The 57,127-nt window shown below is 70.2% G+C and carries 48 protein-coding genes, 1 other RNA gene and 1 riboswitch (2 of these 50 only partly in view); of the genes, 29 read left to right on the forward strand and 20 right to left on the reverse strand.

What is annotated here, in order from left to right; genetic code table 11:
• Positions 1-938, reverse strand: the 5' portion of a protein-coding gene (locus NVS89_RS09805; protein ID WP_258732496.1) for a hypothetical protein. It extends 316 nt beyond the left edge of the window; the window shows 938 of its 1,254 coding nt (coding positions 1-938); the start codon lies at positions 936-938; the stop codon falls past the left edge of the window.
• Between the two features lie 273 nt (positions 939-1,211).
• On the opposite strand from NVS89_RS09805, the gene dxs reads away from it, so the two are divergent.
• Genes dxs through NVS89_RS09820 form a run of 3 tightly spaced genes read left to right on the forward strand, consistent with a single transcriptional unit; the run spans position 1,212 to position 5,227 of the window.
• Positions 1,212-3,155: a 1-deoxy-D-xylulose-5-phosphate synthase gene (dxs, locus tag NVS89_RS09810; protein WP_258732497.1), complete on the forward strand. Its 1,944-nt coding sequence runs from the start codon at positions 1,212-1,214 to the stop codon at positions 3,153-3,155.
• A gap of 21 nt (positions 3,156-3,176) precedes the next feature.
• A complete protein-coding gene (locus NVS89_RS09815; protein ID WP_258732498.1) occupies positions 3,177-3,962 on the forward strand; it encodes a TlyA family RNA methyltransferase in 786 nt (261 codons plus the stop codon).
• Positions 3,959-5,227 carry a class I SAM-dependent RNA methyltransferase gene (locus NVS89_RS09820; RefSeq protein WP_258732499.1) on the forward strand — a complete coding sequence of 423 codons (1,269 nt, stop codon included), beginning with the start codon at positions 3,959-3,961 and terminating at the stop codon, positions 5,225-5,227. The genes NVS89_RS09815 and NVS89_RS09820 overlap by 4 nt, the downstream gene beginning before the upstream one ends.
• Before the next feature lie 12 nt (positions 5,228-5,239).
• Here the strand turns inward: NVS89_RS09820 and NVS89_RS09825 are convergent, their stop codons facing one another.
• The 3 genes from NVS89_RS09825 to aroC form a co-directional block, all read right to left on the reverse strand.
• Positions 5,240-6,043, reverse strand: a complete 804-nt coding sequence (locus tag NVS89_RS09825; protein WP_258732500.1) for a DUF1194 domain-containing protein — start codon at positions 6,041-6,043, stop codon at positions 5,240-5,242.
• Between the two features lie 151 nt (positions 6,044-6,194).
• Positions 6,195-7,499 (reverse strand): 3,4-dihydroxy-2-butanone-4-phosphate synthase, encoded by a 1,305-nt coding sequence (gene ribB / locus NVS89_RS09830; protein ID WP_258732501.1) that lies wholly within the window; start codon positions 7,497-7,499, stop codon positions 6,195-6,197.
• Positions 7,500-7,591: 92 nt separating this feature from the next.
• A complete protein-coding gene (gene aroC, locus NVS89_RS09835; protein WP_258732503.1) occupies positions 7,592-8,704 on the reverse strand; it encodes a chorismate synthase in 1,113 nt (370 codons plus the stop codon).
• 163 nt (positions 8,705-8,867) lie between these two features.
• Here aroC and NVS89_RS09840 point away from each other — a divergent pair, with 163 nt between their 5' ends.
• The gene (locus tag NVS89_RS09840; protein WP_258732505.1) at positions 8,868-10,187 is read left to right on the forward strand and encodes a hemolysin family protein; all 1,320 of its coding nucleotides are present in this window, start codon (positions 8,868-8,870) and stop codon (positions 10,185-10,187) included.
• A gap of 20 nt (positions 10,188-10,207) precedes the next feature.
• On the opposite strand, the gene NVS89_RS09845 is transcribed toward NVS89_RS09840, so the two are convergent.
• The 3 genes from NVS89_RS09845 to aptA all read right to left on the reverse strand — a co-directional run bounded on the left by NVS89_RS09845 (position 10,208) and on the right by aptA (position 14,594).
• A complete protein-coding gene (locus NVS89_RS09845; protein WP_258732506.1) occupies positions 10,208-10,450 on the reverse strand; it encodes a hypothetical protein in 243 nt (80 codons plus the stop codon).
• 246 nt (positions 10,451-10,696) lie between these two features.
• Positions 10,697-13,174, reverse strand: coding sequence for an ATP-dependent helicase HrpB (gene hrpB / locus NVS89_RS09850; RefSeq protein WP_258732507.1), 2,478 nt, complete (start codon positions 13,172-13,174; stop codon positions 10,697-10,699).
• A gap of 70 nt (positions 13,175-13,244) precedes the next feature.
• Positions 13,245-14,594, reverse strand: a complete 1,350-nt coding sequence (gene aptA, locus NVS89_RS09855; RefSeq protein ID WP_258732508.1) for an omega-aminotransferase AptA — start codon at positions 14,592-14,594, stop codon at positions 13,245-13,247.
• A gap of 278 nt (positions 14,595-14,872) precedes the next feature.
• Here aptA and NVS89_RS09860 point away from each other — a divergent pair, with 278 nt between their 5' ends.
• The 5 genes from NVS89_RS09860 to hisG all read left to right on the forward strand — a co-directional run bounded on the left by NVS89_RS09860 (position 14,873) and on the right by hisG (position 22,055).
• Positions 14,873-16,795 carry a tetratricopeptide repeat protein gene (locus NVS89_RS09860; RefSeq protein ID WP_258732509.1) on the forward strand — a complete coding sequence of 641 codons (1,923 nt, stop codon included), beginning with the start codon at positions 14,873-14,875 and terminating at the stop codon, positions 16,793-16,795.
• 57 nt (positions 16,796-16,852) lie between these two features.
• Entirely contained in the window at positions 16,853-17,971 is a 1,119-nt protein-coding gene (locus NVS89_RS09865) for a TIGR03364 family FAD-dependent oxidoreductase (RefSeq protein ID WP_258732511.1), read from the forward strand.
• A gap of 116 nt (positions 17,972-18,087) precedes the next feature.
• Positions 18,088-19,722, forward strand: a complete 1,635-nt coding sequence (gene hisS / locus NVS89_RS09870) for a histidine--tRNA ligase (RefSeq protein ID WP_258732513.1) — start codon at positions 18,088-18,090, stop codon at positions 19,720-19,722.
• A gap of 205 nt (positions 19,723-19,927) precedes the next feature.
• Positions 19,928-21,046: an ATP phosphoribosyltransferase regulatory subunit gene (locus NVS89_RS09875; RefSeq protein ID WP_258732514.1), complete on the forward strand. Its 1,119-nt coding sequence runs from the start codon at positions 19,928-19,930 to the stop codon at positions 21,044-21,046.
• Between the two features lie 10 nt (positions 21,047-21,056).
• On the forward strand, positions 21,057-22,055 hold the full coding sequence (hisG, locus tag NVS89_RS09880) for an ATP phosphoribosyltransferase (RefSeq protein ID WP_258732516.1): 999 nt from the start codon (positions 21,057-21,059) through the stop codon (positions 22,053-22,055).
• Between the two features lie 43 nt (positions 22,056-22,098).
• Here hisG and cysG read toward each other — a convergent pair whose 3' ends face one another.
• Positions 22,099-23,598, reverse strand: coding sequence for a siroheme synthase CysG (gene cysG / locus NVS89_RS09885; protein WP_374114554.1), 1,500 nt, complete (start codon positions 23,596-23,598; stop codon positions 22,099-22,101).
• A 404-nt stretch (positions 23,599-24,002) separates the two neighbouring features.
• Between cysG and NVS89_RS09890 the strand changes: the two genes are divergently transcribed.
• Positions 24,003-24,395 carry an RcnB family protein gene (locus NVS89_RS09890; protein ID WP_258732517.1) on the forward strand — a complete coding sequence of 131 codons (393 nt, stop codon included), beginning with the start codon at positions 24,003-24,005 and terminating at the stop codon, positions 24,393-24,395.
• 110 nt (positions 24,396-24,505) lie between these two features.
• On the opposite strand, the gene msrA is transcribed toward NVS89_RS09890, so the two are convergent.
• Positions 24,506-25,159 (reverse strand): peptide-methionine (S)-S-oxide reductase MsrA, encoded by a 654-nt coding sequence (gene msrA / locus NVS89_RS09895; protein ID WP_258732518.1) that lies wholly within the window; start codon positions 25,157-25,159, stop codon positions 24,506-24,508.
• Positions 25,160-25,319: 160 nt separating this feature from the next.
• Positions 25,320-25,619 (reverse strand): hypothetical protein, encoded by a 300-nt coding sequence (locus NVS89_RS09900; protein ID WP_258732519.1) that lies wholly within the window; start codon positions 25,617-25,619, stop codon positions 25,320-25,322.
• A gap of 572 nt (positions 25,620-26,191) precedes the next feature.
• On the opposite strand from NVS89_RS09900, the gene ccoN reads away from it, so the two are divergent.
• The 11 genes from ccoN to NVS89_RS09955 all read left to right on the forward strand — a co-directional run bounded on the left by ccoN (position 26,192) and on the right by NVS89_RS09955 (position 40,142).
• Positions 26,192-27,784, forward strand: coding sequence for a cytochrome-c oxidase, cbb3-type subunit I (gene ccoN / locus NVS89_RS09905; protein ID WP_258732715.1), 1,593 nt, complete (start codon positions 26,192-26,194; stop codon positions 27,782-27,784).
• A gap of 11 nt (positions 27,785-27,795) precedes the next feature.
• Positions 27,796-28,557, forward strand: coding sequence for a cytochrome-c oxidase, cbb3-type subunit II (gene ccoO / locus NVS89_RS09910; RefSeq protein ID WP_258732521.1), 762 nt, complete (start codon positions 27,796-27,798; stop codon positions 28,555-28,557).
• A gap of 11 nt (positions 28,558-28,568) precedes the next feature.
• Complete coding sequence (locus NVS89_RS09915; RefSeq protein ID WP_258732522.1) at positions 28,569-28,724, forward strand: cbb3-type cytochrome c oxidase subunit 3; 156 nt, start codon at positions 28,569-28,571, stop codon at positions 28,722-28,724.
• A gap of 4 nt (positions 28,725-28,728) precedes the next feature.
• On the forward strand, positions 28,729-29,637 hold the full coding sequence (gene ccoP, locus NVS89_RS09920) for a cytochrome-c oxidase, cbb3-type subunit III (RefSeq protein ID WP_258732523.1): 909 nt from the start codon (positions 28,729-28,731) through the stop codon (positions 29,635-29,637).
• Between the two features lie 322 nt (positions 29,638-29,959).
• Positions 29,960-31,417 carry a cytochrome c oxidase accessory protein CcoG gene (ccoG, locus tag NVS89_RS09925; protein ID WP_258732525.1) on the forward strand — a complete coding sequence of 486 codons (1,458 nt, stop codon included), beginning with the start codon at positions 29,960-29,962 and terminating at the stop codon, positions 31,415-31,417.
• 57 nt (positions 31,418-31,474) lie between these two features.
• Positions 31,475-31,975 (forward strand): FixH family protein, encoded by a 501-nt coding sequence (locus NVS89_RS09930; RefSeq protein WP_258732527.1) that lies wholly within the window; start codon positions 31,475-31,477, stop codon positions 31,973-31,975.
• Between the two features lie 2 nt (positions 31,976-31,977).
• A complete protein-coding gene (locus NVS89_RS09935; protein WP_258732528.1) occupies positions 31,978-34,365 on the forward strand; it encodes a heavy metal translocating P-type ATPase in 2,388 nt (795 codons plus the stop codon).
• Positions 34,362-34,553, forward strand: a complete 192-nt coding sequence (ccoS, locus tag NVS89_RS09940) for a cbb3-type cytochrome oxidase assembly protein CcoS (RefSeq protein ID WP_258732529.1) — start codon at positions 34,362-34,364, stop codon at positions 34,551-34,553. The genes NVS89_RS09935 and ccoS overlap by 4 nt, the downstream gene beginning before the upstream one ends.
• Positions 34,550-35,719 (forward strand): hypothetical protein, encoded by a 1,170-nt coding sequence (locus NVS89_RS09945; protein ID WP_258732530.1) that lies wholly within the window; start codon positions 34,550-34,552, stop codon positions 35,717-35,719. The genes ccoS and NVS89_RS09945 overlap by 4 nt, the downstream gene beginning before the upstream one ends.
• Before the next feature lie 374 nt (positions 35,720-36,093).
• Positions 36,094-39,507, forward strand: coding sequence for an acyl-[ACP]--phospholipid O-acyltransferase (locus tag NVS89_RS09950; protein ID WP_258732531.1), 3,414 nt, complete (start codon positions 36,094-36,096; stop codon positions 39,505-39,507).
• Entirely contained in the window at positions 39,504-40,142 is a 639-nt protein-coding gene (locus NVS89_RS09955; RefSeq protein WP_258732532.1) for a TetR/AcrR family transcriptional regulator, read from the forward strand. Before NVS89_RS09950 ends, NVS89_RS09955 begins: the two co-directional genes overlap by 4 nt.
• Before the next feature lie 36 nt (positions 40,143-40,178).
• Here NVS89_RS09955 and NVS89_RS09960 read toward each other — a convergent pair whose 3' ends face one another.
• The 9 genes from NVS89_RS09960 to NVS89_RS10000 all read right to left on the reverse strand — a co-directional run bounded on the left by NVS89_RS09960 (position 40,179) and on the right by NVS89_RS10000 (position 48,659).
• Positions 40,179-40,715 (reverse strand): hypothetical protein, encoded by a 537-nt coding sequence (locus NVS89_RS09960; protein ID WP_258732533.1) that lies wholly within the window; start codon positions 40,713-40,715, stop codon positions 40,179-40,181.
• Between the two features lie 9 nt (positions 40,716-40,724).
• The gene (locus tag NVS89_RS09965; protein ID WP_258732534.1) at positions 40,725-41,045 is read right to left on the reverse strand and encodes a YbaB/EbfC family nucleoid-associated protein; all 321 of its coding nucleotides are present in this window, start codon (positions 41,043-41,045) and stop codon (positions 40,725-40,727) included.
• Between the two features lie 12 nt (positions 41,046-41,057).
• Positions 41,058-43,010, reverse strand: a complete 1,953-nt coding sequence (locus tag NVS89_RS09970; protein WP_258732717.1) for a DNA polymerase III subunit gamma/tau — start codon at positions 43,008-43,010, stop codon at positions 41,058-41,060.
• Between the two features lie 261 nt (positions 43,011-43,271).
• Positions 43,272-43,508, reverse strand: coding sequence for a hypothetical protein (locus NVS89_RS09975; RefSeq protein ID WP_258732535.1), 237 nt, complete (start codon positions 43,506-43,508; stop codon positions 43,272-43,274).
• 172 nt (positions 43,509-43,680) lie between these two features.
• Positions 43,681-43,779: signal recognition particle sRNA small type (gene ffs / locus NVS89_RS09980), an RNA gene on the reverse strand.
• A gap of 54 nt (positions 43,780-43,833) precedes the next feature.
• Entirely contained in the window at positions 43,834-44,913 is a 1,080-nt protein-coding gene (locus tag NVS89_RS09985) for a hypothetical protein (protein WP_258732536.1), read from the reverse strand.
• Between the two features lie 244 nt (positions 44,914-45,157).
• A complete protein-coding gene (pip, locus tag NVS89_RS09990; protein ID WP_258732537.1) occupies positions 45,158-46,108 on the reverse strand; it encodes a prolyl aminopeptidase in 951 nt (316 codons plus the stop codon).
• Positions 46,109-46,230: 122 nt separating this feature from the next.
• Positions 46,231-47,439, reverse strand: coding sequence for an MFS transporter (locus NVS89_RS09995; RefSeq protein ID WP_258732538.1), 1,209 nt, complete (start codon positions 47,437-47,439; stop codon positions 46,231-46,233).
• A gap of 155 nt (positions 47,440-47,594) precedes the next feature.
• Positions 47,595-48,659 carry an NAD(P)-dependent alcohol dehydrogenase gene (locus NVS89_RS10000; RefSeq protein WP_258732539.1) on the reverse strand — a complete coding sequence of 355 codons (1,065 nt, stop codon included), beginning with the start codon at positions 48,657-48,659 and terminating at the stop codon, positions 47,595-47,597.
• A gap of 349 nt (positions 48,660-49,008) precedes the next feature.
• On the opposite strand from NVS89_RS10000, the gene NVS89_RS10005 reads away from it, so the two are divergent.
• Positions 49,009-49,437 carry an HIT domain-containing protein gene (locus tag NVS89_RS10005; RefSeq protein WP_258732540.1) on the forward strand — a complete coding sequence of 143 codons (429 nt, stop codon included), beginning with the start codon at positions 49,009-49,011 and terminating at the stop codon, positions 49,435-49,437.
• Positions 49,434-50,390 (forward strand): NAD(+) diphosphatase, encoded by a 957-nt coding sequence (nudC, locus tag NVS89_RS10010; RefSeq protein WP_258732541.1) that lies wholly within the window; start codon positions 49,434-49,436, stop codon positions 50,388-50,390. Before NVS89_RS10005 ends, nudC begins: the two co-directional genes overlap by 4 nt.
• Positions 50,391-50,402: 12 nt before the next feature.
• Here nudC and NVS89_RS10015 read toward each other — a convergent pair whose 3' ends face one another.
• Complete coding sequence (locus NVS89_RS10015) at positions 50,403-51,524, reverse strand: 2'-deoxycytidine 5'-triphosphate deaminase (protein WP_258732542.1); 1,122 nt, start codon at positions 51,522-51,524, stop codon at positions 50,403-50,405.
• Positions 51,525-51,600: 76 nt separating this feature from the next.
• Positions 51,601-51,680: riboswitch (SAM riboswitch) on the forward strand.
• A gap of 39 nt (positions 51,681-51,719) precedes the next feature.
• Between NVS89_RS10015 and NVS89_RS10020 the strand changes: the two genes are divergently transcribed.
• The 6 genes from NVS89_RS10020 to NVS89_RS10045 all read left to right on the forward strand — a co-directional run.
• Positions 51,720-52,943 carry an O-succinylhomoserine sulfhydrylase gene (locus NVS89_RS10020; protein ID WP_258732544.1) on the forward strand — a complete coding sequence of 408 codons (1,224 nt, stop codon included), beginning with the start codon at positions 51,720-51,722 and terminating at the stop codon, positions 52,941-52,943.
• 135 nt (positions 52,944-53,078) lie between these two features.
• Positions 53,079-53,471 (forward strand): Co2+/Mg2+ efflux facilitator ApaG/CorD, encoded by a 393-nt coding sequence (gene apaG, locus NVS89_RS10025; RefSeq protein WP_258732545.1) that lies wholly within the window; start codon positions 53,079-53,081, stop codon positions 53,469-53,471.
• A gap of 142 nt (positions 53,472-53,613) precedes the next feature.
• Complete coding sequence (locus NVS89_RS10030) at positions 53,614-55,065, forward strand: TrkH family potassium uptake protein (protein WP_258732546.1); 1,452 nt, start codon at positions 53,614-53,616, stop codon at positions 55,063-55,065.
• A 118-nt stretch (positions 55,066-55,183) separates the two neighbouring features.
• Positions 55,184-56,350 carry an acetylornithine deacetylase gene (gene argE / locus NVS89_RS10035; RefSeq protein ID WP_258732548.1) on the forward strand — a complete coding sequence of 389 codons (1,167 nt, stop codon included), beginning with the start codon at positions 55,184-55,186 and terminating at the stop codon, positions 56,348-56,350.
• Positions 56,351-56,438: 88 nt separating this feature from the next.
• Positions 56,439-56,900: a MarR family winged helix-turn-helix transcriptional regulator gene (locus NVS89_RS10040; protein ID WP_258732549.1), complete on the forward strand. Its 462-nt coding sequence runs from the start codon at positions 56,439-56,441 to the stop codon at positions 56,898-56,900.
• A gap of 27 nt (positions 56,901-56,927) precedes the next feature.
• Positions 56,928-57,127: the 5' portion of a DUF1398 domain-containing protein gene (locus NVS89_RS10045; protein ID WP_258732551.1), read on the forward strand. It continues 235 nt past the right edge of the window; 200 of the gene's 435 nt are visible here — the first part of the coding sequence; it begins with the start codon at positions 56,928-56,930; its stop codon lies off the right edge, out of view.

A 57,127-nucleotide genomic window follows, 5' to 3' on the forward strand; every position in this document is an offset into this window, starting at 1 on the left:
GCGTCGTGGCGGGCCTGGTACTCGACCCAGACCAGCCCCTCGGTTGTCGCCACGCGGCGGGCGGCGGCGCGCACCTTCTCGCCCTTCGGGTGCAGCGCGAGCTTGGGGATGGTGGCGCCGCAGGTGAGAAGGCACAGCCGCGTGCCGGAGCGGGCGAGGCCGGGCTCGCGCGCGAGCGCCCGCTCGATCACGCCGAGCATGAGCGTGGCGCCGAGGCTGTGGCCGACCAGCAGGATCTCGTCATGTCCGCCCGAGCGCACCGCCTCGACCAGGATGTCGGCGAAGCGGTCCAGCCGCGCCTCGAGCTCGGGCGCGCGGTCGTGGAGGTAGTGATGGGCGAGGTCCCAGTCGTCGAGCGCCTGGTGCAGGCGCCAGTCGCGGCCCGGCCGGTGGAACAGCGCGAAGAACGCGCCGACCGCGACCGCGAGGCCGACGAGCAGGGGAAGCGGCGAGGGCATCGCGCCGGCGGCGAGATGGCCGGCCAGCCAGCCGGCGAGAATGCCGCCGGCGGCGAACAGGGCGACGATGGCGAAGGGAAAGGCGAAGAAGAACCAGTAGCGCGGGCTCGCCTTGATGTAGCGCCGCGCCGTGCCGCTGACGAGCACCTCCCAGAGCCCCCGGAAGCCGCCGACGAGCCGACGCGGATCGGATCGCTCGTCGAGCGCGACCACGATGTCGTCCCAGCGCAGGATGCGGTAGTCGGTCCGCATGCGCCAGTTCGGGCCGTGCGTGGCCACGTCCCAGCGCGCGGCCACGCCCGTGCCGTCGTCGAGGCGTGGCGAGACTTCCACCTGCGCCCCCCACAGCGCGGCGAACAGGCCGGCCTGGTAGACGAAGCGGTCGTGGTGATAGTCCATGTCGGTCGGGTCGTGGCCGGGCAGGAAGAGGACGAGCCGCCGGCCGCCATTCCCGCCATCGGTCTGCGGGTCCCGTTCCACTGAATCAACGCCCTCGGGCGCCACGTTCATCATGCGGCGGTTCTAAACAATGACGTGGCGGTAGGCCAACATTTGTGCATGCCCGGCAGGCGGTCTCCACATCCTGTTGCGGCGGGCGCACCGGGGTGCGGCACCGCGTCGGAGCCATGGCGGGCGCGGGCCGGCAGGGACGCGCGTGCGTTGCACCTGAAGAAAGCATTGTGTATGCGATTGAACTTCGTCCGCGGCACCGCATTTGCCTTTAAGACCGACGTGACGTGACCGGAGACGTAATTGACCCGTCCCTCCACCCCTCTTCTCGATGCGATCCGCGAACCAGCTGATCTGCGCAACCTGCCGGACGACAGGCTGCAGCAGCTTGCCGCCGAGCTGCGCGAGGAGACCATCGATGCCGTGTCCGTCACCGGCGGGCATCTGGGCGCGGGGCTCGGCGTGGTCGAACTCACGGTCGCGCTGCATCACGTTTTCGATACTCCCTATGACCGGCTGATCTGGGATGTCGGCCACCAGTGCTATCCGCACAAGATCCTGACCGGGCGGCGCGAGCGCATCCGCACCCTGCGCCAGGGTGGGGGGCTGTCCGGCTTCACCAACCGTGCCGAGAGCGAATACGACCCGTTCGGCGCCGGCCATTCCTCGACCTCGATCTCCGCCGGCCTCGGCATGGCGGTGGCGCGCGACCTCGAGACGGCGCGTGATCCCGGGCTGAAGCGGCGCAACGTGGTCTGCGTGATCGGCGACGGGGCGATGTCGGCCGGCATGGCCTATGAGGCGATGAACAATGCCGGGGCGATGGATTCGCGGCTCATCGTCATCCTGAACGACAACGACATGTCGATCGCCCCGCCGGTGGGGGCAATGTCGGCCTATCTCGCCCGGCTGATCTCCGGCCGGACCTACCGCTCGCTGCGCGAGACCGCCAAGCAGCTCGCCGGCAATCTGCCGAAGTTCTTCGGGCGCCAGGCGGCGCGGGCGGAGGAGTTCGCGCGCGGCTTCTGGACCGGCGGCACGCTGTTCGAGGAGCTCGGCTTCTACTATGTCGGCCCGATCGACGGGCACAATCTCGACCATCTGCTGCCGATCCTGCGCAATGTGCGCGACACCGAGACCGGGCCGATCCTGGTCCATGTCGTGACCCAGAAGGGCAAGGGCTATCCGCCGGCCGAGGAGTCGGCCGACAAGTATCACGGCGTGCAGCGCTTCGACGTCGCCACGGGCACGCAGCGTAAGGCGACCTCGAACGCGCCGACCTATACCAGCGTGTTCGCCGAGAGCCTGGTCGAGGAGGCGCGGCACGACGAGCGCATCGTCGCCATCAACGCCGCCATGCCGGCCGGCACCGGGCTCGACCTGTTCGGCCACCATTTCCCGGACCGGACCTTCGACGTCGGTATCGCCGAGCAGCACGCGGTGACCTTCGCCGCCGGGCTGGCGAGCGAGGGCTACAAGCCGTTCTGCGCCATCTACTCGACCTTCCTGCAGCGCGCCTACGACCAGATCGTCCACGACGTCGCCATCCAGCGCCTGCCGGTGCGCTTCGCCATCGATCGCGCCGGGCTGGTCGGGGCGGACGGGGCGACGCATGTCGGCGCCTTCGACGTGCCGATGCTGGCGACGCTGCCGGGCATGGTGGTGATGGCCGCCAGCGACGAGGCCGAGCTCATGCACATGGTCGCGACGGCCGCCGCCTATGACGAGGGTCCGATCGCCTTCCGCTATCCGCGCGGCGAGGGTGCCGGCGTCGAGCGGCCCGCGCGCGGCCAGCCGCTGGAGATCGGGCGCGGGCGGATCGTGCGCGAGGGCTCCAAGGTGGCGCTGCTGTCGCTCGGCACGCGGCTCGGCGCCTGCACGGTCGCCGCCGAGCAACTCGCTGGCTTCGGCCTTTCGACCACGGTGGCCGATGCGCGCTTCGCCAAGCCGCTCGACCGCGACCTGATTCTGCGTCTTGCGCGCGCGCACGAGGTGCTGATCACGGTGGAGGAAGGCGCGGTCGGCGGCTTCGGCGCCCATGTGCTGTCCATGCTGGCCGAGGTCGGGGCGCTCGAGCGCGGGCTGAAGGTGCGCACGCTTCACCTGCCGGACCGGTTCATCGAGCATGAGAGCCCCGCGGGCCAGCTTCATGAGGCGGGCCTCGACGCGGAAGGCATCGTGCGCGGCGTGTTCGCGGCGCTGGGGCGCGCGGAGGACGCGGCGGCGCTTGCGCTCCTGCGCGGCTGAGCCCCGCCGGGAGCGGCGAGGATGAATGGCGACATGTCCGGCGAGCTGGCGGACGGACCGGCCGGTACGGGGCGCCAGCGCGCCGACCGGGTGCTGGTGCAGCGCGGCCTGTTCGACAGCCGCGCCCGCGCGCAGGCGGCGATTGCCGCGGGCCTTGTGAGCGCGGACGGGCGACAGGTCGCCAAAGCCTCCGACATGATCGCTGCCGGCGCCGTCATCGAGGCGCGCGAGGCCTATGAGTGGGTGTCGCGCGCGGGCCTGAAGCTCGAGGCCGCGCTCGACCGGGCAGGGCTCGACGTCACGGGGCTCGAGGCGCTGGATGTCGGCGCCTCGACCGGCGGCTTCACGCAGGTGCTGCTGGCGCGCGGCGCGCGGCGGGTCCATGCGGTCGATGTCGGGCGCGACCAGCTTCACGCGCGGCTGCGCACCGATGCGCGGGCGGTATCGATCGAGGGCACCGACATACGCGCCCTGGCGCCGGGCGCGGTGCCGACGGCAGACATCATCGTCATGGATGTCAGCTTCATCTCGCTGGCGCAGGTGCTGCCGGCGGCGCTCGCCCATGCCGGGCCCGCAGCCGTGCTGGTCGCGCTGGTGAAGCCCCAGTTCGAGGTCGGGCGCGACAGGCTCTCCAAGGGCGGGATCGTCAAGGACGCGCAGGCGCGCGCCGATGCGGTGGACAGGATCGCAGCCGTGCTCGCGGAGCTCGGCTGGAGCGTGACCCATCGCCTCGCTTCGCCGATCGCGGGGGGCGACGGGAATGAGGAGTTCCTGCTGGTCGCGCGGCGCGGGGAGATGCCACGATGAGCCGGCTTGCGGAGGCGGAGCGCGTGCAGCTCGCCATCGATCATCTCGGCCATCGCGGGGACGGCGTCGCGACGACGTCGGAAGGGCCGGTCTACGTGCCGCTGACGCTCGCCGGCGAACTGGTGGAGGTGGAGCGCGCGGGCGATCGCGCGCGCCTGGTCTCGGTGGTCGAGCCGAGCCCGGAGCGGATCGAACCGATCTGCCGCCATGTCGGCCAGTGCGGGGGCTGCGCGCTGCAGCACTGGAGCCGTGAGCCCTATGAGGCGTGGAAGCGCACGCTGGTGACACAGGCGCTGGCCCGCGTCGGGCTGGCGCCGGACGTGGCGCCGCTGGTCCCCGCCCATGGCGAGGGGCGCCGCCGCGCGACGTTCCACGCCCGCAGCCCGGGCGGCAGCGCCAGGCGCGGGGAGGATCTGCTCGCGGTCGGCTTCGCCGGGCGGCGCAGCCATGCGGTGGTCGCCATCGATGCCTGCCCGATCCTCGCGCCTTCCATGGCCGGCGCGCTTTCCGCCGCCTGGGCGGTGGCGCAGGTGCTGGCCCCGCTCGCCAAGCCGCTCGACATCCAGGTGACGGCGACCGAGACCGGGCTCGATCTCGACGTGCGCGGCAGCGGCCCGCTGAAGCCGGCCCGTGTCGCGGCGCTCGCGGAAGCGGCCGGTACGCTCGGGCTCGCCCGGTTGACGCGCCATGGCGAGCTGGTGCTCCAACGCGAGCCGCCGCTCGTCACCATGGGCCGCGCGCGGGTGACGCTGCCGCCCGGCTCCTTCCTGCAGGCGACGGCACGGGGGGAGGCGGTGCTCTCCGCCCTGGTGCAGGAGGCGATGACGGGACGGCGGCGGATCGCCGACCTGTTCGCGGGCGTGGGCACCTTCGCCCTGCGCCTTGCCGGCGAGGCGCGGGTCGCCGCCTATGAGAGCGCGGTGCCGGCGGTGGAGGCGCTGCTGCGCGCCGTGCGCGGGACGTCGGGCCTCAAGCCGGTGACGGCCGAGGCGCGCGACCTGTTCCGGCGGCCGCTGCTGCCGATGGAACTGAAGGGCTTCGACGCGGTGGTGTTCGACCCGCCCCGCCAGGGTGCGGAGGCGCAGGCGCGCCAGCTCGCGGCGAGCGTCGTGCCGCTGGTGGTCGGGGTTTCCTGCGATCCGGCGAGCTTCGCGCGCGATGCCGCGATCCTTACCGAGGGCGGCTACCGGCTGGAGCACGTGACGCCGGTCGACCAGTTCCTCTACTCGCCCCATGTGGAGCTGGTGGGCGTGTTCCGGCGCTGACGGACCGGTCGCTCAGTTGCCCCAGCGCTCCATCCACATGCGCTCGCCGACGGTGCAGGAGATGCGCGGCTTGTCGGCCACGTGCTGCACCAGCTCGCGCTTCGGCGGCACCACGCCGGCGATCTCCAGCACCAGCTTGGTCTTGATGGCGTCGGCGAATTCGTGCGTGCCGTGCACCGGGATGACGAAGGCGCCCGGGCCGCCGATGACGCAGTCCTCGTAATAGACGTCGAGCTGGCCGATATCGAGCATGGAGCCGGCGGGCTCCTTCAGCATCAGCGGCAGGCCGTTGATGGTGATGCCGCGCGAGACGAGGTCGTCGCGCGTCGGCTCGACCATCGGCCCCTGGTTGTTGGTGCCGTCGCCGGAGATGTCGATGACGCGGCGCAGGCCACGGATGCCGTTATGCTCGATCTGGTCGGCGCCGAACTCCATCGCGCCGGAGATCGAGGTGCGGTAGACGCGGCGCAGCGGCGCGTCGTGGATGGCGGCGGCGAAGGCTTCCGCTTCGGCCTTGTTGCTGATGAAGGTCCAGTCGACCACGACCTTCTGGTCCTCGATGCCCGCCCATTCGACATAGGCGATGGCCACCCGCCCGTTCGGGCCGAGCTTGAGCGCATTGAGGAACTCGGGGGAGGTCACGGCCTTGATGTAGCCGTCCCGCTGGAGGGCGAGCTCGTCGAGATCCATCGAGTAGGAGACGTCGACCGCGAGCACCAGCTCGACGTCGACGGGTTCGTCCGCCCAGGCGCCGGAACTGGCCAGCGCACCCGCGAGCAACGCAAACGCAACCTGGAAAAGGCGCACGCACGACATCGCGACCTCCGTCGGTGACGGGACCTCGACGTGTCAGAGACGCGTCACAATAATGGTGGCACGGCTGCGCGGCGGCCAGAAAGGCGAAATTGCAGGCAGGGCGCCGCGCGCGATGCCATTCGCGTGAGCGTCGCTACCGGGGTAGGCGGGCCTAGACGTCCAGCGTTTCGGTGCCGGTGATCTCGATGCCGAAGCCGGCCACGCCGACATAGGTGCGGGCGCGCGAGGCGAGGAGACGGATCGAGGAGATGCCGAGGTCGCGCAGGATCTGGGCGCCGAGCCCCACCTCGCGCCAGTTCTCGTCGCGCAGCCGGGCGCTCTCCATCTTCTCGTCGCCGCCCACCGCCGTGACGGGAACGCCCGCCGTGCCGTCGCGCAGATAGACCAGCACGCCGCGGCCCTCGGCCTTGATGCGCTCCAGCGAGGCGCGGATCGCCTTGCCGCCGGTGAACACGTCGCCGATCGGGTCGGCGCGGTGGAGCCGGACCAGCACGTCGCGCCCGTCGCCGATCTTGCCGTGCACGAGGGCGATGTGGTTCACCGGCTCGAACGGCGTGATGTAGGAGATGCCATGCATCTCGCCGACCACCGTCGGGGCGGCGAATTCGGCGGTGCGCGAGACCAGCTTCTCGCGAAGCTGACGATAGGCGATGAGGTCGGCGACCGAGATCCGCGTCAGCGCGTGCTCGCTGGCGAAGTCGGCGACCTTCGGCCCGCGCATCACGGTGCCGTCGTCGTTCACCAGCTCGCAGATCACGCCGACCGGCTCGACATTGGCGAGCCGGCACAGGTCGACTGCAGCCTCGGTATGGCCCGAGCGCATCAGCACGCCGCCCTCGCGCGCGATCAGCGGGAAGATGTGCCCCGGGCGCACGAAGTCGGCCGCGCCGGCGTTCGGGTTGGCGAGCGCGCGCACGGTGGCGGTGCGGTCCTCGGCGGAAATGCCGGTGGTCGTGCCGTGGCGGTAGTCGACCGAGATGGTGAAGGCGGTGGCGTGCGGCGCGTCGTTGTCGGTCACCATCGGGCTGAGCCGCAGCCGCTTGGCGTGCTCGAGCGTGATCGGCGTGCAGACGATGCCCGAGGTGTGGCGGACGATGAAGGCGAGCTTCTCCGGCGTGGCGTGCATGGCGGAAAGGATGAGGTCGCCCTCGTTCTCGCGGTCGTCGTCGTCGGTGACGACCAGCATGTCGCCGCGCGCGAAGGCCTCGATCGCCGCTTCGACGCGGGACTGCAGATTGTCGGTCATGTTAGCCACCTCTACGCCTTCGAGCCCCAGGAAGTCATTCGGCGTCACCGCGCCGCCGGTCGCCGCGACGATGCGCGAGCCGGCCTCCCGGGAAATCCAGGGTCGTTCGTCGTTGCACAGAGCGGTGATGCTCGCCGGCGACAGGCCGACGGCGCGCGCGAAGGCGCTGCGGGTCGTGCCGGTCAGGGTGAGCCAGTCCGCGAGCTTCATGCCGGCATGTTAGGACCGGCGAGGTTCGGCCGCAATGAAACCTGCGAAGATTTTTCAGCAATACTGAAATTGCGGTAAGGCGCGGAACGGAATCAGCGCGGAAACGGCCAGGCCGGCGGCGGGGACACCTGCGCCCGCGCACGCAGCACATGGTCGGCGAGGACGCAGGCCATCATCGCCTCGCCCACCGGCACCGCGCGGATGCCGACGCAGGGGTCGTGCCGCCCCTTGGTGACGATCTCGGCGTTCTCGCCGTGCCGGGTCACGGTCTGGCGCGGGGTGAGGATGGAGGAGGTGGGCTTGACCGCGAAGCGCGCCACCACCGGCTGCCCGGTGGAAATGCCGCCGAGAACGCCGCCGGCATGGTTCGACAGGAACAGCGGCGACCCGTCATTGCCCATTCGCATCTCGTCGGCATTGGCCTCGCCCGTGAGGCCGGCGCTGGCGAAGCCCTCGCCGATCTCGACGCCCTTGACCGCGTTGATGCTCATGAAGGCGGCCGCGAGGTCCGCGTCGAGCTTGCCGTAGACCGGCGCGCCGAGGCCGGGCGGGACGCCCTCGGCGACGATCTCGATCACCGCCCCGACCGAGGAGCCGGACTTGCGGATCGCGTCGAGATATTCCGCCATCGCCTGTGCCGCGTCCGCATCCGGGCAGAAGAACGGGTTGCGGTCGATCTCGTCCCAGTCCCAGCGCGAGCGGTCGATGAAGATCTCGCCCATCTGCACCAGCGCGCCGCGCACGGTGACGCCGGCCAACACCCTGGAAGCGAGCGCGCCCGCGGCGACGCGGACCGCCGTCTCGCGGGCCGAGGAGCGCCCGCCGCCGCGATGGTCGCGCAGGCCGTATTTGCGGTCATAGACATAGTCGGCATGGCCGGGCCGGTAGCTCTCGGAAATCGCCGCATAGTCCTTCGAGCGCTGGTCGACATTCTCGATCAGCAGCGCGACCGGCGTGCCGGTGGTGGTGAGCACGCCGTCCTCGTCCTCGATCGTGCCGGAGAGCACCTTCACCTGGTCCGGCTCGCGGCGCTGGGTGGTGAAGCGCGACTGGCCGGGGCGACGGCGGTCGAGCGCGGCCTGGATGTCCTCCAGCCGGAAGCGGATGCCGGGCGGGCAGCCGTCCACCACGCCGCCGATCGCCGGCCCATGGCTCTCGCCGAAGGTCGTGACGCGGAAGAGCTGGCCGAAAGTGTTGAAGGACATGCCGGAATTCGCGCTCGCAATGAAGGCTCGGCGGCTTTTAGGCGTCCGGCGGGCGGGCGTCAAACGCGGCGCGAGGGGCGGCGGGCGCGGCTTCGGGCGCCGGCCATGGCCAAGGCATGCTCCATGCTCCATAATGGCGAAACGAGGCTGCTCCCATCCCCCGATGCCACTATTCGAAATCGCCGTCGTCCTGCTGCTCGTGCTGATCAACGGCGCCCTCGCCATGGCCGAGCTTTCCGTCGTCTCCGCCCGTCCCGCCCGGCTGCGCGCCATGGCCGATGGCGGCTCGCACGGTGCGCGCATCGCGCTGGCGCTGGCGGGCGATCCCGGACGCTTCCTCTCCACGGTGCAGATCGGCATCACGCTGATCGGCATCCTGGCCGGCGCCTTCTCCGGTGCCACGCTCGGCGACATGCTGGGCGAATGGCTGCGCCAGCACGGCGTGTCGCCGGGCATGGCCGGCGGGCTCGGCTACTCGCTGGTGGTGGCGGCGATCACCTATGTTTCGCTGATCGTCGGCGAGCTGATCCCCAAACGCCTCGCGCTGCAGAGCCCGGAGCGGCTGGCGAGCCTCGTCGCGCCCAGCATGATGCTGCTCTCGCGCATCGCCGCGCCGGCGGTCTGGCTGCTCGACCTGTCCTCGCGGATGGTGCTGCGCCTGCTCGGCGAGACCGGCAGCCACGAGGAAAGCAAGGTCTCGGACGAGGAGATCCGCGCCATCGTCGCCGAAGCTGAGACGGCCGGCGTGATCGACCCGGACGAGCGGCGCATGATTGCCGGCGTGATGCGGCTCGCCGACCGCCCGGTGCGCGCGGTGATGACGCCGCGCACCGATGTCGACTGGATCGACCTCAATGACGACCCCGAGACCGTCCGCCAGACGATCCGCGAGACCAGCCATACCCGCATGCCCGCCTGCGAGGGCACGCCGGACGAGAGCGTCGGCGTGATCGACATACGCGACCTGCTCGAGGCCTATCTGAACGGCGAGACGCCGGACCCGCGCCAATACGTCAAGCCGGCGGCGGTGCTGGTGGAGACGGCCGGGGCGCTCGACGCCATGAAGTCGCTGCGCCACGCGGAATCGCCGCTGGCGCTGGTGGTCGACGAATATGGCTCGATGGTCGGCATATTGACGCCGGCCGACCTGCTCGACGCGATCGCTGGCACGGTGGTGCTGGACGAGGCGGGGCAGGTGAGCCCTCACGTGGTGGAGCGGGCCGACGGCAGCTATCTGGTGGCCGGTGCGACGCCGATCGACGAACTCGCCGAGGCGCTGGCGATCCGCGTGCCGCCTGATGCCGGCTTCCACACCGCCGCCGGCTATGTGCTGCACGAGATGAAGGCGCTGCCCCAGGAGGGGTCGTGCTTCGAGGCGATGGGCTGGCGGTTCGAGGTGGTCGACATGGACGGTAGGCGCGTCGACAAGCTGCTGGTGAGCCGCGCCGTCACGCCGCGCCGGCGGGCGCCGCTGGCCGGCTGAACCGCGCGCGCGGGCGCGCCTCAGTCGATGGCGTGCTGCACGGCGCCGGCGATGGCCGGGGGGGTGGTGTCTGGCGCGCCGCCATAGCGGGCGCCGAGCCCGGCGACGACGGTGACGATGGCGACCGCGAGGGCGGCGGCGATCAGGCCGTATTCGAGACCGGTGCCGTGCGGGCGGCGGGCGACCGCGGTGCGCCGGCCATAGGCCGGACGGCGGCCGGCCAGACGGCCATCAACCAGCTCCCTTTCCACCAGCTCTCTCATGATCCGTTCTCTGCTTGCGCTTTTCTGCATCCGATCTGCCTGAAGACAGATTTTATTGTGCTGACACCTTGGGCCGCAGATGTTGACCACGCGTTAAAGCGCAGCGTCACCTTTCGGACTCTCGACCCGTGGTTAATGCTTTACGGACAAGGGGTAGCAAGGTGCCAGGCGCGAGCGGAAAGGCCCGGCCGACGGGTCCGCGCGGCAGGGCTGGCCGCGCGACAGGGCTCGGCCGCGCGGCAGGGTTCAGCTGCGCGGTTTGGCGCGGCGGGTTGGCTCGGCATTGGCCGGGTCTTCCGGCCAGGGGTGCCTCGGGTAGCGCCCGCGCATCTGCGCGCGCACATCGGCCCATGACCCGGCCCAGAAGGCGGGCAGGTCCCGCGTGACCTGGATCGGCCGGTGCGCGGGCGAGAGCAGGGAGAGGGTCAGCGGCACCCGGCCATGGGCGATCGCCGGATGGGTCTTCAGCCCGAACAGTTCCTGCACGCGCACGGCGAGCAGCGGGCCGCCCTCGGCGGCGTAGTCGATCGGCAGGCGCGAGCCGGTGGGGACCTCGACATGGGTCGGCGCCTCTTCTTCCAGCCGACGCGCGAGGTCCCAGGGCAGCAGCCCCGCCAGCGCCTGGCCGAGCCGGTCGGCGTCGATCGCGCCGAGCGAGGTCGCCCCTTCGAGCGCCGGGGCGAGCCAGTCGTCGGCGGTGGCGGCGAGCCGCTCCGGCGAGAGGTCCGGCCAGATGTCGGGGGCGCTCGCATGGAGGAAGCGCACCCGGTCGAGCCATTGGCGCTGGTGGTTCGACCAGCCGAGCCGCTCCAGCCCGCGCGCGGCGGCGGCCCTTGCCAGAGCGAGCGCGGTCTCCGGGCCCGGTGCCAGCGGCGCGGTGCGCTCGGCAAGGACGAGGCTGCCGAGGCGGCGCAGGCGGCGGGCGCGCAGCGCACCCGAGGCGGGATCGAGGCTGGTCTCGACCGTTTCCTCGATAAGGTAGCCGAACGTGCTCTCGATCTCGGCCTCGTCCAGCTCGGCGGCGAGCAGGATGCGTGCTTCCTCCGCCTCGCCCGCCACCTCGCCGACGGCGAGAAAGCGCGCCCTCGCCAGCGACGAGGCCGGGTCGAGCGCGGCACCGCGGCCATTGGCCAGCACGAAGCGGCGCCCGTCGCCGCGCGCGCGGGCGATGCGGTCGGGGAAGGCGAGCGCCAGCAGCGCGGCGGCGGATGGCGGGGACGCCTCGCGGTCGACAGGGCCGGCGAGCCGTTCCGCCTCGCGCGCCCAGCCGGTCGCCTGCCGGCGCACCTCCTCGACGCGGCGCGAGCGCTCGCGCCGGAGGTCGTCGAGGCGATGGAGGAGGTCGGGCGAATCCCCGCCGAGGCCCCGCTCGCCGACGATGGCGGCGATCATCGCGGCGCTTTCCGCCGCGCCGCGCCGGGCACCCTCGATCACCATCCGGGCGAGGCGCGGCTCCAGCGGCAGCCGGGCCATGGCGCGGCCGGCGGCGCTGACGCGGCCGTCGGCATCGAGGGCGCCGAGCTCGCGCAGCAGGGCGCGGGCCTCGTTCACCGCCGGGGCGGGGGGCGGGTCGAGGAAGGCAAGGCTCGCGGGATCGCGTACGCCCCACACCGCGAGGTCGAGGACGAGGCGCGACAGGTCGGCGGCGAGGATTTCCGGCGGCGCGAAGGCCGGCAGGCTCGCCGTTTCCGGCTCGCTCCACAGCCGCCAGCAGGCGCCCGGACCGGTGCGCCCGGCGCGGCCGCGCCGCTGGTCGGCGGCGGCGCGGGAGACGCGGGCCGTCACCAGCCGGGTGAGGCCGACGCCGGGGGCGAAGCGCGGCAGGCGGGCAAGGCCGCTGTCCACCACCACGCGCACGCCTTCGATGGTGAGGCTGGTCTCGGCGATCGAGGTGGCGAGCACGACCTTGCGCCGGCCCGGCGGGGCGGGGGAGATGGCGCGGTCCTGCTCGCGCGGGTCCATGGCGCCGAACAGCGGGGCGATCTCGACCGCGGGATCGCGCACCGCCTCGCGCAGCAGGCGCTCGGTGCGGCGGATTTCCGCCGCGCCGGGCAGGAAGGCGAGGATCGAGCCTTCCTCGGCGGCGAGCGCGCGCAGGATGGCGTCGGCCATCTGCCGCTCCACCGGGCGCCCGGGCTCGCGCCCGAGATAGCGGGTCGCAACCGGAAACAGGCGGCCGAGGCTCTCGACCACGGGTGCCTTGCCGAGCAGGCCGGCCACGCGCGCGCCGTCCAGCGTCGCCGACATGACGAGGAGGCGCAGATCCTCGCGCAGCGCGCCCTGCGCGTCGAGCGCGAGGGCGAGGCCGAGATCGGCGTCGAGGCTGCGCTCGTGGAACTCGTCGAACAGTACCGCGGCGATGCCCGAAAGCTCGGGATCGTCGAGCACCATGCGGGTGAAGATGCCCTCGGTGATCACCTCGATGCGGGTGGTCCGGCCGACCTTGGAGCCGAAGCGGGCGCGGTAACCGACCGTGGCGCCGGCGCTCTCGCCGAGGGTCGCAGCCATGCGCTCGGCGGCGGTGCGGGCGGCGAGGCGCCGCGGCTCCAGCACCAGGATCTTGCCCCCCGCCACCCACGGCTCGTCGAGCAGCGCCAGCGGCACGCGGGTGGTCTTGCCCGCGCCCGGCGGGGCGACCAGCACAGCGCGCGTGCCGGCCGCGAGGGCGTCCGTCAGCGCCGGCAGGGCATCGTCGATGGGGAGGGTGGTGTCGAAGGCGCGCATGGCGCCTGCAGATAGCAGAATCGGGGGCGGCACCGCGAGGCCCCGCCCCCTCGTCGCGGAGGCGGCGCCCTCACATCACCGCGTCGATGGTCTTGCTCAGCTTGTCGACGATCTCGCCGATCTGGCTCTCGCTGATGATCAGCGGCGGGCTGACGGCGATGGTGTCGCCGGTGACGCGGAACATGATGCCGTTGTCGTGAAAGCCCACTTCCATCGCCTTGAAGCCGCGCTTGCCCACGCCCTCGGCGCTCGGTGCCATGTCGAAGGCGGCGACGAGGCCGACCGTGCGGATGTCGAGGATGCCGGGCTTGCCCTTCAGGCTCATCACCGCGTCGGCGAAGATCGGCTCGATGGCGCGGGCGCGCTCGAACAGGCCCTCGTCGCGATAGAGGTCGAGCGTGGCGAGCGAGGCGGCGCAGGCCAGCGGGTGGCCCGAATAGGTGTAGCCGTGGAACAGCTCGATGACGTGCTCGGGGCCGTTCATGAAGGTGTCGTAGATGTCCTTGCGCACGATCACGCCGCCCATCGGCACCGTGCCGGAGGTGACGCCCTTGGCGAAGGCGATCATGTCCGGCACCACGCCGTAGCGCTCGGCGGCGAAGGGGAAGCCGAGGCGGCCGAAGCCGGTGATGACCTCGTCGAAGATCAGCAGGATGCCGTATTTGTCGCAGATCTCGCGCAGGCGCTTGAGATAGCCCTTGGGCGCGGGAAGTCCGCCGGTGGAGCCGGCCATCGGCTCGACGATGACGGCGGCGATGGTCTGGGCGTCGTGCAGCGCGACGAGCCCCTCCAGCGCCTCGGCCCGCTCGGCGCCCCATTCCGGCTCGCCCTTGGAGAAGGCCTGCTTCTCGCGGTCATAGGTCGAGGGCAGGTGGTCGACGCCGGGCAGCAGGCTGCCGAAGAAGCGGCGGTTGGGCGAGATGCCGCCGACCGAGGTGCCGCCGAAGCCGACGCCGTGATAGCCGCGCTCGCGGCCGATGAGGCGGGTGCGCGTCGCCTGCCCCTTGAGGGCGTGATAGGCGAGGGCGATCTTCAGCGCGGTGTCGTCGGCTTCCGAACCGGAATTGCAGAAGAACACATGATCGAGATCGCCGGGGGCCAGTTCGGCGATGCGCGAGGCGACGCGGAAGGCGGTCGGGTGGCCGAACTGGAAGGTCGGCGCGAAGTCGAGCTCGGCCGCCTGCTTCTGGATCGCCTGCACGATCGGGTCGCGGCCGTGGCCGGCATTGGCGCACCACAGGCCCGCCGAGCCGTCGAGGATCGGCCGGCCCTCGGGGGTGAAATAGTGCATGTCCTTGGCGCGCGCGACCATGCGCGGGCGGGCCTTGAAGGCGCGGTTCGCGGTGAAACCCATCCAGAAGGCTTCGAGGTCGTTCGGCGTCGTGGTGCTGACGGCATCGAAATCATAGGCGACGGACATGATCGGTCTCCGGGGAAGTGCTCGCTGGACGGGGCCGTGATTTTAGTCATGTACAATGCGTGAGCATCGATACGCTTACGAGAAATTGTGATGATGTGATCACGATCCCTTCTATGTCATGGGCCGGCCGCGCTTTCCACCTCACGGGCGGCTTGACCTCGAAGGGCGCGAGCGGCCATCAACTCGCCGCAAGCCGTGCTAGAGTCACCTAGCGTTAGGTTTTTTGACAGGCCGTTCGCGGAAGCGCATTCCGTCGGCCGCCGCGAGAGGACCGCCGAGTGCTCGACAGCACGAACACCGAACCGTCGGACGACGTGCCGGTTTCGACCGACGCGGCGGCGGATGCCGTGCCGCCCGAGCAGGTTCGGCGTGCCCTCGCCAGCGTGCTGGACTCCGAGGAGCTGAGCTCCTCGCCGCAGCTCTCCAACATCCTGCGTTTCGTGGTGGAGGCGACGCTGGAAGGGCGCCGCGACGCGATCAAGGGCTACACGATCGCGGTCGAGGCGCTGGGGCGCGACGCCTCCTTCGATCCGCAGGCCGACCCGATCGTGCGGGTGGAGGCGACGCGCCTGCGCCGGGCGCTGGAGCGCTACTATGCCGGCGCCGGCGCCAATGACGAGATCGAGATCGTGGTGCCGCGCGGCAGCTACGTGCCGCAGTTCACGCCGCGCCGGCCGAGCGATGCCGGGGGCGCGGCCCCCGTGCCCGGCACGGCCGAGCCCGCGTCCCAGCCGGCCGGTCCGGGCGAGGGCGAGCCGGTGGTGCTGGTTCCCGCCGATGCCGGACGCCGCTGGAGCCTGCGCGGCTTCGTCGCCGGCGCGCTGGTGCTGCTTGTGGCGGTGGTGCTGGCGGGCATCGTGATCGAGACTGTGGAGCCGGTCGCCTGGCGGGCGCTGGTGTCGAGCATCGCCCTGCGCCCGATCGAGCGTGCCAATCGGCTCGGCATGCCGATGGTGGAGGTGCGCCCGTTCGATTCCACCGGCGGCGCGCCGCTGCCGCCGAGCGAGATCACCCGCAGCGCCGGGGTCGTCACCAGCGGCGAGTTCACCGCGCGGGCGATCGAGGTGCGGGTGCGCGATGCGCTGGCGCGCTTCGACATGCTCGACGTGCTCGCGAGCCCCGAGGTCCACCCGGTGGTGAGCTGCGGCAGCGCGGGCGTTTCGCCCTATTCGGCCTTCGCGCTCGGCGGGCTGGTGGAGAATCACGAGGACGGCAGCATGTCGGTGCTGCTGCGGCTCTCGGACCTGTGTGACGGGACCATCGTGTGGTCGCGCGAGTTCGACAGCCTGAAGCCGGGTGGGGACCCTTCCGCGACCGAGGTGGCGCTGGTGCGCGACATCATGGCCGCCATCGCCGAGCCCTATGGCGTGATCCAGGCCCGGGCGCGGGCGCGGGTCACCGCCTCCGGCGGGCCGGACAAGGCGGGCCCGTATGGCTGCGTGCTCGACGCCTATTCCTACTGGCGCAGCTATCTGCCGGCCGAGCATCGCCGGGCGCGGCAGTGCCTCGAGCGCTCCGTCGCCGCCGACAGCACCTTCGCGCTGGGCTACGCGCTGCTGGCCGAGCTCGACCTCGACGAGATCCGTACCGGGGTTGAGCCGCGCTCCGACCAGCCGGTGCTGGACCGCGCGCTGGCCGCCGCCGAGCAGGCGGTCGAGCTGGAGCCGACCAGCGCCTTCGCCCAGCGCGTGCTGATGGACGTGCACTTCTTCCGCGGCGAGCGCTCGGCGGCGATCGCCTCCGGCCAGACCTCGCTGGCGCTCAACCCCTACGACATGGACGTGCTGGCGGATTTCGCCGGGCGGCTGATCGCGTTCGGCGAGGTCGAGCGCGGCGAGAAGATGCTCGCCAGCGCGACCCAGGCCGCGCCGGGCATGCCGCCCTGGGTCGACTTCTACCGGGTGATCGCGGCCTATCTGCGCGGCGACGCGCCGGGCGCGGCCTCCGCCGCCGACCAGCTCATGGGCGACGGCTACGCGCCCGGCCTGCTGGCGCGGGCGCTGGCCAGCAACATGGCGGGCGAGCGCGAGGCGGCGCAGTCGGACCTGCGCAAGCTGGTGGAGATCGCGCCCGCCTGGCGCACCGAGCCCAAGCTGATGATCGAGCGCTTCTTCCCCGATCCGTCGGTGGCGCTCCGGGTGGCGAACGACCTCGCCGACGCCGGCCTGCCGATCCCCAAATCCTCCGCCGCGGCGGACTGAGCCCACCGGCCCGCGCCTTCCGCTCTCCACCCTTCCGCACGCGTCATCGGATCACCCATGTCGGACCGCTTCGATCTTGCCATCGTCGGCGCGGGCGTCGTCGGCCTCGGCCACGCGCTGGCGGCGCTCCGGCGCGGGCTGCGCGTGGTGGTGGTCGACCGCGACGCGCGCGCCAACGGCGCCTCGGTGCGCAATTTCGGCTTCGTCACCGTGACCGGCCAGCAGCGCGGCGAGTGCTGGCGCCGGGCCATGCGCACGCGCGACATCTGGGCCGAGGTGGCGCCCAAGGCCGGCATCGACATCGTCCATCGCGGGCTGCTCGTCGCGGTGCGCCGGTCGGAGGCGCTGCCGGTGCTCGACGCCTTCCTCGCGAGCGAGATGGGGGAGGGCTGCGCGCGCCTCTCACCCGTTGAGGTCCGCGCCCGCCTGCCGGCGCTGGAGGGTAGCGTGACGGGCGGGATGTGGAGCCCGCGCGACCTGCGGGTCGAATCGCGTGAGGCGATCCCGAAGCTCGCCGCCTGGCTGGAGAGCGAGGGCGTCGTCTTCCGCCGCGAGACCGCGGTGACCGGGATCGAGCCGGGGCGGATCGACACTTCGGGCGGGCCGGTGCACGCCGCGCGCCTCGTGGTGGCGCCGGGCGACGACTTCCACAGCCTGCTCGGCGAACGCTTCAAGCCCTACGGCCTCACCCGCTGCAAGCTGCACATGCTGCGGGTCGCGGACCCGCGGCTGGGGCGGCTGCCCGGCGCGGTGATGACCGATCTCTCGCTGGCGCGCTATCTCGGCTATGCCGAGTTCCCCGAGGCCGAGCCGCTGAAGCGGCGGCTCGCGGCCGAGCAGGGCGAGCACCTCGCCAACGGCGTGCACCTGATCGTGGTGCAGTCGGCCGACGGCTCGCTCGTCATCGGCGACAGCCATCACTATGCGCCGACGCCCGACCCGTTCGCGTCGGCCCGTGTCGACGAGCTGATCCTCGACGAATATGCGGCGCTGTTCGGGGCCGGGCCGGAGCGGGTGGTGGAGCGCTGGACCGGCACCTATGCCTCCGCGCCGGACCGGCTCGCCTTCATCGACCGGCCCGACCCGGCGATCCGCCTCGTCGTGGTGACGAGCGGCACCGGCGCCTCGACCGGCTTCGCCATCGCCGAGGAGGCGGTGGCCGAATTGTTCGACTGACGGCGGCCGGTTCGACGGGCTCGCGAGACGGGCGGTGGTTGCTGGTTGGCCAGCCATCAACTAAACCCGCGCCGACCGAGACTTTCCCACGAACGCCCGCAGGAACGACGCCCATCATGGCCAAGGACAAGACCAGCCGACTGAAGGCCCGCACGCCGCGCGGCTTCGCCGATCGCGGCCCGGCCGAGCTCGCCGGCACGCGGTCCATGCTGGAGACCATCCGCAAGGTCTACGAGCTCTACGGCTTCGAGGCGCTGGAGACGCCGTTCGTCGAGTACACCGACGCGCTCGGCAAGTTCCTGCCCGACCAGGACCGGCCGAACGAGGGTGTGTTCTCGTTCCAGGACGACGACGAGCAGTGGCTGTCGCTGCGCTACGACCTGACCGCCCCGCTCGCCCGCCATGTGGCGGAGAATTTCGACCGGCTGGCCAAGCCGTTCCGCTCCTACCGGGCGGGCTGGGTGTTCCGCAACGAGAAGCCGGGCCCGGGCCGTTTCCGCCAGTTCATGCAGTTCGACGCCGACACGGTGGGCGCGCCGACCGTCGCGGCGGATGCCGAGATCTGCATGATGGCGGCGGACACGCTGGAGGCGCTGGGCATCAAGCGCGGCGACTATGTGATCAAGGTCAACAACCGCAAGGTGCTCGACGGCGTGCTGGAGGCCATCGGCCTCGGCGGCCAGGAGAATGCCGGGCGCCGGCTGACGGTGCTGCGGGCGATCGACAAGTTCGACAAGGTCGGCATCGAGGGCGTGCGCGACCTGCTCGGCGAAGGCCGGTGGGAGAACCCGGAAGCCAAGAGCGGCGACTTCACCAAGGGCGCGGGGCTGGATGCGGAAAATATCGATACCGTCATTAGCTTCGTTGCCCTGCAATCTGGCGAGTTCACACCCCTCGAAGATGTGACAGGACGCACTGCCGAGGCTGGCGCTGCAGGCTATGAGATCGCGACATATCGAACCGAGCAGGGCGATGCATCGCATTTCGTCGAGAGCAACAAGGGCATCATCGACGGCTTGGTGAATTCTTTCGGCAACTACACGACGTCTCGACAGGGTATCGAAGAACTGGGAGAAATCGCTCAGCTTGTGGAAGCAGCGGGTTATGGGCGCGAGCGCATCCGCATCGACCCCTCCGTCGTGCGTGGGCTCGAATACTACACCGGCCCGGTCTTCGAGGCCGAGCTGACCTTCCAGGTCGCGGACGAGAAGGGCCGCCCTGTGCGGTTCGGTTCGGTGGGCGGGGGCGGGCGCTATGACGGGCTGGTCGGGCGGTTCCGCTCGGAACCCGTGCCGGCGACCGGCTTTTCCATCGGCGTCTCGCGCCTTGCCTCGGCCCTGTCCTACCTGAAGGGCGCAGAGGCCGCGCCCGACTACGGCCCGGTCGTCGTGGTGGTGATGGACCGCGACGAGGTCGCGCACTACATGGGCCTCGTCGCCAGGCTCCGGCAGGCCGGCATCCGGGCCGAGATGTATCTCGGCAACCCGAAGAACCTCGGCAACCAGTTCAAATATGCCGACCGGCGCAACAGCCCCTGCGTCGTCATCCAGGGCTCGGACGAGCGCGCCGCGGGACAGGTGCAGATCAAGGACCTGATCGAGGGCGCCAAGGCCGCCGCCGCCATCACCGACAACGCCGAATGGCGCGAGAGCCGGCCGGCGCAGTTCGCCTGCGCCGAGGACGAGCTGGTCGCGAAGGTGATCGAGGTGCTGGACCATCACGGCGTCCCGCACGGCGCGGCGCTGGGCTGAGGCCGCCGCGCGGGGCCGATCGCTACGCAGGCACTGCCGGACGGCCGTGCGCATGGACCCCGCCGCCCCCCTTTGCTAGAAGCGCGCTGCCCGACGGACATACCGCGCCGTCAGGCCCGAAGATCCGTCAGGCCGGGAACGCCCCCGGCGCCGCGTTCGAGACCCACGTCCGAGATCCACGACCCACGAGCCGAGACCCCGTTCCATGCTCTCCGCGACGAACCACGCCGAGGAACTGCTCGCGCTCTATGCGCGGGCCGGCTTCGCGCGCGTCGAGCCGCCGGTGCTGCAGCCCGCCGATGCCTTCCTCGACCTGTCCGGCGAGGAGATGCGGCGCACCATGTTCATCACCACCGACCCGGACGGGCGCGAACTGTGCCTCAGGCCGGACCTGACGCTGCCGGTGTGCCGGCAATACATCGCCGACGGCGCCGCCCAGCCGCGCGACTTCGCCTATCTCGGCCCGGTGTTCCGCTCCGACGTCGCCAATGGCGAGCTGCTGCAGGCGGGCGTCGAATCCTTCGGCCGCGCCGACCGCGAGGCGGCGGATGCCGAATTGCTGGCGCTGGGGCTGGAGACGGCGGCGCTGTGGGGGGTGATCGACCCCACCATCCGGCTCGGCGATGCCGGGCTGTTCGCCACCCTGCTCGACGCGCTGCATCTGCCGCCGGGCTGGCGGCGGCGCCTGATCAAGGATTTCGCGCGCTCGGGCGATCTCGGTGCCGACCTCGCCGCGCTCAAGGCGCGACCGGGCGGCAGCGGCGCGGGCGCCTATGCCGGCGTGCTCTCCGCCTTCGCCGGCTCCGACCCGGCGGCGGCGCACGCGCTGGTGACGGACCTGCTCTCCATCGCCGGCATCTCGACCGTGGGCGGGCGCACCGTGCCGGAGATCGCCGAGCGCTTCCTCGAGCAGGCGGCGCCGGGCGACGCGGAAGGGCTGGCGCCGGAGAAGGTGGCCGTGATCGAGCGCTACCTCTCGATCGCCGGCGACCCGGACACGGCGGCGCGGGCGCTGCGCGCGCTTGCCGACGAGGCGGGGCTCGACCTCGCTTCGGCGCTCGATTCGTTCGAGAGCCGCACCAACTTCATCGCCGCGCAGGGCGTGGCGCCGGAGCGATTGCGCTTCGCCGCCGCCTTCGGCCGGCCGCTCGACTACTATTCCGGCATGGTGTTCGAACTGCACGAGAACGGCGAAGGCGCGCCGCTGGTGGCGGGCGGGCGCTATGACGGGCTGCTCGCCCGGCTCGGCGCGCCGGACCCGGTGCCGGCGGTGGGTTTCGCGGTCTGGCTCGGCCGGCTCGACGCCGCCGAAGCACGCATATGAGGGGGCGGAGATGAGCGCACAGGCATCATCGCTCGTCGTCGCCGTGCCCTCCAAGGGCCGGCTGCAGGAGAATGCGAGTGCGTTCTTCGCGCGGGCGGGAATGAACCTCACCCAGTCGCGCGGGGCGCGGGACTATCGCGGCACGCTGTCGGGCGTGGAAGGCGTGGAGGTGGCGTATCTCTCCGCCTCCGAGATCGCCAGCCAGCTCGCCTCGGGCGCGGTACATCTCGGCGTCACCGGCGAGGACCTGGTGCGCGAGACCATCGCCGACGCCGACGCCAAGGTGCTGCTGGTGGAAGGGCTCGGCTTCGGCTTCGCCAATGTCGTGGTCGCGGTGCCGCAGGCCTGGATCGACGTGCGCACCATGCGCGACCTCGACGACGTGGCGACCCATTTCCACGCCAGCCGCGGGCGGCGGGTGCGGGTGGCGACCAAGTACCTCAACCTGACGCGCGCCTTCTTCGCCCGCCACGGCATCGTCGACTACCGCATCGTCGAGAGTCTCGGCGCCACCGAGGGCACGCCGGCGGCGGGGACGGCGGAGCTGATCGTCGACATCACCACCACCGGCTCGACGCTGGCGGCCAATGCGCTGAAGGTGATTGAGGACGGGGTGATGCTGCGCTCGGAGGCGAACCTCGTCGCCTCGCTCCACGCCGACTGGAGCCCGGCGGCGCGTGCGGCGGCGCGGGCGCTGCTCGACCGGGTGACGGCAGCCAAGCGCGCGGCCACCATGCGCGAGGTGAAGACGCGCTTTTCCGCCTGTGACAGCGCGATCGTGCAGGAGGCGGTGCGCCGCTTCGGGGCGGTGGCGCCGTTCGGGGCGCCGACCTCGTCGGGGATGGTGACGCTGCACTGCCCGCCCGACACGCTGCACGCGCTCGCCGTGTTCCTGCGCGAGAAGGGGGCGGCGACGGTCTCGGTCGGCCCGCTCGACTATGTGTTCGCGGCCGAGAACCCGCTCTACGAGAAGCTGGAAGCGCGGATCGGCTTCGCCCCGGCCGACTGAGGCCGGTCCGCCGGTTCAGGCGCGGCAGGTTACGCGCAGTGGTTCAGGCGAGCGCGGCGAGGGCCTCGCGTTCGAGCTCGCCGGCGAAGGCGGCGGCCTCGCCGATGGCGTGGCCGAACAGGATGAGGCACGGCCCGCCCGCGCCTTCCGCGACCGCCCGCTCCAGCGCCGGCGCCAGCGTGCCGACGGTGGCGGGGACCTGGCGCTCCTCCGGCCGCGTGGCCGAGAACACCGCGATCGCCGGCGTCGCCGGATCGAGCCCGGCGGCGATGGCCTGCGTGGCGAGCTCGGCCCAGGTGCGCTGGGGCATGTAGACGACCGTGGTCGCGGCCGGGTCGGTGAGCGCGGACCAGTCGAGGTCGCGCGGCAGGCGGCCGTCGCGGGCATGGGCGGTGACGAATTGCAGCCGGCGCGCATGGTCGCGATGGGTGAGCGAGACGGCGAGACGGCCGGCCGCGCCCTGCGCCGCGCTGATGCCCGGCACCACCTCGACCGGGATGCCGGCGGCACGGGCGGCGGCGATCTCCTCGCCGGCACGGCCGAACACCATCGGGTCGCCGCCCTTGAGGCGCACCACGCGCTTGCCCTGCGTCGCCAGCGAGACCATCAGCGCGTTGATGTCGTCCTGCTTGCAGGAAGGCTTGTAGCCGGTCTTGCCGACCAGCATCTTCCTTGCCTCGCGGCGGGCGACGTCGAGCACCGCCGGGGCGACGAGATCGTCATAGAGCACCACGTCGGCCGACTGCAGCACGCGCACCGCCTTGAGGGTGAGCAGTTCCGGGTCGCCCGGGCCGGCGCCGACCAGCGCCACCGAGCCGCGCCCGGCGGCGCCGCGCTCGAACTCGGCACGGGCGAGCAGGTCGTCGCGCAGCGCTGGGGCGGGCTCGGCCTCGGGCGCCTCCAGGGCGCGCGCGGTGAAGCGCTCCCAGAAGCGGCGGCGGCCGTGATGGGAGAGCCCGAGCGCGCTCACCAGAGGGCGCCAGCTCCGTGCCGCCTCGGCCCAGTGGCGGAAGCCCTGCGGGATCACCGCCTCGATCTTGGCCCGCACCGCCTGGCCGAACACCGGGGCGGCGCCGTCGGTGGAGATGCCGACCACCAGCGGCGAGCGGTTGACGATGGCGCCGAAGGCGAAATCGCAGAAGGCCGGCTTGTCGACCACGTTCACCGGCACGCCGGCGGCGCGGGCGGCAGCGGCGAAGCGCGCGCCTTCCTCGTCCTCCTCCATCGCGCCGATGGCGAGGGCGGCGCCGTCGAGGTCGGCCAGCGTCCAGTCGCGGGCGACGAGGCGTACCGGTCCGTCCGGCGGGGCGGCGGCGAGCGCCAGGAGATCCTCGCAGGGGGTGGGGGCGATCACCTCGACCTCGGCCCCGGCGGCGGACAGCAGCTCCGCCTTCCAGCTCGCCGCCTCCGAGCCCCCGGCCAGCATCACGCGCCGGCCCTGAAGGGCGAAGAACACCGGCAGTCGGGCAAGCGCCGACATGCGCGCGGCCACGGGCCGGGCGGTGCGGTTGGCGGGAACGGGCGAGCGGTCGGCTTCAGTCATGACATCAGGTGCCGGCAGTGAGCGGGATCGTTTAACACATACAAGGTGCGTTTATTCCAGTCAATAAACGATATTCTAATGTGAATTACGGGCTTCCTGCCCCCACGTGGCGGGCGACGTGCCGCAGAAGCGGGCGCCATGCGGGACGCGCAACGCATGGGCCAACTGCCATGTTTGCGGGAACCGGCCGGGCGCTTGCGGATTGTCTCCCCGCGTGTGGCCTGCATCACGAAGGAGATCCAGCTAATCGGCGCCCAACTGGAGAGTACCTGCGCAATACCTGGCGTTGTCATCGCTCCATTACAAATTGTTTAGGGACGTATTCATTGGGCGTTCATGTCGTGAGCTGCATCGTTCCTGTCATAGATGATGTGAAATGACACATCGCGCTTGGAGTATACGTCATGAAACGACTGATTATTGCCGCTTCTCTTCTGTCTGTGCTTGGCACCCCCATGGCGTTCGCGCAGGGTGGGTACTCGCAGGGGCACCAGAAGCCCCCCTACGCGCAGCCGCACAACACGCCCACCCGGCACGGGCCGCCACCGCACGCGCAGGCGAACGGGCACGCCCAGCACCATGTGCAGGCCAAGCCGCATCATGCGCAGCCCCATCACTCGCAGTGGTCGAGGGGGAAGCGGCTGCCGGCCGGTTACCGTCAGAACGTCGTGACCGACTACCGGCGCTATCATCTCGCCCCGCCGCCGCGCGGCTACAAGTGGGTGCGCGTCAATAACGAGTACCTGATGATCGGCATCGTCAGCGGCCTGATCTCGTCGATCGCGCAGGGCGGCTGAGCTGGCGCACGGGACGACCGCCCCTGGGCGGATGCTTTCCCCAACGAGCGGGTTGAAAAGAAAGGGACGCGGCAGTGCCGCGTCCCTTCGTGCTTTCCGGGGAGGACGTCTCAGGCGTTCACGCCGGTCCCGATCGGGCAGGAGACGCCGGTGCCGCCCAGCCCGCAATAGCCGTTCGGGTTCCGGGCGAGATATTGCTGGTGGTAGTCCTCGGCGAAATAGAAGGTCGGGGCGTCGACGATCTCGGTGGTGATCGGCGGGAAACCCTTCGCCTTCAGCGCCGCGTCATAGGCCGTCTTGCTGGCCTCGGCCGCCGCGCGCTGCTCGGGCGAGGTGACATAGATGCCGGAGCGGTAGGTGGTGCCGACATCGTTGCCCTGGCGCATGCCCTGGGTCGGGTCGTGGCTCTCCCAGAACAGCCTGAGCAGTTCGTCATAGGACACCCTCGCCGGATCGTAGACCACGAGCACCGCCTCGGCGTGGCCGGTCATGCCGGTGCAGGTCTCCTCATAGGTCGGGTTCGGCGTGATGCCGTTGATGTAGCCGACCGCGGTGACCCAGACACCGGGCGTCCGCCAGAACTTGCGCTCCGCGCCCCAGAAGCAGCCGAGCGCGAAGATCGCGGTCTCATAGCCCTCGGGATAGGGGCCCTTGAGGGCGTGGCCGTTGACCACGTGGCGCGCCGAGGTCGGGATCGGCTGCGGGCGCCCGGGCAGGGCGGTGTCGGGGGTCGGCAGGTCGAGACTCTTCTTGAAGAAGAACATGGCTTCGTCCCTCGTTTTCCGCTGCCTAATGTAGTCATTCCGGGCCGTGCTTGCGAGGGCGGCGCCGTGCGATCGCGCAAGCGTGGTCGTGCCGGGACGCCGGGAAGGGCGGCGGGTGCGGGGGCGCGCGTGCGCGATCCGGTCGCCGGCGCGCCGGGCGTCAGCGGCGCTTCGGGCGCCCGATCAGGATCAGGAGGAGCCCGAGCACGCCGAGCACGGCGAAGAGGGGCGCCTGCAGCAGCGGCACCATCACCGTCTCCCACGTCCCGGCGGGCAGGTTGGAGCTGACGAGGTCCTCGGCGCGCGCCAGGCTGGTCTCGCTGGTGGCGAGCCAGGTGACGCCGAGCGGGGTCATCACCAGGCTCGAGGAGGCGATCGAGCGCACGCCGTCGAGCACGAGGGCGACGAACCCGCCGGCCAGCAGCCACATGCCGACGAAGCGCAACAGGAAGCGGATCATGCTGTGGTCTGTCCCCCGAACGGCCCCGACACGGCGCCCCGATATCCCCCGGCCGCCGTGCTTTCCCAGACGTCGCGTCCTTGCGGACGCCCTGTCCTCTTAGACGCCATCGCCAACCCGCCGCAAGGCCGCATCCGGCCGTGTCGCGCTCCTTTGCCGCGCGGGCGGGCCGAAAGCGGCGGGCTGCCGGGCCGGCATGCCGCCGGGTGAGCAGGGGCGGGTGCCGCCGCGGCGGGCGGGAGGCGCTGCCGGCGGGAGGTAAGCGGGAAGTGGCACGTTCCCCATCGGCGTTCCGCTGCGTCGTTCCGCCGCCACCTCGCGCCTCCGTGAAGACCCGTAGCCTTGACCTGAATCAAGGCTGCCGGGGTGCCGCAAGGCGAATGGTCGACCCGATTGAATGGAGTCGTTCCAGATCCAAGGAGATCGGGGGCGTGGAGGGTCGCATGACGCAACTGAGCAGCGCCACGAGGCAGGAAAACGGCGGGTCGGGCGCCACCGAGCCAGGTGTCGATCAATCCGGCCGCAAGAAGCTGACATTCGGCGAAGGAGGCCTCGCCTTCGTGTTCGCGGTGATGACGCTGGTGTGCATCACCGTCGCCTCGCGGGCGCAGGACCCCGGCTACGCCTTCCACGCCTATCTCTCGGCGCTGGCGAGCGTGGCGGCGGTGTTCGTCATCCTCAACCGCTATGTGGAGCGGCCGGCCGCGCTGCCCCCGCTCGAGATCGCCGGCAAGCCCAACTACAATATGGGGCCGGTCAAGTTCGCCACCGTGGCGGCGATGTTCTGGGGAATTGCCGGTTTCACGGTCGGCGTCATCATCGCCTTCCAGCTCGCCTTCCCCTGGCTCAATTTCGACCTGCCCTGGACCGCCTTCGGCCGGCTCCGGCCGCTGCACACCTCGGCGGTGATCTTCGCCTTCGGCGGCAACGTGCTGATCGGCACCTCGTTCTACGTCGTGCAGCGCACCTCGCGGGCGCGGCTGGCGGGCGAACTGGCGCCGTGGTTCGTGGTGCTGGGCTACAATTTCTTCATCGTCATCGCCGGCACCGGCTATCTGCTCGGCATCACCCAGTCGAAGGAATATGCCGAGCCGGAATGGTACGCCGACCTGTGGCTGACGGTGGTGTGGGTGACCTACCTGCTGGTGTTCCTCGCCACGCTGTGGCGGCGCAAGGAACCGCACATCTATGTGGCGAACTGGTTCTACCTCGCCTTCATCGTCACCATCGCGATGCTGCACCTGGGCAACAATGCGAGCCTTCCGGTCTCGGTGTTCTCGCCCAAGTCCTACATCGTGTGGTCGGGCGTGCAGGACGCCATGGTGCAGTGGTGGTACGGCCATAACGCGGTCGGCTTCTTCCTGACCGCCGGCTTCCTCGCCATCATGTACTACTTCATCCCCAAGCGCGCCGACCGGCCGGTCTATTCCTACCGGCTGTCGATCATCCACTTCTGGGCGCTGATCTTCCTCTACATCTGGGCGGGCCCGCACCACCTGCACTACACCGCGCTGCCGGACTGGGCGCAGACGCTCGGCATGACCTTCTCGATCATGCTGTGGATGCCCTCCTGGGGCGGCATGATCAACGGGCTGATGACGCTCTCGGGCGCGTGGGACAAGCTGCGCACCGACCCGGTGATCCGCATGATGGTGGTCTCGGTCGCCTTCTACGGCATGTCGACCTTCGAGGGGCCGATGATGTCGGTGAAGGCGGTGAACTCGCTCAGCCACTACACCGACTGGACCATCGGCCACGTGCATTCGGGCGCGCTGGGCTGGGTCGCCTACATCTCCTTCGGCGCCATCTACTGCCTGGTGCCGTGGCTGTGGAACAAGCGCGAGCTCTACTCCCTGCGCCTCGTCAACTGGCACTTCTGGATCTCGACGCTGGGCATCGTCTTCTACATCTCGGCGATGTGGGTGGCGGGCATCCTGCAGGGCCTGATGTGGCGCGCCTACACCTCGCTCGGCTTCCTCGAATACTCGTTCATCGAGACCGTCGAGGCGATGCATCCCTTCTACATCATCCGCGCGGTGGGCGGGGTGCTGTTCCTGCTCGGCGCGCTGCTGATGGCCTTCAACCTCTACATGACCATCCGCCAGCCCGACGCGGTCGAGGCCGACACCGGCGCGCGCGCGCCGTCCCTCGTGCCGGCCGAGTGAGGATCCCCATCATGGCTGAAGCCGCAACCAAGAAGACCCCGACCTCGCTCTGGGCCAAGCATGCCTTCTTCGAGAAGAACTCGATCTGGCTGGTGATCGGCATCCTGATCGTGGTCGCCATCGGCGGCCTGGTCGAGATCGTGCCGCTGTTCTACCTGAAGAGCACGATCGAGAAGGTCTCGGGCGTGCGTCCCTGGACGCCGCTCGAGCTCGCCGGGCGCAACATCTATGTGCGCGAGGGCTGCTACAACTGCCACTCGCAGATGATCCGCCCGCTGCGCGACGAGGTGGAGCGCTACGGCCACTACTCGCTGGCGGCCGAGAGCATGTACGACCACCCGTTCCAGTGGGGCTCCAAGCGCACCGGGCCGGATCTCGCCCGCGTCGGCAACAAATATTCCGACGAGTGGCAGCGTCAGCACCTCGCCGATCCGCGCTCGGTGGTGCCGGGCTCGATCATGCCCGGCTACCCGTTCCTGGCGCGCACCCGGCTGAAGGCCGAGTATATCGCCGAGGACCTGTCGACCCAGGCCGAGCTCGGCGTGCCCTATTCGCCCGAGATGGTGGAGAACGCGCTCGCCGACCTGCGCGCCCAGGCCGATCCGAATGCCGACGCCGATGCCCTCGACGAGCGCTATCCGGGCGCCCAGCAGCGCGACTTCGACGGCAATCCCGCCCTGCTTTCCGAGGCCGATGCGCTGATCGCCTACCTGCAGGCGCTCGGCACCATGGTCGATTTCAAGCTCTATGACGACAAGGCCAATGTGCGCTGAGGAGGCATGACATGAACGAGACCTACCGCGCCCTTGCCGAGTTCGCCCAGACCTGGGGCCTCGTCTATTTCGTCGCGATCTTCCTGTGCGTGCTCGCCTATGCGCTGAACCCGCGGCGCAAGGGCGAGTTCGACGAAGCCGCCCGCCTGCCTCTGAGCGAGGACTGAGACCATGGCCGACATTCATGCGCAGAACCCGCACGCCCAGGACGCGCACAAGCACGAGGTCGACGCCGTCACCGGCGTGTCGACCACCGGCCACGAATGGGACGGCATCAGGGAGCTGAACAACCCGCTGCCGCGCTGGTGGCTGTGGCTGTTCTATGCCTGCATCGCCTGGGCCGTGGTCTACTGGTTCGCCTATCCGGCCTGGCCGCTGGTCTCGGGCTACACCTCCGGCCTGCTGGGCTGGAACTCGCGCGAGGCGATCCAGGCGGACCTCGCGGCGCTGCACGCCCAGCGCGCCGCCTTCGCCGGCAAGCTGGACGCGGCCTCGCTCGAAGAGATCGAGGCCAACCCCGAGCTGCTCGCCTTCGCCCGCGCCCAGGGCCGGGCGGCGTTCGGCGACAATTGCGCGCCGTGCCACGGCGCGGGCGCCGGCGGCGCCAAGGGCTATCCCAACCTCAACGACGACGACTGGCTGTGGGGCGGCACGCTGGAGCAGATCCAGAACACCATCCTGCACGGGGCGCGCTCGACCGACGATGGCGGGCACATGGGCGACATGCCGGCCTTCGGGCGCGACGGCATCCTGACCCGGCCGCAGGTGTTCGCGGTCGCCGACTACGTGCTCTCGCTGTCCGGCCACGCGCCGGAGGGGGCAACCGACCTCGAGGCCGGCAAGCAGGTGTTCGAGGCCAACTGCGTCGCCTGCCACGGGCCGGACGCCAAGGGCAATCCCGAGCTCGGGGCGCCGAACCTGACCGACGCCATCTGGCTCTACGGGTCCGACCGCGACACGATCGTCGCCACCGTCACCAACGGGCGCGGCGGCATCATGCCGGCCTGGTCGGGCCGGCTCGACCCGAGCACCATCAAGGCGCTCACGGTCTATGTCCACGCGCTGGGCGGCGGCAAGTAAGCGCCCGACAGGCGAGGCCGGGCGGCGGAGGGGCGGCCCGGGCCGGCGCCGGATCAGGCGCCCGCGGCCTTCGCGCCCGCATGGGCGAGCGGGCCGCGGTGCGCCGGTGAGGGGGCTCCGGCCGGGGGCGGAGGAGCCCCCTCACTCCCTTCCCGCGCCCTGTCCCCGAGGGCTTCAAGCGACGTTGCGCGCGGCGTCCGGCTGCGGCGGGGCGCCCCAGCGGCGTGCCGCCGCATAAGCAGTTTCCCGCCCGGCATGGACCGGATCAACGGCCTATTCTCGAACGCCTAAAAGGAGCCGAGGAAAGGCCGGGACAGGCAAGATGAACGTGGCGACGAAAGCGGAAGTGGATACCGATATCGAGGGCCCGCTCTACGAGGCGCGGCGCAAGATCTATCCGATCGCGGTGCACGGCACCTTCCGCCGCATCAAGTGGACGCTGCTCGTCATCACGCTCGGCATCTACTACCTGCTGCCCTTCGTGCGCTGGGACCGCGGGCCGAACGCGCCCTCGCAGGCGGTGCTGGTCGACCTCGCCAACGGGCGCTTCTACTTCTTCTTCATCGAGATCTGGCCGCAGGAGATCTACTACATCACCGGCCTGCTGATCCTGGCGGCGCTGGTGCTGTTCCTGATGAACGCGGTCGCCGGGCGGCTATGGTGCGGCTATCTGTGCCCGCAGACCGTGTGGACCGACCTGTTCCAGGCCATCGAGCGCATGGTGGAGGGCGACCCGCGCCAGCGCCGCGACAAGCTCAAGCACGCCTCGCGCACGCAGCGCGCCTTCGAGGCGGCGGCCAAGCACGCGCTCTGGCTGATGGTGGCGTGGTGGACCGGCGGCGCCTGGGTGCTCTACTTCGCCGATGCGCCGACCCTCGCCATGCAGCTCCTGAAGGGCGAGGCGCCGCTGGTCGCCTATCTGTGGATCGCCATCCTCACCTTCACCACCTATGTGCTCGCCGGCCACATGCGTGAGCAGGTGTGCACCTATATGTGCCCGTGGCCGCGCATCCAGGCCGCGCTGACCGACGAATACGCGCTCAACGTCACCTATCGGTACGACCGCGGCGAGCCGCGCGGCTCGCTCAAGAAGACCGAGGCGCTGAAGCTCGAAGGCCTGCCGGCGGGCGACTGCATCGACTGCCGGCAATGCGTCGCCGCCTGCCCGACCGGGGTCGACATCCGGCTCGGCAGCCAGCTCTCCTGCGTGCAGTGCGGGCTGTGCATCGACGCCTGCGACACGGTGATGAAGAAGGTCGGCCGTCCGACCGGGCTGATCGCCTACGACACCGAGATGAACGTCGAGCGGCGGATCAAGGGCCTGCCGCCGGTGACGAAGATCCTGCGCGCGCGCACGGTGCTCTACGCGGCGCTGATCGTGATCGTCGGCGGCATCATGGTGGCGACGCTGGCGATGCGCGGCTCGGAATCGGTCGCGGTGATCCATGACCGCAACCCGCTCTTCGTGCAGCTCTCCGATGGGGCGATCCGCAACGCCTACACGCTGCGGCTGGTCAACAAGCAGTCCATGCCGCGCCGCTTCGCCATCTCGGTGACGGGCGTGCCGCAGGCGCAGCTCGAGATCGCCGGCGGCACCACCGAGATGGAGGACGGGCGGCCGGTGGTCGAGGTCGGCCCCGACCAGACCTTCGAGCTGCGCGCGCTGGTCTCGACCGAAGCCCGGCTGCCGGCCAACGCCTCGCTCGAGATGAGCTTCCAGATCACCGACGTCGCCAGCGGCGAGACCAGCTCGGCGCCCGACCACTTCAAGGGCCCCTGAGCGCCGCGCCAACCGCGGCTACCGCCCGGTCCGAACCGCCTTGCAAGGGAGTACGCCATGGCCTCGCCCGTCACCGGCCCGATCGACGAGCATCCCGGCCGCCCGGTCACCGGCCGCACGGTGCTGGTCTGGTTCGTCGGCTTCTTCGGCGTCGTCTTCGTCGCCAATTTCTTCCTGGTGCGCGAGGCGCTGACCACCTTCGGCGGGGTCGAGACCGAGAGCTCCTACCAGGCGGGCCTGCTGTTCAGGCAGGAGAGCGAGGCCGCGGCCGCGCAGGCGGCGCGGCACTGGAGCGTCGACGCGCATATCGAGCCCGGCCGGATCGAGGTCAGCGCGAAGGACGCGCAGGGGCTGCCGATCGTCGGCACCGAGCTGGCGCTCACCCTCCACCACCCGACCGACCGGCGCTATGACGAGAAGCTCACCCCCGAGCCGGTCGGGCCCGGCCGCTGGCGGGTGAGCGACCACATCGCGCCCGGCCAGTGGGAGCTGATGATCGAGCTGAGCCGGAACGGCGAGCGCCAGTTCCGCTCCGCCAACCGCATCCTGGTGAAATAGGCATGGCGACGGGCGCGCAGATGCGGGCGCCGGGTTTCGGTTTGCCCGCCCGCGAGGTTGTCGCGCGAGAGGCTGCCGCGCGTGAGGCTCGCGCGGCGCGTGCCGGGGCGGCCATTGCGGACGCCGGTGCACAGCCGGGCGCGCAGGACCTGTCGCTGTTCCTGCACGAGGCGCCGGGCGGGCAGGTGGAGATGGCCTTCGCCATCGAAGGCATCGACTGCGCCGCCTGCATCGACGAGATCGAGGACGCGGCCGAGGCCGAGCCGGGCGTCGCGCAGGCGCGGCTGAACTACACCACCCATCGCCTCACCGTCGCCTGGGCCGCCGGCGCCGAGCCCGGACCGGCCGGGGTGATGGCGGCGCTGGCGGGGCGCGGCTACCGCGCCTATCCGTTCGAGGCCGACCGGGTGGAGGAGAGCGAGCGCGGCGCTTCGCGCCATCTGCTGCGCTGCCTCGCCGTGGCCGGCTTCGCGGCGATGAACATCATGCTGCTGTCGGTCTCGGTGTGGTCGGGCAACCTGTCCGACATCACGCCGGAGACGCGCGACCTGTTCCACTGGCTCTCGGCGCTGATCGCGCTGCCGGCGGCGGCCTATGCCGGCCAGCCCTTCTACCAGAGCGCGTTCCGGGCGCTGAAGGCGCGTTCCCTCAACATGGACGTGCCGATCACGCTCGGGGTGATGCTGGCGCTCGGCGTCTCGGTGTTCGAGACGCTGAACCACGCCCGCGACGCCTATTTCGATTCGGCGGTGATGCTGCTGTTTTTCCTGCTGACCGGGCGCTATCTCGACCAGGCGATGCGGCGCCGGACCCGCGCCGAGGCGGGCAACCTCGCCGCGCTGCGCGCCACCAGCGCCAACCGGATCGGCGCCGATGGCAGTCTCGTCACCGTCCCCGCCGCTGCGGTGAAGCCGGGCGACGAGGTGATGGTGCGCGCGGGCGAGCGGGTGCCGGTGGACGGGCGGGTGCTCTCCGGCACCGGGGCGGTCGATGAGAGCCTCGTCACCGGCGAGACCCTGCCGCGCACCTTCGCCGCCGGCGAGACCGTGCATGCCGGCGCGCTGGTGCAGGATGGCGCCCTGCGCCTGATCGCGACGGCGGTGGGCGAGGACACCTTCCTTCAGGAGATCGAGCGGCTGCTGGACCGGGGCGCCACCGCGCGCGGGCGCTATGTGCGGCTCGCCGACCGGGCGGCGCGGCTCTACGCGCCGATGGTGCACACCACCGCCGCGCTCTCGCTCGCCGGCTGGCTGATTGCCGGCGCCTCGCTGCACCAGGCGGTGCTGATCGCGGTGGCGGTGCTGATCATCACCTGCCCCTGCGCGCTGGCGCTGGCGGTGCCGGCCGTGCAGGTGGTGGCGGCGGGGGCGCTGATGCGGCGCGGCGTGCTGCTGAATTCGGGCGACGCGCTGGAGCGGCTCGCCGAGGCGGACGCGGTCGCCTTCGACAAGACCGGCACGCTGACGCTGCCCGAGCCGGCGATCGCCAACCGTGACGCGGTGCCGGCCGATCTGATGGCGGCGGCGGGGCGGCTCGCGCACGCCAGCACCCATCCGCTGGCACGGGCGATCGCGGCCGCCGCGCCCGATGCGGCGCCGGCCGAGGAGGTGCGCGAGGTCGCCGGGCTCGGCATCGAGGGCATGGTCGGCGGTGAGACCGCGCGGCTCGGCAGCCCGGCTTTCTGCGGATTCGACGAACAGGACACCAAGGGTGCGTCTGGCACGTCCCACGTGGCGGTGAGCCTCGGGGAGAGGCGGGCGCTGATCGAGATCCGCCAGGCGCTGCGGCCCGATGCGGGCGCGGTGGTCGAGGCGCTGCGGCGCGCCGGGCGGCACATCGTCATCCTTTCGGGCGACCGTCGCGAGGCGGTGGCGCCGGTGGCGGCAGCGCTCCGTGTCGAGGACTGGTGGGGCGGGGCCCGGCCGGCCGAGAAGATCGCGGTGCTGGAGAGCCTTGAAGCGGGCGGGCGCAACGTGCTGATGGTGGGCGACGGCATCAACGACGCGCCCTCGCTCGCCAGCGCCCATGTCTCGATCTCGCCGATCACGGCGGCCGACGTGGCGCGCGCGCAGGCGGACGCGGTGTTTCTCGGCGAGAGGCTGGCGCCGGTGGCGGCGGCGCTCGCCGTCGCCGGCAAGGCGCGGGCGCTGATGCGGCAGAACCTCGCCATCGCGGTGATGTACAATGCTGTCGCCGTGCCGCTGGCGATCGCCGGCGCGGTGACGCCGCTGGTGGCGGCGCTCGCCATGTCCGGCTCGTCGCTGCTGGTGACGCTGAACGCGCTGCGCGCGCGGCGCGCGGCCGGGCCGGAGATGGCGGTGTTCGAGGCGGCCACGTTCGAGGCGCCGGCCTCCGGGCCACCGGGTCGCACGAGGGAGGACGCGCGATGACCGTGCTGCTCTATCTGGTGCCGGCGGCGCTGAGCCTCGGCCTTCTCGGCCTCGCCGCCTTCATGTGGTCGCTGCGCACCGGCCAGTATGACGATCTCGACGGCGCCGCGGTGCGGGTGCTGAGCGACGACGATCTTCACGACGACGATGCCCGCGACCCGCGCCCCCATGGAGCCGGGCGGCGATGAGCGCGGACGGGCTGTTCGAGGATTACGAGGCGCGCGCCGGGCGGCTCGCCTGCGCCTGCCCGGAGGATGCCCCCCGCGCGCTGCGCCGGCCGATCGGCGAGGGGCGGCTCGCGGGCGGCTTCGCGCTGGTGGTGCTGGCGCAGGCGCTGACCCTCGGCGTGCTGCCGCTCGCCGGCGCCATGCTGGCGGCGGGCCAGAGCTACGGGCCGGTGCCGCTGGGCGCGCTGCCGCTCGCGGCCTTCCTCGCCGGTGCGGCGGTGGCGAGCCTGCCGGCGAGTTTCCTGCTCGACACGTTCGGCCGGCGCGCGGGCTTCGCGCTCGGCGCCAGCCTCGGCGTCGCCGGGGGCGTGGTGTGCGCCTATGCGATGACCGTGGCGGCGCTGCCGCTGCTGGTGGTCGGCGCCGCCTGGCTCGGCGCGGCGCAGGGCTTCGGCATGTTCTATCGCCACGCGGCCGCCTTCGGCGCGGGCGCGCCGGGACGCGCCGGCGCGGTGGCGCGGCTCCTCGGCGCGGGGGCGCTGGCGGGTCTCGTCGGCCCGCTGCTGGCGGGCGGGGCTGAGGCGCTGGCCGCGCCCTACACCTTCGCGGGCACGCTGCTGCTTGCCGCCATCGCCCAGCTCGGCGCGCTCGCCTTCGCGGTGAGCCTGCCGGAGGCGCGCTTCTCCCATGCCGACCTCACCGTCGAGGCAATGCGCGCGGCGACGCCGGCCGCCGGGGTGCCGCGCGCGCTCGGCTGGCGGGCGATGGCGGCGCCGCTCGCGCTCGGGGCGCTGGCCTGGGGGGCGATGACCTCGGCTATGGCCGGGGCGCCGCTCTCGCTCGCCGGTTGCGGCATCGGCGTCCCGGCGATCTCGGGCTTCGTCGCCTGGCATGTGGTGGCGATGTACGCACCCGCGCTCGCGGGCGGCTGGATCGCACGCCGGATCGGCGCCGCCCCGCTCGCGCTGCTCGCGCTCGCTGGCTGCCTCGCCGCGGCGGCGATGGTGCGGCTGCTGCCGGAGGCGGCGGGCATCGTCGCGGCGTTCCTGGCGGTCGGGGCGGGCTGGTCGCTCGCCACCCTCGCCGCCACGCTGATGCTGCACGAGCGCGGCGCGCCCTCGCGGGCACAACTCGCGCTGCACGACGGCGCGCTGCTCATCGCTGCGCTGGCCGGGGCGCTGGTGTAGCAGCGCCGGCCCGGGACGGCACGACACCGGAGAGCATTGCCGGCGGCCGAAGCCGGCAGTCGGACGTCTTTCCTTGTCGGCGATCGCGCGCGGCTCCGGCGCGGCCTTTCCATCCCTTCAGCTTTCCGAAAAACCGGGAGCGAGATTCCTTCCGCCGGTCATGAACCTGCGTCGCGCCGGATGTGCCTCGATCGTGCGCCGATGACTGCCGGCCTTCGTTGGAAGCCCCGTCCGGCTCCGGGAAATCAGCGTCGGTCGAATACGGGACCCACGGGCTGCGCGCGCCTCTTCTTGACCCTCTCCTCATTTTATGTAAGTGATCGTTCACATACATAAGGGCAGCGCGAGGGCGGCCTGATGGGGGAGGACGGTTCATGTTCACGCGGCTGATGGCGGCGCGGCGTTTCGCGCCGCTGTTCTGGTGCCAGTTCTTCTCGGCGTTCAACGACAATTTCGTGAAGAACGCCATGGCCTTGCTCATCCTCTACGGGCTCGCGGTCGAGAATGGCGGCGCCATGATCACGCTGGCCGGCGGCATCTTCATCCTGCCCTTCTTCCTGCTCTCCAGTCTCGGCGGCCAGCTCGCCGACCGCTACGACAAGTCGCTGATCGCGCGGCGGCTGAAATTCGTCGAGGTCTGGGTGGTGCTAGTGGCGAGCGCGGGCTTCGTCATGCAGTCGCTGCCGGTACTGATGGTCGGCCTGTTCCTGATGGGCTGTCTCAGCGCGCTGTTCGGGCCGGTGAAGTACGGCATCCTGCCGGACCATCTCGCCAAGGACGAGCTCGTCGCCGGCAACGCGCTGGTGGAGACCGCGACCTTCGCCGCCATCCTCGCCGGCACGGTGGGCGGGGGCATCGCCATGACCCACACCGGCGACTGGGCGGTGGCCGGCTTCACCTTCGCCTTCGCCATCGCCTCGTGGATCTTCGCGCGCAACATTCCGCCCACGCTGGCGGCGGCACCGGACCTTGTGATCGACCGCAACATCTGGCGCGGCACGCGGGCGCTGATCGGCGAGCTGCGCCGGCGCAAGGCGACCTGGCAGGGGGCGCTGATCGTCTCCTGGTTCTGGCTGGTCGGCGCGGTGGTGCTCGCCCTGCTGCCGACGCTGGTGAAGGACGATATCGGCGGCGGGGAGAGCGTGGTGACGCTGTTCCTGGCATTGTTCACCATCGGCGTCGCCATCGGCTCGACGCTGGCGGCTAAGCTCTCCGAGGGGCGGATCGTGCTCGCGGTGGTGCCGTTCGCGGGGCTGACGATGGGCGGGTTCTGCCTTGCCCTGGCGGCGCTGATCGGCGCCCATGAGCCGGCGGTGCCGGAGCTCGGCTGGTACGCCTTCCTCACCTCGCCGATCGGGCTCGAGACCGCGCTGGCGCTGGTCGGGCTCGCCGCCTCGGGCGGCGCCTTCGTGGTGCCGACCTTCGCCTATGTGCAGGCCGAGGCGGGCGAGGAGCAGCGCGCGCGGGTGATCGCCGGCACCAACGTGCTCAATGCCGCCTTCATGGTGGCCGGCGCGGTGTTCATCGCCGCGCTGCAGTTCGCCGGCCTCTCCGCGCCGGTGCTGGTGGCGCTGATCGGCCTCGCCAGCCTCGTCGTGGCGGTGATGGTGGGGCGCGCCTTCCGCGGCCATGTGATGCGCGACCTGATCCGGCTGGTGTTCAAGGTGCTGTTCCGGGTCGAGGTGAAGGGGCAGGAGCACCTGTCCGCCTACGGCCCGCATTCGGTGATCGCGATCAACCATGTGAGCTTCCTCGACGCACCGCTGATCATGGCGCTGCTCGACAACGACCCGATCTTCGCGGTCGACGCGACCATCGCCAAGCGCTGGTGGATCAGGCCGTTCCTCAAGCTGGTGCGCGCCTTCCCGCTCGACCCGACCCGGCCGATGGCGACGCGCGACCTGATCCGGCTGGTGCGCGAGGGCGAGCAGCTGGTGATCTTCCCCGAGGGGCGGATCACCGTGACCGGCTCGATCATGAAGATCTATGACGGCTCGGCGTTGGTGGCTGATAAAGCCGAGGCGCCGGTGATCCCGGTGCGGATCGAGGGGCTGGAGCAGACCTATTTCTCGCGCCTGACCACCGACCAGACCCGCAAGCGCCTGTTCCCCAAGGTGCGCGTCACCATCCTGCCGCCCAAGCGGATCCAGATCGACCCGGAGCTGATCGGCCGCCGGCGGCGGCGCGCGGCCGGGGCGGCGCTCTACGACATCATGTCCGACCTCGTATTCGAGACCAGCCATACCGGCATCACCGTCTACCAGGCGGTGGAGGAGACGGCGGTGCGGCTCGGCAAGGGGCGGACCGTGGTGGAGGACCCGCTCGGCAGCAGCCTGACCTATCGCAAGCTGCTGATGGGGGCGAAGATCCTCGGCGACAAGCTCGCCGCCGAGACCGGCCCGGGCGAACGCGTGGGCGTGCTGCTGCCCAATGCCGCCGGCATCGCGGTGGTGCTGATGGGCCTGTCTCGCCACGGCCGCGTGCCGGTGATGCTGAACTACACCGCCGGGGCGGTGAACCTCGTCGCGGCGTGCAAGGCGGCCGAGGTGAAGCTGGTGATCACCTCCACCACCTTCGTCGAGAAGGCACGGCTGGAGAGCGAGGTGGCCGAGCTTGCCCGCCATGTGCGCATCCTCACCAGCGAGGAGCTGCGCGGGCGCGTGACCGGTTTCGACAAGCTCGCCGGCCTGCTGCCGACCCCGGCGCCGAAGCCCGTGAGCCCGGACGAGCCGGCCTTCATCCTGTTCACCTCCGGCTCGGAGGGAAGCCCGAAGGGCGTGGTGCTTTCCCACCGCAATATACTGACCAACGTCGCGCAGGTGGCGGCGCGGATCGACTTCTCGCCCGCCGACATCATGTTCAACGTGCTGCCGGTGTTCCATTCCTTCGGGCTGACCGGCGGGCTGGTGCTGCCCATGGTCTCGGGGCTGAAGACTTTCCTCTATCCCTCGCCGCTGCACTACCGGATCATTCCCGAGATGGTCTACGCGACCAACGCCACCGCCATCGTCGGCACCGACACCTTCCTGATGGGCTATGCCCGCACCGCCAACCCTTATGACTTCCGCTCGCTGCGCTTCGTGGTGGCCGGGGCCGAGCCGGTGAAGGCGGAGACGCGGCGGGTGTGGATGGAGAAGTTCGGCCACCGCATCCTCGAGGGCTATGGCGTGACCGAATGCGCCCCGGTGCTGGCGGTGAACACGCCGATGTTCAACCGCGCCGGCACCGTCGGGCGGCTGCTGCCGGGCATCAACTACCGGCTCGATCCGGTGCCGGGCATCGACGAGGGCGGGCGGCTCAACGTGCATGGGCCGAACGTGATGCTGGGCTATCTGCGGGCCGAGAAGCCGGGCGTGATCGAGCCGCCGGTGGGGGGCTGGTACGACACCGGCGACATCGTGGCGGTGGACGATGAGGGCTTCGTCGCCATTCGCGGCCGCGCCAAGCGCTTCGCGAAGATAGCCGGCGAAATGATCTCGCTGGCGGCAGTCGACGCGATGGTGGCGGCGCTGCGGCCCGATGCCGAGCACGTCGCGGTCGCGGTCCCCGACGCCAAGCGCGGCGAGCGCGTGATCCTGCTTACCACCGCCTCCGACCTGACAAGGGCGGCGCTGCAGGCGCATGGGCGCGAGCTCGGCGTGACCGAACTGATGATCCCGGCCGAGATCCTGCCGATGGACGAGCTGCCGCTGCTCGGCTCGGGCAAGGTGGACTTCACCAAGGCGCGGGTGAAGGCGCTTGAGGTCATCGCCGCGCGCGGCAGGGCGCCGGTGGGAGAGGGCGCATGAGCGCGCCCGCGCGACGGCTGCCGGCGAAACGCATCGCCGAAGGCGGATCGGCGGGCCGGCCCGCTCCCCGGCGCGGGCGCGACGGCACGGCCACGCGCGCGCGCATCGAGGCCGAGGCGCTGCGGCTGTTCGCGCAGAAGGGTATCGACGGCACCTCGGTGCGCGACATCGCGCAGGGCGCGGGGGTGAGCGAGGGCGCGCTCTACCGGCACTTCGTCTCCAAGGAAGAGCTGGCGCGGGCGCTGTTCCTCTCGCGCTACGCGGCGCTGGCGGGGAAGATCTGCGCCATCGACGCGCGCGAGGCGACGCTGGCGGAAAAGCTCGCCGCGGTGGTCGAGCTCGCCTGCGCGCTGTTCGACGCCGAGCCGGCGCTGTTCGCCTATCTGCTGATCCACCAGCACGATCATCTCGCCCATGTGCCGGAGGCGCCGGAGGCGAATGTGGTGACGGCGGTGGAGCGGATGCTGGCCCGCGCGGGCGTCCCCGCCGCGCGCGCGACGCTGGCGGGGGCGATGGCGCTGGGCTGCGTGGTGCAGCCGGCGGTGTTCGCGCTCTACGGCCGGCTCGACGGCCCGCTCGGCGCCCGCGCCGGCGAGATCGCCCGGGCGGTGGAGGGGATCGTCGAAAAAATATAAGCTAAGATAATTTTATATATTATCTAAGTATCGTGTTCAGAATATAGACTTTCCATTAAGTCTAATTTGCTTGAGTGTAACTACAGAATTCCTTATTTCTGTTTTAACTTCTCTTATTAGGCCGTCGATTTCTGCGATTTTTTTGCTATTTTCTTCTTTTGTCTTGGAATTGTCTAGTTCATACAATCTATTTTGCCAACCTACAGATCGTTTTGACGCATATAGTGCTTCGTAAAAATAATTCCTTATACGTTCAGCTTCTTCGCTCCCCCCGATTATCGCAAGCCATTCCAAATTACGATCTACGACATTCGTAACTGTCTCTATACGTGAAGTATATTCAAACCAAATTTCATTCCTATTTTCATAATGCGAAATCAATTTATCCAACAATTGTTGAATATGGCGGCCATGTTCTTTGAAAATGGCTCTTGCCGTGTCTCTACGATCTCGTGCGTGAAGTCTCTGTTGCCAAACGAGCGCCGACATCGAGCCCACAGCGGCGAGGACTCCGCCGATGACGGCGCCAAGGAATGCTTCATTGGATATCAAAGACCAAACTGATTCGATCATGCAATCATTTTAGAACAGCTTCATCCCCGGCGGGATCGGCAGGCCGGCGGTGAGTTCCTGGGTCTTCTCCTGGATCAGCCGCTCGCCCTTGCTGCGTGCTTCCGTGTGGGCGGCGACGATCAGGTCTTCCAGGATCTCCGCCTCATCCGGGTTCAGCAGGCTCGGGTCGATGGCGATGGCCTTCAGCGTGCCCTTGGCGGTGAGGCGCACCGTCACCATGCCGCCGCCTGCCGCGCCTTCGACCTCGGTGGCCTCGAGATCGGCCTGCAGCTGCTCCATGCGGGCCTGCATCTCCTTCACCTTGGACATCATGCCGAGAAGGTCTTTCATGGGGGCTCCTGATCAGAATTCGATATCGTCGTCCGAGGGGTCGTCGTCGGGACCGGCGGCGGCCATCATCTCGTATTCATCCGGCGAGACCGGGGTGGGACCCTCGTCCGGCGCCTGCGCGCGCACGTCGACGATCGAGGCGCCGGGGAAGCGCGCCAGCACGGCGGCCACCAGCGGGTCGGCGCGCACGCCGGTCATCATCGCGTCGCGCTCGGCGGCGGCCTTCTCGGCCAGCGTCGGCTCGCCCTCCTCATGCTGGGAGAGCGCGACCAGCCAGCGCCGGCCGGTCCATTCGGAAATCTTGGCCTGAAGCTCCTGCACCAGCACCGGCGAGCCGCCGGGCGCGAGCGCCACCTCGATCCGGCCGTCCTCGAAGGCGACCGGGCGGATGTGGTTCTCCAGCGCGAATTTGAGGCGCAGGTCGCGCTTCTGCGCCGCCAGCGCCACCAACTCGGGCAGGCTGGCGATGGCGAGCGCGGGAGCCTGCTCGCGCGCCGGGGCCTGAGCGGGACGCGGCTCGCCGCGCGCGGCCAGCGAGAGATGGCTCGCCGCCGAAGGCGCCGCGGCGGGGGCGGATGCCGGGGCGGGAGAGGGCGCGGAAGACGCGACCGGCGCGGCGAGGCCGCGCGATCCGCCGGCCGCCAGCGCCGCGCCGGGGCCCGAGCCCGGACCACCGCCCGCGCTCGCGCTGCGGCCCGCGCCGCCGCCATTGCCGGGCGCGGCGGGGGACGGGCTCTCCGGACCGCTCTCGCGCAGGCGGCGCAGCGCCTCGTCCGGGGTGGGCAGGTCGCTCGCATAGGCGAGGCGCACCAGCACCATCTCGGCGGCCTGGATCGGCTTGGCGGCCTGCTGCACCTCGGCGAGGCCCTTGGTCAGCATCTGCCAGGCGCGCGCCAGTACGCGCATCGACAGCTTCTCGGCGAAGTCGCGCCCGCGCGTGCGCTCGGCCTCCACCAGGGCGGGGTCGTCGGCGGTCTCGGGCAGGATCTTCAGCTTGGTGACGAGATGGGTGAACTCGGCGAGGTCGGCGACGACCACCGCCGGGTCGGCGCCGGAATCGTACTGCTCGCGCAGCTCGGTCAGGGCGAGGCCGACCTCGCCCTTCATCAGCGCCTCGAACAGGTCGATGACGCGGCCGCGGTCGGCGAGGCCGAGCAGGGAGCGCACCTGCTCGCCATGCACGGTGCCGCCGGCCGACTGGGCTCCCGAATGGGCGATCGCCTGGTCGAGTAGGGACAGCGCGTCGCGCACCGAGCCTTCCGCCGCGCGGGCGACGAGGCTGAGCGCCTCGACGTCGATGCCGACTTCCTCCGCCTCGCAGATGGCGCGCAGGTGCCGCGCCATGGTGCCGGCCTCGACCCGGCGCAGGTCGAAGCGCTGGCAGCGCGAGAGCACGGTGACCGGCACCTTGCGGATCTCGGTGGTGGCGAAGATGAACTTCACATGCTCGGGAGGCTCCTCCAGCGTCTTCAGCAGGCCGTTGAAGGCGGCCGTGGAGAGCATGTGCACTTCGTCGATGATGAAGACCTTGTAGCGGGCCAGCACCGGCTTGTAGCGCGCGGCCTCGATGATCTCGCGTATGTCGCCGATGCCGGTGTTGGAGGCGGCGTCCATCTCCTGCACGTCGACATGGCGGCTCTCGATGATGTCGCGGCAGTGGCGGCCGAGGGCGGGCATGTCGAGGGTCGGCGCGCCCGCGCCGGCCGGGCCGTCGGCGGGCTCGTAGTTCAGCGCGCGGGCGAGGATGCGGGCGGTGGTGGTCTTTCCCACCCCGCGCACGCCGGTGAGGATATAGGCCTGCGCGATGCGCCCGGAGGCGAAGGCGTTCCGGAGCGTGCGCACCATCGCGTCCTGGCCGATCAGGTCGGCGAAGGTCTGCGGGCGGTACTTGCGCGCGAGCACGCGGTAGGGCGCGGCGGGCGGGGAGGCGCCGGGGGTGGGCGAATCGAGGCCGAGGCCGGGCATGGCCGGCGTCTCGACGACGCCGCCTTCCGGGCCGCTGCCGTTGCCGGCGGTGCCGATATCGCCGTCGCCGGGGCTGATGTCGCTCTCGCTGGTCCTGATGTCGCTCATGGCCCCTTCATATCATCGCCCGGTGCGGGAGGGGCAAGAAGGGGAGCCTCGGGACGGCAAATTTCCGGCGTCCGACCGCAATGCCGCCCGTCCGCGCCCGCGAGAAGGCGGCGCGGCGGACCGGTTCGGCGATCGGGGGAGCGGGCGGGCGGCCTATTTGCCGGGGCTGAGCGAATCCGCGTCGCGCACGCGCACGCAGACATAGCGGCGGTAGCCGTCCTCATAGGCCTTGCGCGTCTCGTCCTTCAGCTTGGACGGGATGTCGGCCTTCAGCACGGACTGGCAGGCCTCCTCGCTGGCGAAGACGTGCTGGACCTCGGCCGGCTTGGTGACCACGCGGATATGCGGGCCGGTGAGGGCGTTGAGCGCGACGATGACGATGGCCCACATGGGGATCACTCCGGTGCTGCACAGGGGAAGCGCCGCAAATGCCTAGAGCGGCACGCCGGGCGAGGCAAGTATCCGCAACGGCAAGCGCGCGGGGAACACGCACGGGGCCTCGCGCGGGAAGCCGTCGCGCCACTCGCGGGCGGCGCCGTGTCGTCGGCCGGGAAGGGGAAAGGGTGGGAGGCTGGACAGAGACCCGAGACCGGGCTCGTTGGGGCTGCTTCCTTCCGGACCTGACCCGGTTGGCGAGTGGCTCGTCCACCGCCAACCTCCCGCCGGCTATATCGGGCAGATGGGCGGCAGATGCAAGGGGGAGCAAGGCGTTAAATCAAGAACGCGTTCGCACGTTTACTGAAATCTCAGATAGTATGCGTTCTCTCGATTGTACGCGGATATACCAGTCTCCGACACAATCTAGAGGTGCTCCTATGCCGAAGACCCATGTGAATGAATTTATTTCTGTATCTTCCTTGCGTAACGGAAATGCAATTCTGCTAACTTCGATATTTCTTGGATTTGTAATTGATATTTGTAATCCTCGAATGTGATTGCTGCAAAGTTTTGTCCATTTTGCAGTAAGCGCAATAGGCCATATCGTGTTAAATGGAATTGTGGGGGCGTAATATATTGTCCATCCACCTCCGGAAATAAAAAGTAATCCGTCTCGGGTATCTATATGATTTGCTGCAATCAATGTGCTTATGCGAAATCCATTCTGGATGTCGGTGTCGGAAATAGATATCCAATCATCCGGGAGGGTGCCTGATTTTCCTGCCATCCCTCCCCTCGCTCTTAGTTCGTCTTTAATTTCACCGTCTGGGCCGTAAATTCTCATTGTTGTATCTTCGCCGGGTCCGCCGTGCTGGCCCGGCAATGTTCCGCTCCTCCCTGCCGAGCCGACTACTACTTCGATGCGATCGCCTGGAACGACGTCGAACGAACCGCAAGAACTGTCCCCTCCGTTGCCGCCATCTCCCCCAACGGAATCCGGACCGATAGCCCCGGCGCCGCCGCCGCCTGACCCGGGCGCCGGGTCAGGCACGGACTTCGCAGGCGTGTTGTCATTTCGCTCGATATCTAGCGGACGGCTGTGGGATTGAATTTTCCCCCCTTTGCCACCTTTGCCGCCACGGGAACCGGGTCCAATGGCGCCACCTCCCCCACCGCCTGCACCCGGTGCGCGGCCACCTTCGCCTCCGAGCTGGATGGGTGAATTAGTGATAGTGATATTGGTGGTCGGGAATGACGCCTGAATAGCTTCGTTTGCCATTTTTTGGGTTAGATTCCAACCCATATACGCTTTTCGATGTTTTTTTATCTGTTGTTGTTTCCACTCAGAAAGTAAAGATGGTTGATAAAGGGATATATTATTAATACTGTCTATTTTGCTGGCGTGAGGTAGGCACATAATTATCAAATTTTCATCGGACCTATTTTCATCGGACGTCTGTTTTGAGCTCCATCTCGGGCCTCCTTGTCGACGTGCACAAATGTGGCAGACACGCGAGTTCAGCACCCAAACACCCGACCTTTCGTCCTCGCGGTATAGGGGCTCAGGACAATCTGGGTACGCGCAGCTAATGGCGCGGCCGTACAGCATTTTGACCGTTGCTGTGGTAGGAAGCGGATGCTCGACTAATTTATTCAATGACTTACCCCCCGAACCCGTCCGTCGCCCGTATCAGCCGGTCCAGTATGCCCGGCTCGCAATAGGCGTGGCCGGCGCCTTCGATGAGGTGGAACTGCGCATCCGGCCAGGCCTTGTGCAGCTCCCAGGCGTAGCGGGCGGGGCAGGGCATGTCGTAGCGCCCGTGCACGATGACGCCGGGAATGCCGGCGAGGCGATGCGCGTTGTCGAGAAGCTGGCGCTCGTCGAGCCAGGCGTTGTGGAAGAAGTAGTGGTTCTCGATCCGCGCGAAGGCGAGGGCGAAATGCCCGTCCAGCCAGGGCGCGGTGAAGGCCGGGTTGGGCAGCAGGGTGATGGTCTCGCCCTCCCAGATCGACCACGCCTTGGCCGCCTCGAGCTTCCTCGCCTCGTCGTCGCCGGTGAGCAGGGCGCGATAGGCGCGGACGGGGTCGGCGCGGCCTTCCGGCGACAGCGGGGCGAGGAAGCGCTCCCATTTGTCGGGGAACATCTCCGAGACGCCGAAGCGGTAATACCAGTCGAGCTCGGCGCGGGTGAGGGTGTAGACGCCGCGCAGGATCAGCTCCGACACCCGCCCGGGATGGGTTTCGGCATAGGCGAGCGCCAGCGTCGAGCCCCAGGAGCCGCCGAAGACCTGCCATTTCTCGAAGCCGAAGGTCTCGCGCAGCCGCTCGATGTCGGCGACGAGGTGCCAGGTGGTGTTGTCGGTGAGGTCGGCATAGGGCACCGAGCGCCCGCAGCCGCGCTGGTCGAACAGCACCACCTCGTAGCGGGCGGGGTCGAACAGGCGGCGATAGTCGGGCGAGATGCCCGCGCCCGGCCCGCCATGCAGGAACACGGCGGGCTTGGCGCCCTTCGTGCCCACGCGCTCGTAATAGATGGAATGGCCGTCGCCGACGTCGAGCATGCCGCTCTCGAAGGGCTCGATCGGCGGGTAGAGCGTGCGCAGGTCTGTCATGACGGGTTCCGGCGGAGGGGCGGAGCGGGACGGGCGGGATGTCGACTCACGGGCGACGATGCCATTCTACGCCCGCCGGGCGCGGCCGGGAGGGCCGCCCGGCGCCGCACCCGCCCGCGCGCCTATGCTTCGCGCGCGGACCTGAGGCTCGGCAGGAACCAGGCGAGCAGGCCGAAGGCCGGCAGGAAGGCGCAGAGCTGGTAGACGACGTCGATGCCGTAATGGTCCGCCAGCAGCCCGAGCGCCGCCGCCGCGAGCCCGCCGAGGCCGAACACCAGCCCGTAGAAGAAGCCGCCGATGAGGCCGACGCGGTGCGGCAGCAACTCGATGGCGTAGACCAGTATGGCAGCGAACGCGCTCGACATGATGAGGTTGATCACCACGGTCAGCACGGCGGTCGCCACCAGCCCGACATGGGGTAGGGCGATGGTGAAGGGCAGGGCGCCGAGGATGGAGAACCAGATCACCTTGTTGCGCCCGATCCTGTCGCCGACGATGCCGCCGAACAGCACGCCCGCCGCCGAGGAGACGAGGAACAGGAACAGCATGAGCTGGGAGACCTGCACCGACACCTGGAACTGCTCGATCAGGTAGAAGGTGTAGAAGGAGGTAAAGCTCGCCGTATAGGCGGTCTTCGAGCACAGCAGCGCGATGAGGATGAGAAGCGCGGGCAGCACCTGCCGCAGCGGGCGGGCCGGCGGCTCGGTGCCCGGCGCGCCCGCGCGGCGCGCGGGACGGGCGGCGTCGAGCTCGGCATGGCGGGCCGCGGTCCAGCCGAGGATCATCATGGCGAGCAGGGCGACGGCGGAGAACCAGGCGAGGCTGACCTGGCCGTGCGGCACCACGATGAAGGCTGCCAGCAGCGGGCCTACCGCCTGGCCGAACTGCCCGCCGACCTGGAACAGGCCCTGCGCGAAGCCGTAGCGCCCGCCCGAGGCGCTGCGCGCCATGCGGGTGGCTTCCGGGTGGAAGATGGAGGAGCCGATGCCCACGCACGCCGCCGCCGTGAGCAGCAGCGCGAAGCTGCCGGCATAGGCGAGGCCGATCAGCCCGACGAAGGTGAACCCCATGCCGATGGCCATGGAGTTCGGCATCGGCCGGCGGTCGGTATAGAGCCCGACGGCGGGCTGCAGCAGCGAGGCCGAGATCTGGAAGGCGAGGGTGATGAGGCCGATCTGGCCGAAGTCGAGCGCGTAGGTCTGCTTGATGATCGGGTAGATCGCCGGGATCAGCGACTGCATCATGTCGTTGAGCAGATGCGCGACGCTCAGCGCGACCAGGACCGGCATGGCGGAGCGGCGGGCCAGCTCCGCCGGGGCGTTCATCGTCATCGGAAGGGCACTCGGGCGGCCGCGGGAAGGCGGCGCGCCCCTTCACTAGAACAAAGCCGCATCATCGACAATCGAGGCTTGCGGACAGGGGCCATCGCCGGCGCGCATGCCGGCGATGGCCGTTTTCGGTGTTCGCGCTGGCGGCGGACCTGGCCTCAGGCGGCGGCCGCGGCCTCCTTCAGCGACGCCATGTCGATGACGAAGCGGTACTTCACGTCGTTCTTCAGCATCCGCTCATAGGCGGCGTTGATGTCGGCGATGGCGATCATCTCGATGTCGGCGAGGATGCCGTGCTCGGCGCAGAAGTCGATCATCTCCTGCGTCTCGGCGAGCCCCCCGATGGCCGAGCCGGCGATGCTCTTGCGGCCCATGATGAGGTGGGCGCCCAGCACCGGCTCGAGCGGGGTGAGGGCGCCGACGATCGCCATGGCACCGTCGAGCTTGAGCAGGCCGAGATAGGGGTTCATGTCGTGGCCGACGGGGATCGTGTTGAGCAGGAAGTCGAAGCTCCCCGCCGACTTCGCCATGGCGTCCGCATCGCGCGAGACCAGCACCTCGTCGGCGCCGAGATGGAGCGCGTCGCGGCCCTTCTCCGGCGAGGTGGTGATCATGGTGACGTGGGCGCCGAGCGCCTTGGCGAACTTCACGCCCATATGGCCGAGCCCGCCGAGGCCGATGACGCCGACCTTCTGGCCCTGGCCGACCTTCCAGTGCTTCAGCGGCGAATAGGTGGTGATGCCCGCGCACAGCAGCGGCGCCGCGCCCTTGAGGTCGAGCGTGTCGGGGATCTTCACCACGAAGCGCTGGTCGACGACGATCTGGTCGGAATAGCCGCCGAAGGTGAGCGCCTCGCCGCTGCGCTCGCGCCCGTTATAGGTCGGGGTCGGCATGTTGAGGCAGTACTGCTCGAGGTCGGCGGTGCAGGCGGCGCATTCGCGGCAGGAATCGACGAGGCAGCCCACGCCCGCATAGTCGCCCGCCTTCAGCTTGGTGACCTGAGCGCCGACGCCCACCACCCGCCCGACGATCTCGTGGCCCGGGACCATCGGGTAGAGCGAGTTGGACCAGTCGTTGCGGGCCTGGTGCAGGTCGGAATGGCAGACGCCGCAATACAGGATCTCGATATGGACGTCGTGCGGGCCCGTGTCGCGGCGCTCGAAGCTGAACGGCGCGAGCGGTGACGCGGCATCCTGGGCCGCATAGCCGATGCATTGGAACATGATCGTTTTCCGGTGAACGCGCACCGCCGGATTGCCGTGACGCGGCAGGGCCGCCGTGACGTCATGCGTCGCGACGTGGCCGTGTCAGGGCATGGCATGTGATGCGCGGGAGCCCCCTCCGCCGACCATGCTCGCGTCTCGACATGGCCGCCGTCAACGGGGGCGGGGCTTCCCGGCGGTAAGTTCTCGCCTATGTGAACAGTGGGGCGGGCGGCATGGCTGATGGCCGGCGAAGCGGATGGCGCCGGCGCCCGCCTTCCGGGTATAGGTGGGCGTCGCCCCGTCTCCATCCGTCAGCTCCGCGACCGCCCTTCCTCCTTCCGACCGCCGAATCGAGCCCCGCCCAGCGATGACCGCGCAAACGCCCGCCTTTCTTCTCGATCCGCGCCTCGAGGCCGACAGCTTCCCGGTGACCGATCTTTCCCTGTGCACCGTGCGGCTGATGGACGATGCGCGCTTTCCCTGGCTGATCCTGGTGCCGCGCCGGCCGGAGCTGGTGGAGCTGATCGACCTCGACCCGTCCGATCGGGCGACGCTGAGCGCGGAGATCGACGCGGCGAGCCGGGCGCTGAAGGCGGTCACCGACTGCCACAAGCTGAACGTCGCCGCGCTCGGCAACATGGTGCGCCAGCTCCATGTGCACGTGATCGCCCGCTTCGAGGGCGACCCGGCCTGGCCCGGCCCGGTATGGGGCGTGGGCGAGCGCCGGAGCCATGCGGCGCCGCAGGCGATGATGTTCGGCTCGAAGCTGCGCGCGGCGCTGGGAGCGGCGGCATGACGAGGGACACCGTGCTCGAGCGTTTCGGCCCCTGGCCGCATCTGGGCTATACCGGCGCCAGCCTCGACCGCGCCAGCGAACGGCGCAGCGAGGCGGCGGCGCTGCTGGATGACCCGCGCGCGCTGGCCTGCCTGATCGCCGGCGACACCATCGTGCTGCGGCGGACCGAGGCAGGCTTCAGCGCGCTGTTCCCGCTCACCGAGGCGGCCGGGCTTGGCGGGCGCTCGGCGGAAGCCTGCCTGCTCGGGCTCGACGGGCTGGCGCCGCATTTCGTGCTGCCGCTGCACGCGGCGGCGCTGGCGGCGCTGACCGAGCGCGAGGACCTGCACATGGTCGACCTGCGCAGCATCGCGGTCGAGGGGCTGGTGAGCGCGGAGGAGATCGGCGAGCTCGCCACCGCCAAGGCGATGCTGGCCTGGCACGCGCGGCGCACCTTCTGCTCCAATTGCGGCGGTCGGCTGAACGTCGGCGAGGGCGGATGGCGGCGCGAATGCCCCGAATGCGGGGCGCAGCATTTCCCGCGCACCGACCCGGTGGTGATCATGCTCACCGTGGACGGGGAGCGGTGCCTGCTCGGGCGCTCGCCCCGCTTCGCGCCCGGCATGTGGTCGTGCCTTGCCGGCTTCGTCGAACCGGGCGAGACCTTCGAACAGGCGGCGCGGCGCGAGACCTTGGAGGAGGCGGGCATCCGCACCGGGCAGGCGCGCTACCTCGCCTGCCAGCCCTGGCCGTTCCCGATGTCGGTGATGATCGGCTTCCACCTGCAGGCGGAAAGCACCGACATCACCATCGACCCGGTGGAGCTGGAAGGGGCACGCTGGTTCGCGCGCGAGGAGGCGGCGCTGCTGCTCGCACGTACTCATCCCGACGGGCTGACGGCGCCGCCGCAGATGGCGATCGCCCACCATCTGATCCGCGCCTTCGTCGAGGGCCGCGACCCGCCGGCGGGGTGAGCCGGCGCGCCTTCAGCCTTCGCGCGACCAGCCTCGGAAGTGCTTGGAGAGCTTCAGGCCCTGGGCCTGGTAGTTGGAGCCGAGCGCCTCGCCATAGAGCGTGCGCGGGCGTTCCATCATGCGCTCATAGACGAGGCGGCCGACGATCTGGCCGTCCTCCAGCATGAAGGGCACCTCGCGCGAGCGCACCTCCAGCACCGCGCGCGCTCCGAGCCCGCCGGCGGCGGCGTGGCCGAAGCCGGGGTCGAAGAAGCCGGCATAGTGGACGCGAAACTCGCCCACCAGCGGGTCGAACGGCACCATCTCCGCCGCATGGGTCGGGGGCACGTGCACGGCTTCCTTCGAAGCGAGGATGTAGAACGCGTCCGGGTCGAGGATGAGCTCGCGCCGGCCGCGCGTCATCAGCGGCTCCCAGTAGTCCTCGACCTCGCAGGCGGCGCGCTTGTCGACATCGATGAGGCCGGTGTGGCGCTTGGCGCGGAAGCCGAGCAGGCCGCTGAAGCCGGCGCCGGACAGGTCGACGCTGACCGCGATGCCGCCGCCGGCGACGTCCGGGCTCATGGCGTCGACCAGCCGGTCGGAGGCGTTGAGGGCGGCGAGCTCGGCCTCGTCGAGCCGCGCGTCGCCGCGCCGGAACCGGATCTGCGACAGCCGCGAGCCCTGCCGCACGAGGATCGGGAAGGTGCGCGGGCTGATCTCGAGATAGAGCTTGCCCTGATAGCCGACGGGCACCACGTCGAAGGCGCGGGTGCGGTCGGCGATGACGCGGGTGAAGATGTCGAGCCGGCCGGTCGAGCTCTTCGGGTTGGCCGAGGCGGCGATGTCGGCGGGCAGCGCCAGCGCCTCCTCGAGCTCGACCAGATAGACGCAGCCGGTCTCCAGCACCTCGCCGCCCGACAGGTCGAGCTCGTGCAGCCGCACGCCGTCGAGCCGCTCGGCCACGGTCTCGCGCGGGCCGGGCAGGAAGCTGGCGCGGATGCGCCAGGCGACCGGGCCGAGCCGCAGGTCGAGGCTCGCCGGCTGCACCTGGTCCTCGTCGAAGGGGCGCGCGGAGAGGATGGCGCCGCGCCCGGCCAGCGCCTCGATGGCATGGCCGGGCAGAATGCCCTCGCCGGTCAGACCAAAATCCGTCACGCGTGTACTCCGTCCCGCAGCGTGCGTTCGGTTTACCGGACGCGCCCCTTGACGCCAAGCGGGCGGCGGGAGTAATTGCCGCTGACGTGGTCCTTTGAGCCGGCCGGCTTGCCGCCACGCTAAACAAGGATGCTAAAAGGCCGGGGACGCGCAGCTCTTGCGCGGGCGCCCCGGCATTTATGACCGGAGCCGCCGATGTCCTCCAATGCCAGTTCCTCCACCGACAAGCTCTCGCCCGCCGAGATCGCCGCGCTGCGCCCGGACACCCGCCTCGTGCATGGCGGCATCCTGCGCTCGCCCTTCGGCGAGACCGCGGAAGCGCTCTACCTGACCCAGGGCTACGTCTACGACACCGCCGAGCAGGCGGAGGCCCGCTTCAAGGGCGAGGACCCCGGCTTCATCTACACCCGCTATTCCAACCCGACCGCGGCGATGTTCGAGACCCGCCTCGCGCTGCTGGAGGGGGCCGAGATGGCCCGGGCGACGGCGTCGGGCATGGCGGCGGTGACGGCGGCGCTGCTGTGCCAGCTCAAGGCGGGCGACCATGTGGTGGCGGCGCGGGCGCTGTTCGGCTCCTGCCGCTACGTGATCGAGGAACTGCTGCCGCGCTTCGGCGTCGCCTCGACGCTGGTCGACGGCACCGACCTCGACGCCTGGAAGGCGGCGATCCGGCCCGAGACCAAGGTGCTGTTCCTCGAGAGCCCGACCAATCCGACGCTGGAGCTGGTCGACATCGCCGCGGTGGCGGAGATCTCGAAGGCCGCCGGCGCGTGCCTCGTGGTCGACAACGTGTTCGCCACGCCGATGCTGCAGAGCCCGCTCGCCCTCGGCGCCGACGTGGTGGTCTATTCCGCGACCAAGCACATTGACGGGCAGGGGCGGTGCCTCGCCGGCGTGGTGCTGGGCTCGGAGAAGTTCCTGACCGACCACCTGCAGACCTTCCTGCGCCAGACCGGTCCCTCGGTTTCGCCCTTCAACGCCTGGGTGATGCTCAAGGGCCTCGAGACGCTGCCGCTGCGCATCGAGCGCGCGCAGGCGAGCGCGACGACGCTGGCGGACCGGCTGGCGGCGCAGCCCGGCGTGACCAAGGTGATCTACCCCTACCGCGCCGACCATCCCCAGTACGATCTCGCCAGGCGCCAGATGCGCGGGGGCGGCACGCTGGTGACGTTCGAGGTCGAGGGCGGCAAGGCCGGCGCCTTCCGCTTCCTCAACGCGCTGAAGGTGGCGCGCATCTCCAACAATCTCGGCGACGCCAAGAGCCTCGTCACCCATCCCGCGACCACCACGCACCAGCGCTTCACTCCCGAGGCGCGGGCGCAGATGGGCATCTCCGACGGCATGGTGCGGCTCTCGGTCGGGCTCGAGCATGTCGACGACCTGACCGACGACGCCGTGCGCGCGCTGCAGGCGCTTTGAGGCGAAGGGCGGGCCGGCGGCGCCGGGCGGCGGGACGAAACGTTCTCGTGAGCCCGCCGCACCTTGCCCTTGCCGGCCAAAAGCCCTTGACTGGAGCCGTATCGACCCCGAGCGGCGGGGCGGGAAGGAGACTTCATGTACCGGGCGACGACGAAGGGCGTGCAGGTCACGGTGACGCCGCGCTTCTCGCCCGAGCGCTCGGATCCCGAGCGCGGCCAGTATTTCTGGGCCTATACGGTCGAGATCGTGAACCTCGGCGCCGACACGGTGCAGCTCAAGTCGCGGCACTGGATCATCACCGACGCGCTCGGCCGGGTGCAGGAGGTGCGCGGGGCCGGGGTGGTCGGCGAGGAGCCGGTGCTGCCGCCGGGCGCGCATTTCGAATATACGAGCGGCGTGCCGCTGCCGACCTCCACCGGGATCATGGAGGGCAGCTACAACCTCGTCACCCAGAGCGGGGAGATGTTCGACGCCGAAGTACCGGCCTTCTCGCTCGACCTGCCGGGCGCGGCGCGCACGCTGAACTGACGGCGAAAGCGCGCGGCTGGCGGACCGCTCCACCTCATTCCTCCCGGCGGCTTCCGGCGCCCCGGCGAAGCGGCTATGGTGCGCCGAGTCTCACGCCGGCACGCCGCCGAGCCTCAGTCGCGATACACGGTCCCAGCCCCTCGTGATCGATCTTCGCCCGATCGCCGCCATCCTCGGCGTGCTGCTTACCATCCTCGGCACCACGATGATGATCCCGGCGCTCGTGGACGTCGTCACGGGCGAGGGGGACTACGTCGTCTATGCCGCGGCGGCGGTCATCACCGCCTTCGTCGGCCTCTCGCTCTGGCTCGCCGGGCGCACCAGCGAGGTGGAGAAGCTCGATCTGCGTCAGGCTTTCGTGCTGACGACGGCGAGCTGGGGGCTGCTCTCGGCGTTCGCCGCCATCCCCTTCATGTGGGCGAATACCGCGCTCTCCTTCACCGACGCCTATTTCGAGGCGATGTCGGGCCTGACCACCACCGGCGCGACGGTGATCTCCGGGCTCGACCACCGGCCGGCCGGCATCCTGATCTGGCGCGCCTTCCTGCACTGGTACGGCGGCGTCGGGATCATCGTGCTGGCGATGGCGCTGCTGCCCATGCTGCGGATCGGCGGCATGCAGCTTTTCCGCGCCGAATCCTCCGACAAGTCGGAGAAGGTGCTGCCGCGCGCGGCCCAGCTCGCCAAGGGCATCGTCGGCACCTATGTGCTGCTGACCGTCGCCTGCGCCTTCACCTATGCGATCTGCGGCATGAGCGTGTTCGACGCGGTGGCGCACGCCATGGCGACCATCTCCACCGGCGGCTTCTCCACCCATGACGCCTCGATCGGCTATTTCCACAGCCCGGCGATCGAGTATGCGGCGATCTTCTTCATGCTGTCGGGCTCGCTGCCCTTCGTGCTCTATGTGCGCGTGCTGGCCGGCGATTTCAGCCGGCTGGTCGCCAATACCGAGGTGCGGCTGTTCCTGTCGCTGGTGGTGCTGTTCGCGCTGATCTCCTTCGTCGAGCAGGTGCGCGGCAACATCGCCCATGGCGAGGAGGCGATGCGCCACGCGCTGTTCAACGTGGTGACGCTGATGTCGACCACCGGCTTCGTCGCGGTCGACTACACCAATTGGGGCCCTCCGACCGACGCGCTCTACTTCATCGTCATGTTCCTCGGCGCCTGCACCGGCTCGACCGCGGGCGGCATGAAGAGCTTCCGCATCGCCATCCTCGGCTCGGCGCTGGGCCAGCACCTGCGGCGCATCATCTATCCCAACGGCGTGTTCCCGGTGCGCTACGGCGGCAAGCCGATCGGCGACGACGTGGTGGCCTCGGTGCTCTCCTTCGCGTTCCTCTACCTCGCCACCTTCCTGGTGATCGGCATCGTGGTGAACGCGCTTGGCTTCGACCTGATCACCTCGTTCTCCGCCTCCATCACGGCGCTGGCGAATGTGGGGCCCGGTCTCGGCCCGGTGGTCGGCCCGTCGCAGAACTTCGCCAGCCTGCCCGACCATGTGATCTGGCTGCTGTCCTTCGCGATGCTGCTCGGGCGGCTGGAGCTGTTCACCGTGCTGGTGCTGTTCCTGCCGAGCTTCTGGCGGCGCTGAGCATTGCCCGCCGAGGCGCCAGGGGCGAGGCAAATCCGGCCGGGGACGGCGCCATTGCGGGATTGGGTGCGGCGCCGAAGCAGCCTATGCTGCGGCGTACCATCGACGAGGAAACGCAATGCTGGCCGGACCGACCACGACCGAGGAACTTCTCGCCCATCTGGTCGCCTTCGACACCACCAGCCGCAACTCCAACCTCGACCTGATCGGCTTCGTGCGCGACTATCTTTCCGCCTACGGGGTGGAGAGCGTCACCATCCCCAGCGAGGCCGGCGACAAGGCGAGCCTGTTCGCCACCATCGGTCCCCCGGGCGTGGGCGGGGTGTGCCTGTCCGGCCATTCCGACGTGGTGCCGGTGGACGGCCAGTCCTGGTCGAGCGACCCGTTCACGCTGACGCCCGCCGACGGGCGGCTCTACGGGCGCGGCTCCTGCGACATGAAGGGCTTCCTCGCCGCCTGCCTCGGCGCGGTGCCGGCAATGACGGCGGCGAAGCTCGCGACGCCGATCCACCTGATCGTCTCCTATGACGAGGAGGTGGGCTGCACCGGCGTGGTGCCGGCGGTGCGGAAATTGGGCGTCGACCTGCCCTTGCCCCGCGCGTGCATCGTCGGCGAACCGACCTCGATGCGGGTGGTGGACGCCCACAAGTCCGGCATGGCCTTCGTGACCACGGTGACCGGGCGCGAGGCGCATTCCTCGATGCCGCAGCTCGGGGCCAACGCCATCTTCGCCGCCGCCGAGCTGGTGGGCGAACTCGACCGCTATCGCGCCGAGCTGATCGAGGCCGGTGACCCCTCCGGCCGGTTCGACCCGCCCAGCACCACGGTGCAGGTGACGGTGATCGAGGGCGGCACGGCGGGCAACATCGTGCCGCGCCAGTGCGCGCTGCGCTGGAACGTGCGCGGCCTGCCGGAGTTCGACATCGCCCCTCTGCTGGAGTGCTTCGGGCGCTTCGCTGAGGAGGTGGTGCTGCCCAGGCTGAAGGCCAGCGCGCCGGAAGCCTCGATCGTCACCGTGCCGGTCTACACCGTGCCGCCGCTGGCGCCGCAGACGGGCTCGATGGCCGAGCTGCTGGCGCTGCGCCTCGCCGGGCAGAACCGGACCTACACGGTCTCCTACGGCACCGAGGGCGGGCACTTCCAGGAGCAGGGGATCCCGACCATCGTCTGCGGGCCGGGCTCGATCGACCAGGCGCACAAGCCGGACGAGTTCATCGAGGTGAGCCAGCTGCGCGCCTGCGAACGCTTCCTCGCCGGGCTGATCGCCGAGTGCGGGCGGCCCTGAACCGCCCCGCCGCACAGAACCGCCTCGCGAATATAGTTGACTAGGAAACTTTCTCGATATAGTTTCCTAGTCAACTAGAGGGAGGGGCATGACTTCGGTCTCCACGGTTTCGGACCTCACCACCCATCTCGGCTTCTGGCTGCGCATGGTCTCGAACCACGTCTCGCAGGCCTTCGCGCAGAAGCTGGCGGAGCGGGAGGTGACGGTCGCGGAATGGTGCGTGCTGCGCACCCTCTACGGCCGCGACCCGACGCCGCCCAGTCGCGTCGCGGACGAGATGGGAATGACGCGGGGCGCCATCACCAAGCTCGCCGACCGCCTGATCGCCAAGGCGCTGCTACGGCGCGAGGCGAGCGCGGAGGACGGCCGGGCGCAGACCCTCGCGCTCACCGAGCGCGGCGCGGACCTCGTGCCCGAACTCGCCGCGCTGGCCGACCGCAATGACGAGGCGTTCTTCGCCTGCCTCGCCGAGGAAGAGCGCAGGAGCCTCGAGCGGCTACTGAAACGCCTGGCCGAGCGCGGCGGGATGCGCGGCGTGCCGGTCGCCTGATTGCGCCATCATCCACGGAGCACGTCCATGAACGAACAGCAGCAAGCCGTCGCCCGGGCCTGCCTCGCCGGGGCCGAGGACGGCACACGGAGCTTTCCCGAGATCGTCGGAACGCTGGCGCAGGCCGGCTTCGAGGGCTACGCCGTCGACTTCCGGCGCGCGGTCGCGACCTATTACCTGCCGGACGGGGAGAGCCTCGAACTGCCCGCCCGCGCGGCCGGGGCGCC

It is taken from the genome of Ancylobacter mangrovi, assembly GCF_024752355.1.
GTDB classification, from domain to species: Bacteria; Pseudomonadota; Alphaproteobacteria; order Rhizobiales; family Xanthobacteraceae; genus Ancylobacter; species Ancylobacter mangrovi.

Coding starts and splice junctions, on each gene's coding strand:
- NVS89_RS09815 (WP_258732498.1), top strand. CDS start 3,177: ATGAATGGCGACATGTCCGGCGAGCTGGCGGACGGACCGGCCGGTACG.
- NVS89_RS09820 (WP_258732499.1), top strand. CDS start 3,959: ATGAGCCGGCTTGCGGAGGCGGAGCGCGTGCAGCTCGCCATCGATCAT.
- NVS89_RS09825 (WP_258732500.1), bottom strand. CDS start 6,043: ATGTCGTGCGTGCGCCTTTTCCAGGTTGCGTTTGCGTTGCTCGCGGGT.
- ribB (WP_258732501.1), bottom strand. CDS start 7,499: ATGAAGCTCGCGGACTGGCTCACCCTGACCGGCACGACCCGCAGCGCC.
- aroC (WP_258732503.1), bottom strand. CDS start 8,704: ATGTCCTTCAACACTTTCGGCCAGCTCTTCCGCGTCACGACCTTCGGC.
- NVS89_RS09840 (WP_258732505.1), top strand. CDS start 8,868: ATGCCACTATTCGAAATCGCCGTCGTCCTGCTGCTCGTGCTGATCAAC.
- NVS89_RS09845 (WP_258732506.1), bottom strand. CDS start 10,450: ATGAGAGAGCTGGTGGAAAGGGAGCTGGTTGATGGCCGTCTGGCCGGC.
- hrpB (WP_258732507.1), bottom strand. CDS start 13,174: ATGCGCGCCTTCGACACCACCCTCCCCATCGACGATGCCCTGCCGGCG.
- aptA (WP_258732508.1), bottom strand. CDS start 14,594: ATGTCCGTCGCCTATGATTTCGATGCCGTCAGCACCACGACGCCGAAC.
- NVS89_RS09865 (WP_258732511.1), top strand. CDS start 16,853: ATGTCGGACCGCTTCGATCTTGCCATCGTCGGCGCGGGCGTCGTCGGC.
- hisS (WP_258732513.1), top strand. CDS start 18,088: ATGGCCAAGGACAAGACCAGCCGACTGAAGGCCCGCACGCCGCGCGGC.
- NVS89_RS09875 (WP_258732514.1), top strand. CDS start 19,928: ATGCTCTCCGCGACGAACCACGCCGAGGAACTGCTCGCGCTCTATGCG.
- hisG (WP_258732516.1), top strand. CDS start 21,057: ATGAGCGCACAGGCATCATCGCTCGTCGTCGCCGTGCCCTCCAAGGGC.
- cysG (WP_374114554.1), bottom strand. CDS start 23,598: ATGACTGAAGCCGACCGCTCGCCCGTTCCCGCCAACCGCACCGCCCGG.
- NVS89_RS09890 (WP_258732517.1), top strand. CDS start 24,003: ATGAAACGACTGATTATTGCCGCTTCTCTTCTGTCTGTGCTTGGCACC.
- msrA (WP_258732518.1), bottom strand. CDS start 25,159: ATGTTCTTCTTCAAGAAGAGTCTCGACCTGCCGACCCCCGACACCGCC.
- NVS89_RS09900 (WP_258732519.1), bottom strand. CDS start 25,619: ATGATCCGCTTCCTGTTGCGCTTCGTCGGCATGTGGCTGCTGGCCGGC.
- ccoN (WP_258732715.1), top strand. CDS start 26,192: ATGACGCTGGTGTGCATCACCGTCGCCTCGCGGGCGCAGGACCCCGGC.
- ccoO (WP_258732521.1), top strand. CDS start 27,796: ATGGCTGAAGCCGCAACCAAGAAGACCCCGACCTCGCTCTGGGCCAAG.
- NVS89_RS09915 (WP_258732522.1), top strand. CDS start 28,569: ATGAACGAGACCTACCGCGCCCTTGCCGAGTTCGCCCAGACCTGGGGC.
- ccoP (WP_258732523.1), top strand. CDS start 28,729: ATGGCCGACATTCATGCGCAGAACCCGCACGCCCAGGACGCGCACAAG.
- ccoG (WP_258732525.1), top strand. CDS start 29,960: ATGAACGTGGCGACGAAAGCGGAAGTGGATACCGATATCGAGGGCCCG.
- NVS89_RS09930 (WP_258732527.1), top strand. CDS start 31,475: ATGGCCTCGCCCGTCACCGGCCCGATCGACGAGCATCCCGGCCGCCCG.
- NVS89_RS09935 (WP_258732528.1), top strand. CDS start 31,978: ATGGCGACGGGCGCGCAGATGCGGGCGCCGGGTTTCGGTTTGCCCGCC.
- ccoS (WP_258732529.1), top strand. CDS start 34,362: ATGACCGTGCTGCTCTATCTGGTGCCGGCGGCGCTGAGCCTCGGCCTT.
- NVS89_RS09945 (WP_258732530.1), top strand. CDS start 34,550: ATGAGCGCGGACGGGCTGTTCGAGGATTACGAGGCGCGCGCCGGGCGG.
- NVS89_RS09950 (WP_258732531.1), top strand. CDS start 36,094: ATGTTCACGCGGCTGATGGCGGCGCGGCGTTTCGCGCCGCTGTTCTGG.
- NVS89_RS09955 (WP_258732532.1), top strand. CDS start 39,504: ATGAGCGCGCCCGCGCGACGGCTGCCGGCGAAACGCATCGCCGAAGGC.
- NVS89_RS09960 (WP_258732533.1), bottom strand. CDS start 40,715: ATGATCGAATCAGTTTGGTCTTTGATATCCAATGAAGCATTCCTTGGC.
- NVS89_RS09965 (WP_258732534.1), bottom strand. CDS start 41,045: ATGAAAGACCTTCTCGGCATGATGTCCAAGGTGAAGGAGATGCAGGCC.
- NVS89_RS09970 (WP_258732717.1), bottom strand. CDS start 43,010: ATGCCCGGCCTCGGCCTCGATTCGCCCACCCCCGGCGCCTCCCCGCCC.
- NVS89_RS09975 (WP_258732535.1), bottom strand. CDS start 43,508: ATGTGGGCCATCGTCATCGTCGCGCTCAACGCCCTCACCGGCCCGCAT.
- NVS89_RS09985 (WP_258732536.1), bottom strand. CDS start 44,913: ATGTGCCTACCTCACGCCAGCAAAATAGACAGTATTAATAATATATCC.
- pip (WP_258732537.1), bottom strand. CDS start 46,108: ATGACAGACCTGCGCACGCTCTACCCGCCGATCGAGCCCTTCGAGAGC.
- NVS89_RS09995 (WP_258732538.1), bottom strand. CDS start 47,439: ATGACGATGAACGCCCCGGCGGAGCTGGCCCGCCGCTCCGCCATGCCG.
- NVS89_RS10000 (WP_258732539.1), bottom strand. CDS start 48,659: ATGTTCCAATGCATCGGCTATGCGGCCCAGGATGCCGCGTCACCGCTC.
- NVS89_RS10005 (WP_258732540.1), top strand. CDS start 49,009: ATGACCGCGCAAACGCCCGCCTTTCTTCTCGATCCGCGCCTCGAGGCC.
- nudC (WP_258732541.1), top strand. CDS start 49,434: ATGACGAGGGACACCGTGCTCGAGCGTTTCGGCCCCTGGCCGCATCTG.
- NVS89_RS10020 (WP_258732544.1), top strand. CDS start 51,720: ATGTCCTCCAATGCCAGTTCCTCCACCGACAAGCTCTCGCCCGCCGAG.
- apaG (WP_258732545.1), top strand. CDS start 53,079: ATGTACCGGGCGACGACGAAGGGCGTGCAGGTCACGGTGACGCCGCGC.
- argE (WP_258732548.1), top strand. CDS start 55,184: ATGCTGGCCGGACCGACCACGACCGAGGAACTTCTCGCCCATCTGGTC.
- NVS89_RS10040 (WP_258732549.1), top strand. CDS start 56,439: ATGACTTCGGTCTCCACGGTTTCGGACCTCACCACCCATCTCGGCTTC.